The organism is Limisphaera sp. 4302-co, from assembly GCF_049537155.1.
Lineage (GTDB): Bacteria > Verrucomicrobiota > Verrucomicrobiia > Limisphaerales > Limisphaeraceae > Limisphaera.
Genome location: NZ_JBMVQZ010000009.1, coordinates 115181 through 172851 on the forward strand (window position 1 = coordinate 115181; position 57671 = coordinate 172851).

Consider the following 57671-nt stretch of genomic DNA (forward strand, 5'->3'; position numbering starts at 1 on the left):
TACGCGTTCAGTCCCGAGTACGGTTACCTGACCGCCTGTCCGACGAACGTGGGGACCGGCATCCGGGTGAGCGCGATGCTTCATCTACCGGGTCTGGTGTTGAGCGAGCAGATCAACGCCATCATCCAGTCGGTCAACAAGCTGGGCCTGGCGGTGCGCGGTCTCTACGGGGAGGGGACCGAGGCCCTGGGGAACGTGTTCCAGGTTTCCAATCAGATGACGCTGGGCGAGTCCGAGCAAACGATCCTGGAGAAGCTCGACAAGGTGTTGCGTCAGCTCATCGAATTCGAGGAGAACGCCCGGGCCAGTCTCATCGAGAAGAACCCGAAGATGGTGTACAACCACATCGGCCGGGCGTACGGGATTCTGGCCAATGCGCACATCATCGCCTCCAAGGAGGCCATGAACATGCTTTCGTTGATGCGGCTGGGGGTGGACCTGGGGATGTTTCCGGGGGTGGACCGTTCGCTGACCGACGAGTTGTTCCTGTTGATTCAGCCCGCCCATCTGCAGTCGCTGCACGCGGAGAAGTTGCAGGCTGAGGAGCGCGACATTCTGCGGGCTGACATGATCCGGGAGCGGTTGCGCTCCGTGAGCCGGCCGGGCCCGCCCTTGCCGGCTCCCGGCTCGGGCGGTTGAGACGGTGGGGGGCGGGGGTTCAGGGTGCCGGGCTCCAGGCCGGCCGGGTCGGCTGCAGGATGGCCGTCCGGGGCGTGTCGCGTTCCGGGGCGGGATCCGGACGCAACATCATTTCTGCAGCCGCGTCGGCAAATCGCAGGCCCGCCTGGGTGAGCCGGAACCGGTCCGGTTCGCGCACGCCCCATCCCCTGCGTTCCAGCTCGGCCAGTTCCGCGGCCCATTCGGTGCGCAGATCGAACCCCGTCCGGCGCCGGAATTCCTCGTAGGGCCAGCCGGTGACGACCCGCAGTCCGAAGGCGGCCGCTTCTCCCGCGCGTGCCAGGGGGGAAAGGGCCTCGCGAAAGACGACGGGGCTGCGTCCCTGTTCGACGGCTTCGCACCAGGCGCGGGTGTCCGCCACGTTGCGGGTGCGCACGCCCCGGACGTAGGCGGTGGCGCTGGGGCCCAGCCCGTGAAAGTCGCCTGCGCGCCAGTAATTGATGTTGTGGCGGCAGGCGAACGCCGGGAATTCGCCCGACAGCCGGGCGGTCGGGGGTGCGGGCGGGCGACGGTCCCGGGCGAAGTTGGCCACCTCGTACTGGAAGAAGCCCGCCGCGGCCGCGCGTTCCAGCAGGCGCTCGTACTGGGCGCAGACCAGGTCCTCGTCCACGCTGAAGGCGCCGGCCTGCAGCTGGGCAAACAGCGGGGTGTCCTCTTCGTAGATGACCTCGTAGCAGGAGAGATGCTCGCTCTGGAGGGCCAGGGCCTCGTCCAACGTGGCGTCCCAACTGGCCAGGGTCTGGCCGGGAATGCCGAACATCAGGTCCAGGTTCAGGTTGTCAAACCCGGCGCGGCGGAGGATGTCCCACGAACGGAACACCTGCCCGGGTGTGTGGATGCGTCCCAGACGTTCGAGCAGGCCGGGGTCCAGTGATTGCACGCCCAGGGAAACGCGGTTGACGCCGTGTTCGCGCAGCAGCCGGGCTTTGTCGGCCGAGATCGTGGCGGGATTGGCTTCCACGGTGAACTCGGGCACCGGCAACAGACCGAGCCGGTCGAGGGTTCGGAAGATCTGTCCCCAATGCCGCAGGGTGAGCAGGGTGGGCGTGCCGCCGCCGAAGAAGATGGTACGCGGGCGCAGATCGCCGGCCACGGTCTCCAACTCGCGCAGCAAGGCACGCACGTACCGATCCATCAGCCCGCCGTCGGACGCCTCCGAGTAGAAGGCGCAGTAACTGCACTTGCGGGCGCAGAAGGGCACGTGGACATACAGGCATGGCACCGGTTCCTGCATCGCCAGCGGCAGAAAGGTAGCTCGGACCGTTTCAGGGTGCCAGGCGGACCGGTTCACCGTCCGGGCCGGCCCGGGTGGTGCCGGATCCCGGCTCGGCAGCCATCCGCTGCTCGATCTGGTGGCGCAGTGCGAACAAGAGCCCTTTCACCGCCAGCTCGGAAAAGAGGAACGGCTTGGCGATGAAATCCGTGCCGCCGCTCATGGTGGAACTGGTGCGGGCCTGGAAGTCGTTGAGGCTGGTGACGAACACCACCGGCGTTTTGGCGTAGGCGGGCAGGCGACGCAGGCGCGTGCAGAGGGTGAACCCGTCCATGCCCGGCAGGTCCACGTCTAGGATCACCAGATCGAACCGGTTCTCGCCGGCGAGGCGGAGGGCGGTCTCGGCGTCCTCGACGGCCACGGATCGGATGTGCGCCTTTTCGAGTGAATGGGTGACGGCGCGGCGTGCGAGCGGTTCGTCGTCCACCACCAGGGCGGTGGCCTGCGGCAGGGTCTGGAGTTCCGGCAGGTGACACCGACTGGCCAGCCAGTGAAGGAAATCCACCACCGAGGCCACCGTGCGGAGCGTCGAGGCCGTCCATGCCTGGGGTTTCCCCACCAGCTCGCGCAGCAGGGCTTCGAACAGATCGGCCACCTGGGCCATGGAAGGTACGCCGGCCAGGCCAGCCCCCCCGGCCAGGGCCCGTGCGCGGTGTTGGAGGGCCTGCAACTGTTCCAGCCGCTGGGCTGCGTCGGCGCGGTGCAGGGCCTGGAGCGCCTGGCGAAACGCCGCGAGGGTTTGCGGCAGTGTCTTGAGGAAGTCGCGGCGCAGCTCGGCCTGAAAATCCTCCGCGCCCGGGGCCGGAGCGGCGGGGCCGGTGACCGCCGGGGCGGCTGCGGGAGCGGCGGGGATGGACTCGGCCGGTGCTTTCAGGTTCAACACGCTGCGGATGGTGTCCACGACCACCTTGGGCGTGGTGCTGGATTTGGCCAGGCATTTGGTGGCTCCGGCCTTCCAGGCTTCCTGGATCATGGAGGTCAGGTAGGTGCCGCTGAGCACGATGATGGGGGTGGTTTGGAAATCCGGTTCGGCCCGCAGGGTGCGGATCACTTCCAGCCCGGTGAGTTTGGGCAGCAACAGATCCAGCACGATCACGGCTGGTTTCAGCTCCCGGGCCCGTTGCAGGCCGGTCTCCCCGTCGGCGGCCAGTTCCACTTGAAACCCTTCGAGAGTGAGCTTGTTCCGGTAGATGTTGGCCACCACCGGGTCGTTTTCGATGAAAAGCACCCGGTTCATGGCGAGGGAGGAGAGGATGGGGATGAGGATTGCCGCGCCAGCCAGGCCTGCACCTGTTCCCGGATGACGTGGAACTCCTGTTCGATGTCGGCCAGCATGCGCGGGCCTTCCGAGAGGTCTCCGGCCTCGGCCTGTGCCTCCATTCGGCGCAGCATGGGTGTGATCCGCCGCATGCCGCAGGTTGCGCTGGCCCCGGCGCAACTGTGGGCGACGCGCCGGACTTCGGCGGCGTTGCCCGCGGCCAGGGCGGTTCGCAACTGGTTGATCTGTTGCGTGGTTTGCTGGATGTACAGCGTGACCAGTTCCTGGAGATTGTTCAGGTCCCCTTCGGCGAATTCCATCAGCCGGTCGAAGTCCACCGCCGGTTCGGACGCGGGCTGTTGTCCGGGCGGGGGATCGGCCGCGGGTGCGGCCGCGGCGGTTTGGGCTTCCTGGAACACGGGTCCCCAGCGTTCCACCACGCGGCGGATGTCCTCGGGTCGGATGGGTTTGGCAAGGTAATCGTCCATGCCGGCAGCCAGGCAACGATCCCGGTCGCTCTGCATGGCGCTGGCGGTCATGGCCACGATGACGATGCGCCGGTCGAAGTGGGGTGCGGGCCGGGCGGCTTTCTGTCGTTCCCGGATGGCCTGGGTGGCGGTCAGCCCGTCCATCTCCGGCATCTGCAGGTCCATGAAAACCAGGTCGTACGGCTGGCGTTCGATGGCTGCCAGGGCCTCGAGGCCGTTCTGGGCGACGTCGGCGCGGTAACCGAGTTGCTGCAGGAGGCGGAGCGCCACCTTTTGATTGATGACGTTGTCTTCACACAACAGGACCCGCATGGGCAGGCGCTGGGCGGTGGTGGGGTCGAGCTTGCCGGGTTTGGGAGGAGCCGGGGCCGCCGCCGGTGGCGCAGCCGACTGCGCCCCGAGGATGCGGGCCAGGGTGTCACGCAGGACCAGGGGCTTGGTCGGCTTGATGAGACAGGCGGCGAACCTGGCGCCGGCGATCTCCGGCGCATCGGCTTTCAGGCCCATGGCGCTCAGCAGGACCAGATGCAGCGTGTCCGCGCCGGGGTGTTTGCGGATCTGATGGGCCAGGGTGACGCCGTCCATTTCGGGCATGCGCAGGTCGAGGATCGCCAGATCGAATTTCTCGCCCTGCTGGATCCGTTGCAGTGCCTGGAGGGGGCTGCCGGTGGCGTGGGGTTGCATGCCCCAGCGCGTGAGCGAACGGGTCAACTGTTCGCGGCAGGTGGCGTTGTCGTCCACGATCAGCACGCGCCGGCCGCGCAGCGCGTCCACTTCCGGCGGCGGCGCGGCGGGCTGGGCGGGCCCGGGCCGCAAAGGAAGGGTGAAATGGAAGGTGGAACCTTTCTGCACCACGCTTTCGACCCAGATCTTGCCGCCCATGGCCTCGACCAGGCTGCGGCTGATGGCCAGGCCCAGACCGGTCCCGCCGTACTGCCGCGCCGTGGCGGCGTCCACCTGGCTGAAGGATTGGAAGAGCCGCGGCAGGCGATCGGCCGGGATGCCGATGCCGGTGTCGCGGACAGAGAAATGGAGCCAGCACGGTGCCTCTGCCGAGGCGGATCCCGCCGTGCCCGAGAGCAGTCGCACCGTGACCACAACCTCGCCCACGTGGGTGAACTTGACCGCGTTGCCCAGCAGGTTGACCAGGACCTGCCGGATCCGGTTCGGATCGCCGATGAGCGTTTCGGGGATCTCGTCGTCCATCAGGTAGGTCAGCTCCAGCTTCTTCTCGGCGGCTTTGGCGGCCAGCACGTCCAGGGCTTCCTCGACACACGACCGGAGAGAAAAGGGGCGCTGTTCGAGCTCGAGCTTGCCGGCCTCGATCTTGGAGAAGTCGAGGATTTGATTGATGAGGCTCAGCAGGGCTTCGCCGCTGGAATGGATCGTCTCGACGTAGGTGCGTTGCTCCGGGTTGAGCGGTGTCTCGCGCAGGAGGGCGCACATGGCGATGACACCGTTCATCGGGGTGCGGATTTCGTGGCTCATGTTGGCCAGGAACTCCGCCTTGGCGCGGGCGGATTCCTCCGCCGCGCGCCGTGCCGCCTCCAACTCGCGGTTGGCACGGGTCAACTGGTCCTGCAGGCGCTTGGTTCGCAACACCGCGCGGATGCGCGCCCGCAGTTCCGTGGCCTCGAACGGCTTGGTGACGTAATCGGAGGCACCCGCCTCGAATCCGCGCAGTTTGTCCTGCGGATTGTTCCACGCCGTGACCACCACCACCGGGATGTGCTGCGTCTCGGGCGTGCCCTTCAGCCGCTGGAGCAGTTGCAGGCCGTCCAGATCCGGCAACCCCAGGTCCAGAAGAATCAACTCGGGTTCGCGCGCCCGGACCTTTTCCCACGCCTCGGCTGCCGTGGCCGCGTATTCCAGCTCGATGCCGTCATGGACGAGGAGGCTTCCCAGCACCTCGGGTAGCTCCGGATCGTCCTCCACCAGCAACACCCGCGCCGGAGGCTGGTGCGAGGGCCGACCCGTGCTCCCGTTCCATGCTGTGGCTCCACTCGTTCCGTTCATGGCTCCCAAGCTGTGCCCCCATTGAACACCAAGCGCCTCCGCGCGCCAATGGCTTTCTTGGACGGACGACGGCCCACCGGGGGCCCGACCGAATAAACCAACCGGACCTTCAGAGCGCGCTCGCGGGCGCGTCCCGAAGGTCCGGCAAAGATGGCGGGCTACACTCCGCCCGGGTCCCGACCCGGCCGGTCGAGGCGCGGATCGATCCGCCGGGACGGCTCAACCCTGGCGACTGCGGCGGAGGGCCAGGGTGGCAAGGCCCAGGCCGACCAAGGTGGCCATCGCGGGTTCCGGCACCACGGCAATCCGCACCTTGCCGAGCGACTCCACGGTTGCCGGGTCGGCGTTCGGACCGGTCAACATGAAGCCGAACTGAACCACGTTACCGGCGGCGATGGTGCGGGAGACCGTGAAGGGAGACCCCGGGTTCAACGGCGCGGTGTCCATGCCCACCCAGCCATAGCTCGAGGTGAACTCCTTGATGAAAGCCACCGCGGTATACGGGGCCACCAACGAATTGTCCACGGTCTGGCCGGAGAAGGTGACCGTCTGACCGCCCCAGGCCGTGCCCATGTCCACGTAGAAATTCGCCTCCATCCACTTGTTCGGCTGCCCGTTGTTCACCCAGTACGGGTCACTCGGATTCCAGGTGCTCGTGTTGGGGCTCAACACCAGTTCGGCACCCGACCACAGGGCCGGCAGATCATTCACGCCCCATGCCTGGCCGAACAGGTAGTTCCCTGCACTGTTCCCGCCCACCAGTTCGTAGACGTTCATCCAGCCGAGCCAGGAAAGTCCCGGATCCACCGAGCCGGTCTGTGCCGCCAGACGCACGTTGCTCAGGAACAAGACAGCCGCCAGGCTCATCGCCAGGGAGAGGACGCGCAGTTTTTTCATGGCTTGCATTTCCGCGAGGTTCGTTTGGTTGTTGGTTGACAGGACGTCGCCATTCCAGCACCGCGCTTGCGTCCCGTCAAGCCTCCCCTTTCCCCGTCAGTTTGGCGCCCAAGGCGGGTCGGGTCGCGGCGTGCCCGTTCGTCGTTTCACAGGGAAGACTGGGGCTGGGTGTTCCACCGCCGGACGCCGGTCGGGATGAGCCTCGGCACGGGTTGTTTCCTCGGGGTGCTCTTTTCCATCCCCGGCCTGGCCGGAAGCTGTCGGGACTGGGGCAAGAATTGTTGCAGGTTGAGCAACGGGTGCAATGCCGCGCCCGGGCTTCGGGCGTACGGTCGGGATGCACGGTGGGTCAGGTAAATTGCCGGCCCGACGCCTGGCTGTCCGGTCCGTGCGGGCCGCCGCCGGGCGGCCGGAGCGGGCAGCGGGAAGGTTGGTCCTTGTGCGAAGATGCAAACCGGAGGTGCCATGGAGACAGGCCCTGACACCGCAAATCACGAACCGGGGCGAGGGCAACCGCCACTGATCCGGAACTGGTGGAGCTTGACCGGTTTGGTGATCGCGGGTGGTGCGTTGTTCTCTTTTCTGCTGCTGTTTGTGTTGGATTCACTGGCCCGGTTTGGGAATCCGTACTTGGGGATCCTGACGTACCTGGTGGCGCCTGGTTTCCTGTTTCTGGGTCTGCTGCTGACCGTGTTGGGGATGTGGTGGGAACGGCGCCGGCGCAGCCGTCAGGCTGGGGGCCCGGTTCAACTGGTCATTGATCTGTCGCGGGCGCGCGACCGAAAACGCCTGGCGTGGTTTGTCGGTGGGGCGGCCGGTTTTCTGCTCCTGTCGGCCGTGGGGAGTTATCAGACCTACCATTTTACCGAGTCCACCCAGTTTTGCGGGCAGGTGTGCCACACGGTGATGGAACCCCAGTGGGTGACGTATCAGCAGGGGCCGCATGCCCGGGTGGCCTGCGTGGAATGTCACATCGGACCCGGCGCCACATGGTTCGTCAAATCGAAGCTGTCCGGCACCTACCAGGTTTATGCCACGCTGGCGGACAAGTATCCGCGGCCGATACCCACGCCCATCAAAAACCTCCGGCCGGCCCGGGAGACCTGCGAGCAGTGTCACTGGCCGCAAAAGTTCATCGGAAATCTGGACCGCACGTTTCACTACTTTCTGGCCGATGAGACGAACACCCCCTTCGTGGTGCGGATGACCTTGAAGGTGGGCGGTGGGGATCCGCGGCACGGACCGGTGGAGGGCATTCACTGGCATGTCCATCCCACCAACCTGGTGCAGTACATTGCCGCCCGGTTGGAGGACGGAAAGTGGGTGCCGGACCCCACCCGCCAGAGCATTCCCTGGGTGCGTTTTGTGGACGGGCAGGGGGTGGTGACGGAGTATCGCAAGCCCGGCTTCGGGGAAGACCCGTCGAAGTTTGAAATCCGCACGATGGACTGCATGGACTGCCACAATCGTCCGGCGCATCAGTATCAGGCCCCCAGCAAGGCGGTGGACCGTGCCCTGGCGCTGGGGCGCATCGATCCGACGTTGCCGTGGATCAAGTCCAATGCGGTGTATGTGCTGACGCTGGATTATACCAACCGGACCGGGGCGTTGGAGACGATCGCCACGTTCCTGGCGGCTGCTTATCCGCGCGATACGTACCCGGATCGCCAGAAATCCATCCGCGAGGCCATCGCGGTCGTGCAGGAGATCTATCGGAACAGTTTCTTTCCGGACATGCGGGCCTCGTGGGACAAGTATCCGGTCAACAGCAGCCACATGTTCTGGCCGGGTTGTTTCCGCTGTCACGAGGGGGAGCACAGCACGCCTGACGGGAAGCAGACGATTGTGAAGGATTGCAACGCCTGCCATTCCATCCTTGCCCAGGGTTATGGCGAGGCGTTGAAACGACTGACGCCCGAGGGCCAGCCTTTCGAGCACCCCGGCGGGGAGGTGGACGGCGGTTGTTATGATTGTCACACGGGCGGCTTGTAAGATGATCCGGAGTTCCAAGTTGCCAGTCCGGGGTAAGCCTTTCCTGCGTTGTTGGATCCCTGTCTTGTTGATGGCGATCGCGTGGGCGTCCGCCGGCCGGGGGCTGGCTGGAGAGGTTGCGAGCCAGCCGCCCGCCTTTTCCTCGGCGGATTGTTTGGACTGTCATTTGGACCCCTCGACGACCCGGACCGTCGGGGGACAGGAGATCCCGCTGGTATTTCCCACCAACGCCTTTGCCCGGTCGGTTCATGCCGTGCTCGATTGTGTGGATTGTCACGAGGGGATTCCGGAGCTGGTTCATCCCAGTCCGTTGCCGCCGCCGAACTGCGCGGGATGTCACGAGACCGAGGCGAAGGAATATGCCGGCAGCATTCACGGCGTGAGCCATCAACTCGGTGCCAGCGCCGCTGCCCAGTGTTGGGACTGCCATGGTTCCCATGACATCCGGCCGGTGCGGGACCCCGAATCGCCGGTCTTCAAACTCAACCTGGCTTGGACCTGTGCGCGTTGCCACAGCAATCCCGGCCTGACGGAGGAGTACCGGATGAAGCATCCGGAGGCCGCCAGTCATTACCAGGACAGCATTCACGGGCAGGCGCTGCTGAAAATGGGGCTGGTGGTGGCACCCTCCTGCAACGACTGTCACGGCATCCACGACATCAAGCGCAGCGTGGACCGTGACTCGCCGGTCAACCATCTGAACGTGGCGCGCACCTGCGGGAAATGCCACCTGGGGGTCCAACAGGTGTACGAAACCAGCATCCACGGCCGGCTGCTGCTCCGGGGCGACAAGCGGGCTCCGGACTGTACCACGTGTCACTCGGCCCATGAGATCGAACCGCCCCACACCGGCCATTTCAAGGCCACCAGCGACCGGAAGTGCGGCCAATGCCACCAGGACCGGCTAGAGTACTATCATGAGACCTACCACGGCAAGGCAATGATGTTGGGTCGGCCCAATCGCGCCCCGGACGTGGCGGCCTGTTACGATTGCCACGGCCATCACGATGTGCTGCCGGCGTCCGATCCCGCCTCGCACCTGTCGGCCGCCAACATCCTCAACACCTGCCGGCAGTGCCATCCCGGCGTCACGGCCGGCTTCACCCAGTATCATCCTCACGCCAACCCGATGGACCGCGAGAACTATCCTCTGTTGCACGCGGTCTTCGTGGGCATGACCTCGCTGGTCGTTGCCGTGTTCGTCTTTTTCGGCGCGCACACGCTGGCCTGGCTGGTTCGAACGCTTTACCTGTACTGGCACGATTCAAAGACCTTCCGCGAGGCCAAGATCCGCGCGCAGAAGGATGACGAATGGTTCACCCGCTTCACTCCTTTCGAGCGGTTTCTGCACCTGCTGGTGGTCAGCAGTTTCCTGCTGCTGGTGCTGACGGGGATGCCCCTGAAGTTCTACTACACGGAGTGGGCCAGGGTGCTGTTCGGGATCATCGGCGGCCCCGACACCGCCCGGGTGTTGCACCGGTTTGGCGCGCTGGTCACGTTCCTCTATTTCGGGTTGCACCTGCTTTCGCTGGCCGCCAAGGCCTGGCGCGGTCGACACACCCTGCGCGATCCGCAAACCGGTCGCTGGCGGCCGGGCCGGCTGCGCGAAGTGTTGTTCGGGCCCGATTCCATGCTGCCCACGTTGCAGGACTGGCGTGACTTTGTGGCCCACAACCGCTGGTTCTTCGGCAAGGGTCCCAAACCCCAGTTCGACCGGTGGACATACTGGGAGAAGTTCGATTACCTGGCGGTTTTCTGGGGCGTGTTCATGATCGGCACCTCGGGATTGATCATGTGGTGGCCGGAATTCTTCACCCGGTTTCTGCCGGGCTGGGTGATCAACGTGGCCCTGATCATTCATTCCGACGAGGCCCTTCTGGCCGCCGGATTCATCTTCACCATTCACTTCTTCAACACCCACTTCCGGCTGGAGAAGTTCCCGATGGACACCGTGATCTTTTCCGGGCGCATCTCGAAGACGGAGCTGTTGCATGAGCGCCGGCGCTGGTACGACCGCCTGTTGGCCTCCGGCAAACTCGACCAGTTCCGGGTGCGGGATGACTGGGAAGGATGGAAGCGCATCGCCCGGGGTGTGGGTTATCTCTTCTTCAGCGTGGGACTGATCCTCCTGGTGTTGATCCTTTACGCCATGGGCAGGCGCCTGGTGCACTGAACCGAAGCCGTCACATGGCAGGCAGCGGGCGGCTGCCCCGGGGCGCCGGCGTGGCGGCCGTCCGGGCCCGCTGCTCCAGGGATTGACAGGTTTGGGGCGATCTGCTATCTGGAGGGCCGGCTTTCTGATCAGGTGCGGGTCCGCACGAAAACCCGGAAAAGCATGAAAACGTACCTTGCGGCACTGGGCGCCGCGGCTGCGCTGGTTGCGGCTGCTTCCGCCCAATCTCCCATCACCTACGTGGACATCACGGACGGTCCCACCGGCAACACCCTGCAGTTCACCAACGGCGGGTGGGGCCTTTGGGAGGCCGTACCCCAGACCTCCACGCCGAATGACGGTCTGTGGGACGAACGCGCCTTTGGCAATTTCGCCACCATCTATCAAAACGCGGGCGTGGCGGCCGGGGTGGACACAGCGGCCCCCCGGCTGCGCACGACCCTGACCGTGCCCGAGGCGCCGCCGGGGATGTTTTACAACGTTTACGTGCTGTTTTGGACCGACACCAGCTTCGGCTGGCGGGTGGGCGCTTCGTTGTCGGACGACCCGGGTCAGTTGCCGGTTTACACGGCCAACACGCCCGGGGTGACGCAGTTCCATACCGGCGGGGACGGCACGTTTTACAGCGACAGCCTCTCGCCCAATCCCTTTACGACCCAGGTGATGATCTCGGAGGGCAACCGCCGGCTGTTGATGACGCCGTCGCTGGGACAGGTCACCGGTCCCACCATCACGGTGTACATGGAACCGGACCGGAACCAGCAGAACGTCAACGAACGAACCTGGCTGGATGGCGTCGGCTATCAACTGGTGCCCGAGCCGGCCGGGGCGGCGCTGATGGCGCTGGGCGCGGCAGCCCTGGTCGGGCTGCGCCGGCGCCGGTTGTGAGAGAGTTTGGCGCTGACCGTTGCAAGCCCGGCGAGGAAGGCCGGGCTTTTTCTTTCCGACCGGACGAGGATTTCGAACCCGGCGGCTCCGACAGGTTGATATAAAGGCCGGGCCCGCTGGAGTCGGTGCGCCGGCCCGGATCGGCATGTGCAACGACCGAAGGACCGGCCCTGCTGAACGGGCGTGGGCGCGGGAGGCCGCGCCGTTCACGGGCCGCCGCGAGTTTGAACGTCTTCATGCCGATGGCCGGGCGCTTGACAGCCCGGGCGGGGGCCTTCTACGGTGGAAACGCCAAACGCGAGTTCAACCCGTTGACCAAACCCAGGCCTGCCATGAAACGAATCTTCCGTGTCCTTGCCTGTTGGGGACTGTTGCAAACCCTCCCACTCTCTGCGGCCAACATTGCCTTCGTCAGTTTTCATCCGGCTGATGATCAGCCGGACGCCAGCGCCGCCGGCGCAGGCTTCACCAACGCACCCGACGCTGGTTACACCCTTTTGCTGAGCACAAACGGACACACGGTGACCCGGTTGGTGACCATGGACAGCGCCGACACCAACCCGGATTTCATCAACGCACTCCAGACCAACGACCTGGTCATCATCAGCCGGTCCGTGCCCAGCGGTCATTATCAGCAGGCCAACGAAACGGCTTTCTGGAACGGGTTGGACAAACCGGTCATCATCCTGGGCGGTTACATCATCCGGGGAGGCACCGGCGGCGGCTCGCGCCTCGGTCTCACCACGGGTGAGACCATGGTGGACACCACCAGTTCGAACGTCTTCCTGCGAGCGCTGGTGCCGAGTCACCCCATCTTCAACGGTGTGAACCTGGACGCCAACGGCGTGATGGTGAATCCGTACGCCCGGCGGATCACGCACACCAATGCCTCGACTGGGGCGACGGTGCTCCAGAACGGGATTTCCCTGTGCAGCAACCCACTGATCGCCGGAGCGGCGCGGCTTGCCGTGGTCAGCACGCCGGGGGATGCGGCCAACAACCTGGTTGTGATCGCCGAGTTTGCTCAGGGGCTCACCACAGCCAACGGCCGCAGCGAGGTTCTGGGGGCCAAACGGCTGGTTTTCCTCACGGGCAGCCGCGAGGCGGGTGGCGTGCCTTCCAATGGTGCGGGCATTTTCGACCTTTTCCCGGACGGCCAGAAGATGCTCCTCAACGCGATCGAGTATCTGGTCGGCGCCACCGGCACCCCGCCGACGGTGACCATTGATCCGCCGCTGGGGACGAACCTGTATGTGGGCGAGACCTGGACGTTCAATGCGTACGCCACCGGGAGCGATCCGCTCTCGTTCCAGTGGTACAAGGACGGGGAACCGTTGTTCGGGCAGACCATGCCGTCGCTGGTGTTCCCGGCCCTGAGCGAAACGGACGCCGGCGATTACACGGTGGTGGTTTCCAATCCGTTGGGCAGCGCCACCAGTGCGGTGGCCCGGCTCGAGCTGGCGGTGTTGCCGCCGCCGAACCTCACCAATTCACTGATTGCCTACTGGCCGCTGGATGCCGTGGTGGGCGGAAAAACGCCCGACCTGGTCAGCGGTTATGACATGACCCTGGTGAACATGGGCGCGACCAACGTGGTGGCGGGCCGGTGGGGCAACGCCTTCGGGTTCAACGGCGCGGCTCAACAGGGGCTGGAGAGGATCCACAATCCGGGAGATGACCTCCCCGTCAACAACCACCCCAACTTCACCGTTTCGCTCTGGGTGAACGGTCTGCCGCAGGCCGACCGGCGCGTTTTCTCCGAGGGGTCGCTGACCAACAACAATCCGTTGTTCAACATCGGCACGCACAACTCGGGAGCGGATGGCACGGTGGACATTTACATCCGCAACGACAACGGGGCCACCGTGGGCGATCACCGGCATTCGTTCAGCACGGCCTACGACGGCACCTGGCACCACATCGCCTACGTGCAGCGGCAGGTCGGTCCCGGCTTGCTGCGGGCCCAGTTGTACGTGGACGGGTTCCTGGACCCGGTGGAGATCACGCCGGTGCGGCCCCTGACCGCCATGGCCACCTCCATCGGGATGATCCGGCGTGCGGCGGCCTCGGCCTGGTTTACGGGTCTGATTGACGAGGTGGCGGTTTGGAACCGGGCGTTGACGCCGGAGGAGATCCAGATCCTGCAACAGACGCAGATCACCAATCCGCCGTCCCGTCTGTTGCCGCTGGTGATCACGCGGTTCCGGGCGGATCTGCCGGCGGTGGTCCGCGGCGGCACCACCACCCTGCGGTGGGAGGTGAGCAAGGACGCCTCGCAGGTGGAGATTACCCCGTTGGGCAACGTGACCTCCGAGACGGTGGCGGGTGTCGGAAGTCGGCCGCTCACGGTGACCGAACCGATGACCCTGGTGCTGACCATCCGGCGCGGGGCGGACAGTCTGTCAGCCACCACCCATGTGGCCGTGGTGGACGGTGTGGCACCCAACTGGGTGGTCCTGGACACGTTCGATCAGTATGCCGAAGGACCGCTGGCGCCGCAGGGCTACTGGAGCGATGCCACCGGAAATTCGGGTCAGGTGATCATCACCAACGGACATCGCGCCTTGCGGACGCCCAGCGCCAACAGCGTTGGGTTCCTCCCGCTGCGGGAATTGTCCGTGCAACCGGGTCAGGCGCGGACATTGTTCTTCCGCGTCATTGCGGGTGAGCCGACGGCCACCGGCGTGACCAACGTGGTGGGACTGACCGACAAGAGCATGCGCAATTACGGCGACGTGTTCTTCAACATCGGTCCGGTGGTGTACTTCACGGCCTTCACCAACGAGCTGCTCGGGATCAACACCAACGCCTGGTACATCGGCGCCCGCAACGGCTGGTTCGGCAACAATTCCAGTCCGCCACCCGACTTCGCGCCCGAGCCGCTCGAGCCCGGCGTGGTTTACAACGTCTGGATCAACATCACCAATGCCGACGAAAACCTGGGCATGTTCGATACCTTCTGGGTCTACATCCAGAAAGAGGGCGCGGCGGAACGGACCCTGCTGTTCTCGGAGTATCTGAGCGATCGGGATCCCTACTATGTGGACGCCGTGCTGGGTGGCATGGGCCCGGTGATGGACAAACTGATCGTTCTGGGCAACAGCGCCACCTACAGCGCGATCTTCGACGACTTCTACCTGAGCACCGGCGGGTGGAACGACACCGTGCCCAAGGCTTATGTGTTCGCCCCGAGCGAACCGGCCACGATCTCGGTGCAGCGGGTCGGTTCCCGGGTCGAACTCCGATGGAACCGCGGTGTGCTGCAGCACGCGCCTGCAGTCACGGGCCCATGGACGGACGTCCCGGGCAACCCCGGGTCGCCGTATCTGGTGGAACCGACCGAGACCAGCCGGTTCTATCGTACGCGCGAGTGATCTGATGCGCGGGGTCTCGCCTGCACCACAGGGTGCGAGTTCCGTTTGCACGCCTGCGGACCGGCCGCCGGGACCGGTCCGCAGGCTCGTTTGAACCGCCGCAGGGGGAAGGTCCGGGATACACGGCGGATGCGGTCGGGCCCCGCGCGCCCGAGGATTCCACTTGCAGCTCCGGTCGGCCCGGCGTTCACTGCCGGCCATGAAACGTTTCTGTGAACCAGTGGGTCCTCTGGCCGTGATACTGGGGTTGTGTCTGACCGCCGGTTGCGTCTTCGGAGCCTCGCGCAGTTTCGAAGGGCGTTTTGCTCTCACCCTGCCGGACGGAGGGGCCGGTTGGTTGGGGATCAGCCGGACCAACGGAGGCTGGACAGGTTCCATCATGTGGGGCGCCGGCAGCGTGGTGCCCGTGCAGGCCGTCGAGGTTCGGGGTGACATGCTCGTGGTCACGCGCGTTCACGAGCGCAAGGAAAAGAATGCGGAAGGCCGCGAGGTCACCGTGCGCGAACAGGAGATCCTGGAGGGCCGTTGGGCGGGCGATCACCTGGAGTTCACCACACGGCGCCAGACCCGCGACGGATGGACGGAACCGCGCCGCTTCATCGGCAGGCCCATTCCGCCCTTGCCGCCGCCGCCCGACCTGAGCCGGGTCCGATTCGGCGAGCCGATTGGGCTGTTCAACGGACGGGACCTGAGCGGGTGGCGGCCGTTCGGCGGCCGCAATGGTTGGCGGGCCGCCGACGGCGTGCTGATCAATGACGCACCCCAGCCCGAGGGACGGCACATTGCCTACGCCAACCTGCGCACCGAACGCGAGTTCGAGGACTTCAACCTGCGTCTGGAGCTGCGCCTTCCTCCGAACGGCAACAGCGGCATCTACCTGCGCGGCATTTACGAGGTGCAGGTGGCGGACTCTTACGGGAAACCGCCCAGCATGCACGGGATGGGCGCCATTTACAGCCGCATCGCACCGACGGAGAACGCGGCCCGGCCGGCCGGGGAATGGCAGACCTACGACATTACCCTCGTGGACCGGCACGTCACGGTGATCCTGAACGGCCGGAAGATCATCGACAACCAGCCCTTGCTGGGTTGCACCGGCGGCGCCTTGTGGTCGGACGAACTCCGACCGGGACCGATCTATCTGCAAGGGGATCATACGAGCGTGGAGTATCGCAACCTTGTGCTGCGGCCGGTGCTCAAGTAGGCCGGGCCCAACCCGCCTGTCCGGCCCCCGGCAGGCACGCCGCCGGCCGCCCGGCCGCAGTCGGTGTTCCAAAGGTGACTTTCGGCGCTCTCGAGGTTCTGCCAGCTTTGATGCTGTGTTGAGGTTGTGCCTTCGACCGATTCGCCTGTACGCGCTGTCGGTTCTCGGGGTGTGCGGGTGGTTGCTTCTGGTGGGAGCCGGAACGGGTTGCCTGCCGGCGGTGCGGCAGGCTCCGCCCGCAGTGCGGCTGCCCGACCAGTTTCGGCGCTCGGGCACCGTGCCGTTGCCCGACCGGTGGTGGCGGAGTTTCGAGGACCCGGTGCTGGCGGAACTGATTGAGCAGGCCCTTCGAGAGCAGCCGGGTCTGCTGGCTGTTTGGGCCCGACTCGAGCAGGCCGAGGCGTTGGCGCGCAAGGCGGGCGCGGAACTTGTGCCGGCGATGGATCTCCGGGCACAAGGCTCCCGCACCTACGAGCGGGCCGCGGATGCCCACGGCCGGTACACCGTGCGACAGCGTGCCGATCTGTTCCTGGGCGCGGCCGCTTCGTACGAAGTGGATCTCTGGGGACGGGTCCGGTCGCTCCGGGAGGCGGCACTGCAGGATGCGCGGACTGCCGAGGCGCAACTGCAGGTATCCGCTCTGACCCTCTCGGCCCGGATCGCCGGCACCTGGTTCGAGTGGGCGGCCCAGCAGGCGCTGGTGGCGTTGTGGGAACGGCAGGCGCAGCTGCAGTCGAACATGCTGGTGTTGGTGGAGGCGCGTTTCGAGCGCGGCCAGGTGGGGGCGGCTGACGTGCTCCGGCAGCGTCAGGTGCTGGAGAGTGTGCATGGCAGCCTTGCGGTGGCCCGGGCCGAGGCGGAGGTCCTCCGGCAGCAATTGTCCGTGCTGGTGGGCGGCGCCCCCGGCGGTCCCCTTCCGCAACCGCCACCGACACTGCCTCCCCTGCCGCCCCTGCCACAGACCGGTGTCCCGGCGGATCTGATCCTCCGCCGGCCGGATTTGCAGGCCGGGTATCGGGCCCTTCTTGCTGCCGACGCGCGACTGGCCGCTGCCATTGCGGACCGGTTGCCGCGGCTCAGCCTCTCGGCCCAGGCGGGCGTCGAGGGCCGCAGCAGCCGGGTCCTCTTGGACCAATGGCTGGCCGCGCTGGCGGCGAATCTGACCGCGCCTGTTCTCGACGGCGGTGCGCGCCGGGCCGAGGTGGCGTATCGCCGGGCGGTTGTGGCCGAGCGTTTCCACCAGTTTCGTCAGGCGGCATTGGAAGCCGTGGCCGAGGTTGAAACCGCCCTGGTTCGGGAACAACAGTTGACGGAGCTCCTGGCCAGCCTGCGGCGGCAACTGGAGCTGGCCGATCGTACCGTGGAACGGCTCCGGGACAGTTACAGCAAGGGAACCGTGGATTACCTCCGGGTTTTGGACGCATTGTTGACCCAGCAAAGCCTGCAACGTGCGGAATGGGAAACGCGTCGGGATCTGCTGCTGCAGCGGGTGACCTTGTGCCGGGCGCTTGCCGGCGGCTGGGAACTGCCCCGGCCGGGTCCGGCGGGATCGGAGGTTGCCGGTTCTGCCGCTGCCGCGTCGGATCGTCCATCTGATGGGAGACCGACCTTATGAGTCCTCCTCATCATGCGCCTGGTTCGAAACCGCTGACGGCCGCCACGCCTTCGGTGGGGCGGCGGGTCTGCCGCTTTTCCCTGCCTCTGCTGGTGCTGGGCGTGGGAGCAGCGGTGGCCTACTGGCTGATCCGCACGGCTCCGCAGGTGGAGCGCCGGCCGGTGACCCACGGGGCCAGGCTGGTGGAGGTCGTGCGGGCCCGGTTCGCCTCGGAATCCGTGCGCTTGCCGGCGTTTGGGGTGGTGGTGCCGGCGCGCGAGGTGACGCTCTACCCGCGGGTGTCCGGCGAGGTGATCCGGATCGCGGAGGGTTTTCTGCCCGGCAACCGCTTCCAGGCCGGGGACGAACTTCTCCAGATCGATCCCCGGGATTTCGAGCTGGCGGTGGCGCGGAGGGAAACCGAGCTGGTCGAGGCGCGCAGCGCACTGGCTCTTGAACAGGGTCAGCAGGCCGTCGCACGCAAGGAATACGAGTTGCTCGGACGCGAGATCCCGGAGGCGGATCGGGAACTTGTGTTGCGGCTGCCGCAGCTTCGACAGGCCGAGGCGCGCGTTCGGGCGGCGGAGGCGGCGTTGGAACAGGCAAAACTGGACCTCGCACGCACCACTGTCCGGGCACCGTTCAACTGTGTGGTGCGGGAACGGTTCGTCAATGTGGGCAGTCAGGTGAGCCCCTCCACCCCGCTGGCCACGCTGGCCGGCACGGACGAGTACTGGGTGGAGGCCACCGTGCCGGTGGACGATCTGCACTGGCTGGCCATTCCGAACTGGAACGATACGACGGGTTCGGTGGCGCGCGTCTGGCGTGTCGGCACCTCGTTCACCCATGCCGTCTGGTCGGGCAGGGTGTTGAAGTTGCTGCCCGACCTGGAGAAGGACGGTCGCCTGGCGCGGCTGCTGGTGGCGGTGCCACAGCCCTGGGTGCGCGAGGCCGGCCGGGAGGGCCCGCCACTGCTCCTGGGCGACGCGGTCCGGGTGGAACTGGTGGGTCGCATGCTACATGCGGCCCAGGTGGATCGGCGATGGTTCCGCGACGGTGACCGGCTGTGGATCATGAACGAGCAGGATGAATTGGAGATCCGGCCGGTGGCGGTGGCGTTCCGGGGGCCGGAGACCCTGTGGGTCACCGGCGGTTTGCGGGAGGGCGAACGCATCGTGATCAGTGAACTGCCGGCGGCTGTCCCCGGTCTTCCCCTGCGGGTGTCCGGAGAGGCGGAATCGTCTGCGGCTGCCGGGCACCCGGCTGCGGCTGCTTCGTCGCCGGCGGGTCGGGCGGGCATCTGAGGACAAATGAGCGCTTCTGACGTCCACGTCTCCCGAGGTCCGATCGCCTGGATGGTGCACAACCGGGTGACGCCCAACCTGCTGATGCTGTTCTTGCTGGTGGGCGGCCTGGTGATGAGCCTGCGCATCCGGCAGGAGGTCTTTCCGGAATTTGATGTGGACCTGGTGACGGTGCGCGTGGCCTATCCGGGCGCCAGCCCGGAGGAGGTGGAGCAGGGCATCATCCTGGCCATCGAAGAGGCCGTGCGAGGTCTGGAGGGGGTCAAGGAGGTGCGTGCCCGGGCCGCCGAGGGCATGGGGACGGTGGAGATCGAGCTGCTTGCCGACGCCAACACCCAGAAGGCCTACATGGACATCAAACAGGCCATTGACCGCATCGTCACCTTCCCCCGGGACGCGGAGGAGCCGGAAGTGGAACTGGTCATGCAGCGGCGGGAGGTGGTGGTTTTGGCCGTGCACGGCGATGCCAGCGAATGGACGCTGCGGAACGTGGCCGAGGAGGTCCGGGACCGGCTGCTGCAGGACCCGCGCATCACGCAGGTGGACCTGCTGGGGGCGCGCAACTACGAGGTGCACGTGGAGGTGCCGCAGGATCATTTGCGCGCCTACGGACTCACCTTGGGCGACATTGCCGCGCGCATTGCCGCAACCTCGGTGGAGGTGCCCGGGGGCGGACTCAAAACGCCCGCCGGCGAGGTCCTGGTGCGGTTCAAGGAACGCCGCGACTGGGCGAAGGAGTTTGCCGACATTCCGGTCATCACGACGGCTTCGGGCAGCGTGGTTCGTCTGGGGGACATTGCGCAGGTGCGCGAGGGGTTCCAGGACGTGGACGTGGAGGCCACGTTCAACGGTCAGCCGGCGGTGAGCGTGGCGGTCTACCGCGTGGGCCGGGAAACGCCCATCGGAGTCTCGGATGCGGTGCGCGAGGTGTTGGAGGAGATTCGGCGGGAACTGCCGCCCGGCGTCCAGTGCAGCATCCGGAGCGATTCGTCCGAAATCTACCGGCAACGGCTGCATCTGCTGTTGAAGAACGGCTTTTACGGTCTCTGTCTGGTGCTGCTGCTGCTGGGGCTGTTCCTCGAGTTCAAGCTGGCCTTCTGGGTGATGATGGGCATTCCCGTGTCGTTCCTGGGGTCCATGCTCCTGCTGCCCGGCATGGGGGTGACGCTCAACATGATCTCCATGTTCGCGTTCATCACGGCGCTGGGCATCGTGGTGGACGATGCGATCGTGGTGGGGGAGAACATCTACGAAATGCGCCAGCGCGGGGTGGACTTCATCACCGCGGCCATCCGGGGCGCGCGGCAGATGACGGTCCCGGTGGCTTTCAGCATTCTGACCAACATCGTCGCGTTTCTGCCGCTCTATTTCATGCCCGGCACGTTCGGCAAGATCTGGCGGGTCATTCCGTTGGTGGTGATCACGGTGTTCGTGATCTCCTGGGTGGAGTCGTTGCTGGTGTTGCCGTCTCATCTGGCGCACACGAGCAGTCGGCCGCGCACGGGTTTGACCGCCCGCCTGCATCATGGGCAGCAGGCATTTGGAGCGGCGTTTGCCGGCTGGGTGGAGCGGCGGTTCGGTCCTTTTCTGGCCGCCTGCCTGCGCCGGCGATTGTTGGTGGTGGCGGTGGCAGGTGCGGTCTGGATGGTGGTGGTGGCCTGGGTCTTGAGCGGTCGGATGGGCCTGATCCTGATGCCGCGGATCGAATCGGACTATGCCTACGCGGCGGCCACGCTGCCCTACGGCAGTCCGATCTCGCGCGTGGCGGAGGTGCGCGATCGGCTCCTGCAGGCGGCCCGCGCGGTGGCGGAGGAACACGGCGGGGAGAAGCTGGTGACCGGATTCCTCAGCGTGATCAACCAGAACATGGCGGAGATCCGCGTGTTCCTGACCGATCCGAACCAACGGCCGATTTCCACGACGGAATTCACCCGGTTGTGGCGGGAGCGGGTGGGACCGGTTGTGGGCGTGCAGGCACTGCAATTCTATTCGGATCGCGGCGGGCCCGGTGGCGGCGCGGCGCTGACGGTGGAGCTCAGCCACCGGAACATCGAGGTGCTGGACCGGGCCAGCGAGGTCCTGGCCGCGCAACTGGAGGAACTGCCTCATGTGCGCGACGTGGACGACGGGTACACACCGGGCAAACCGCAGTTCGATTTCGTGCTGCGACCGGAGGGCCGGCAGTTGGGCCTGACGCCGCAGGAGGTGGCGCGCCAGATCCGACACGCCTTCTACGGGGCCGAGGCGCTGCGGCAGCAGCGGGGTCGCAACGAGGTCAAGGTGCTGGTGCGCCTGCCCGAGGAGGAGCGGCGGCGGCTGTTCACGCTGGAGAATCTGCTCATCCGAACGCCCTCGGGCCGGGACGTGCCATTGCGGGAGATCGCGGAGGCGCGGCGGGGCCGCGCCTACACGGCCATCCTGCGGCGCGACGGCCGCCGAACCGTCCAGGTGACAGCCGACGTGGATCCGATCAGTGAGACTTCGAAGGTGAAGGAGGTGCTGGATCGCACCCTCCTGCCGCAACTGGCGCGCGATTTCCCGGGGCTGAGCTACGGGTACGCGGGCCGGCAGCAGGACATGTCGGAAAGCCTGCAGAGTTTGTACGGCGGGTTCCTGTTGGCCCTCATGGCCATCTATTTCCTGTTGGCGGTACCGTTCCGGAGTTACGGGCAACCGCTGATCGTGATGGCGAGCATTCCCTTCGGCATCGTGGGTGCCGTGTTGGGGCATCTGCTGATGGGTTACAGCCTCAGCGTGATGAGCATGATGGGGATGGTGGCGCTTTCCGGCGTGGTGGTGAACGGTTCGCTGATCCTCATCGAGTATGCCAACCAACGGCGGCGCGATTCGGGAGCGTCGGCCTTCGAGGCGGTGCATCAGGCGGCCTTGCGGCGGTTTCGGCCGATCCTGTTGACCACGCTGACCACGTTTGGCGGCCTGGCGCCCATGATCTTCGAGACGTCGCGGCAGGCACGGTTCATGATCCCCATGGCCTTGTCGCTCGGGTACGGCATCCTGTTTGCCACGTTGATCTCGCTGATTCTGGTGCCCTGCTTGTACGTGTTGTACGACGACCTGGTGCGGGGCGTGCGGCGTTGGTTTGCGGGCGAACCGTTGCGGGTACGGCCGGGTGAGTCCGAACCGGTGGTGGTCTCCCGGCCGGAACCGGTGGTGCGATGAGTGAGGGGCCTGCGGGCGCAAGGTCCGATGGGATGCCCATGAACCGCCGGCCCATGCCGGGCCGGTGGGATCAGACCTTGATCCCGTAGGCCTTGATTTTGTTGTAGAGGGTTTGGCGTCCGATACCGAGCCGCCGGGCGGCCTCCACCTTGTTGCCGCCGGTTTCCTTGAGCATCTGGATGATGGCGTTGCGTTCGACGCCCTCCAGGAGGGTGAAGTTCGTGTCGGGTGTGGTCCCGTTTTCCTCGTGGGTGCGGGCGATGGAGAGGTCGGACGCGTCAATCATCGGCCCGTCGCTGAGCAACACGGCGCGCTGGATCTCGTTCTGCAACTGCCGGACGTTGCCGGGCCAGTCGAAATGGAGCAGGCGCTCGATGGCCGCGGGGGTGAACCCGGTGAAGTTGCGGTTGGCCTGGGCGCTGAAGCGGCGCAGAAAGGTCTGTGCCAGCGGCAGGATATCGTCGCGCCGCTCCCGCAGCGGGGGCAGGTGAATGGAGACGGTGCTGATGCGGTAGTACAGGTCCTCGCGGAGTTTTCCCTGTTTGATGGCCTCCTGGGGATCGCGGTTGGTGGCGGTGATGATGCGGCAGTTGGTCTTGTAGGTGGTTTTGCCGCCGACGGGCCGGACCTCCTGGTCCTGCAGGACGCGCAGCAACTTGCTCTGGGTGTCCACCGGCATCTCGGCGATTTCGTCCAGGAACAGCGTTCCGCCCTCGGCCTGCCGGAAGAGGCCCTCCCGATCGGTGTGGGCGCCGGTGTAGGCCCCTTTGACCGAACCGAACAGTTCGCTTTCGATGAGTTCGCGGGGCAGGGCGGCGCAATTGACCTTGATGATCCGGTTTTTGTTGCGGCGACTGAGGCTGTGGAGCAGGTCGGCGATGACCTCCTTGCCGGTGCCGCTTTCGCCGGTGATGAGGACGGTCACGTCGGTGGGGGCGATGCGTTCCACCGTGCGGATGACCGCCTGCATGGCGGCGCTTTTGAACACGGGGGAGTTGGCTCCGGTGAAGGCGGCCAGGGCATCGCGCAGGGCGCTGGCCTCGGCGCGCTGCGCCTGGTGTTCCAGGGCGCATTTCAGGTCGGCCAGCAGTTTGCCAAGCTCGAACGGTTTGCTGATGAAGGTGTAGGCGCCCAGGCGCCCGGCTTCCAGCGCCACGTCCAGTGTGCCGTGCCCGCTGAGGATGATGATTTCCGTTTCGGGCCAGCGCTGGCGGATGACCGGCATGAGGGTGAGCCCGATGTCCTGGGGTTCGGCACCGGCTGTCTCGGGCAGTTTGTAATCCAGCAACACCACGTCCGGCGCCTCCGTGTCCAGGAGACTGCGCAAGCCGGCGGCGCTGTCCGTGGTCAGGACTTCGTAGTCGTTCTGGCTCAGGAAGGACCCGACCAGTTCGCGCATGTCCGGGTCGTCGTCCACCAACAGGATTTTCGCCTTCATAGCGTGGGTTGTTGCCGGGCTACGCAGGCTTCGACGAAAGCCGCGAAAATGGCCCGATGTTCCGGATACCGATCCTGCAAACGCTCGGGATGAAACTGGACGGACAGCAGGAATGGCAACGCGCGACGATGCGCCGGCGCCAGTTCCAACCCCTCCACGACGCCGTCCGGGCTCGTGGCCGTCGCCTGTAACAGGCCGGCGACACGGTTCACGGCCTGATGATGCGTACTGTTGACCCCGAGCACCTGCGTCCGAGTTATACTGTGGAGCTGTGAGCCGGGTGTCAACCGCACGTCATGGGCCACGTCGTCCTTTCGATCCTGCTGGTTGTGGTTGACCCCGCGCGGCCGCTGGGTGGGCAGGTCCACGATCAGCGTGCCTCCCAGGGCCACGTTCAGGAGTTGATGTCCCCGGCAGATGGCCAGCAGGGGTTTGCGTTGGCGAAACACTTCGCGAATCACCCACAGCTCCACCAGGTCGCGCCACCCGTCGTCCGGCGTGGGTTTGACCGTCTTTCGGAGGGCGGCGGGCAGGCCCTTGCGGTACAGTTGCGGGTTGAGATCGGATCCGCCGGTCAACAACACGCCGTCGCACCGCGCCACCAGCGCGGCCACGGTCTCTTCGGCGGTCACGGCCGGCAGGACGATCGGCAGAGCGCCGGCCTGCTCGAGCGCCCGGCCATAGGTCCAGGCGAGACTCAACGACCGGTCTCCGAACTCCGCACCCTCCGGATCCACGTCGGCCGTTACCAGCACCAGCGGTTTCGTCATCCGAGGAGAGGATAGTGGGTGAGCCCGGCGTGCGCGAGAGGTCGGGCAGGGTCCGGGGGTGCTGCCGCTCCTGCCAACCGGTCCCTGCCGGCCGGAGGGTTCACCTCTGGCGGGGGTGCAGGGGAGGCTTGCGTCTTGTGCCCCCGGGTTTCCGAGGTTCCGGACTTCCCGCCGTGCCGGACCGGGGATCAGGATCCGGCTGCCGGAGCCGGGGAGGACCGGTGGGCCACCGTGTCGGCGGGGGGGTCGTTGGGAGCCTCCGCTTCGGGCGGCGCAGGGAGGGTGAAGAAAAAGGTGGCGCCCCGGCCGGGCCGGCTTTCGACCCATACACGTCCGCCGTGGCGTTGGACGATGTGTTTGACGATGGCCAGCCCGAGCCCGGTGCCGCCCTGCTCGCGCGAGCGGGCCTTGTCCACGCGGTAGAACCGTTCGAAGACGCGCTCGCAGGCTTCGGGTGGCAGGCCGGGCCCGTCGTCGGCCACCGCCACGACGACGTGGTCCGGCGGCTCCGGCCGGGCCCGGATGGTGATGTGGCCGCCGTGGCGACCGTATTTGATGGCGTTGTCGAGCAGGTTGGCCAGGACCTGCTCGAGCCGGAGCGGGTCGGCCAGCACGGACAAGGGCGGAACGGCGTTTTCCAAGGTGGCCTGCCGGGCCGTGGCCCGGGGCTGGAATTCCTGCACCATTTTCTCCACGAAGTCGCGCAATGCGACCGGTTGCAGTTGGAGGGCCACCTGGCCGGATTCGAGCTGGGCCAACGTGAGGAGGTCTTCGATCAGCAGCTCCAATCGGTTGGCGTTGCGGGCGATGGTCTGGAGACAACGCTGTTGCAGGCCCGGATCGGTGGCCGCCCCGGAGAGGAGGGTTTCCACATAGCCCTTGATGTGGGAGAGCGGTGTGCGCAGCTCGTGACTCACGTTGGCGACGAACTCCTGCCGCACGCGCTCCAGTTGTTTGATCCGGGTGACATCGTGGAAGACGAGGATGGTGTGCAGCCGCCGGCCGTCGGTGTGGAAAAGTGCGGCGGCGCTGATGCGCAACCAGCGTTCGGGCGGGCCGGCCCAGATCAGTTCTTGTGTCCGGGCGGGTTCATCGGGATGAAGCCGGCGGGTCATTTCCTCCAGCTCATGCCACCGGGTGACGGCCAGCAGGGTTTGGCCTTCCGGGGGCGTGGGGGGTTGAAAGAGGAGGCGAAAGGCCGGGTTGGCCAGCACCACACGGTTGCCGGAGTCCAGCAGGAGGATCCCCTCGCTCAGATTGTGCAGCATGGCGGTCAGACGGGTTTGGGCTTCCTCAGCCAGTTGGGTGTGCATGGCCTCCCAGCGTGCGCGTGCGCGTGCGTACTCGTCCTGCAGGCGCTGATGCCGGCTCCGCCACAGCAGGTGGAGGATGGCAAGGCTTGCCAGCCACAAGCCGCAGAGTACGGCGGTCCACATGCTCTCACCATGCGCCTGGCCGGGCCCGGATCAAGGGGCAAAGCGATAGCCCACGCCGCGCACGGTCTCCAGATGCCGTGCGGCGGGTCCGAGTTTTTCCCGCAGCCGCCGCATGTGGGTGTCCACGGTGCGACTGTCCACCGTGGGTGCGTATTCCCACACGTCACGCAGCAGTTGTTCCCGGCTCTGGACACGACCGCGCCGCCGGGCGAGTGTGGCCAGGAGTTTGAACTCGGTGGCCGTGAGGTTGACGGGTTGGTTCTGCACCATGACCCGGTGGGCGGGCAGGTCGATGACCAGATCCTGAAAGTTCAGGACCTCCGCCGTTTCGGGCGGGGCACGCCTTTCCAGGAGCTTGCGCACCCGCAAGACCAGCTCGCGCGGGCTGAACGGTTTGGTCACGTAATCGTCCGCGCCCAGTTCCAGACCCAGCACGCGGTCCACCTCCGTGGCCCGGGCGGTGAGCATGAGGATGGGAATCGAGGTCGTGGCCGGGTCACGACGCAGCAGCTTGCAGACTTCCAGCCCGTCCACCTCGGGCAGCATCAGGTCCAGGACGATCAGGTCCGGCAGCCGCGCGCGGGCCTTCTGAAGGGCGGCGGTGCCGTCCTCGGCGCCGATGACTTCGAACCCGGCCTGGCGGAGGTGGATCTCCACCAGTTCCAGCGTCTCGGGTTCGTCGTCTACGACAAGGATGCAGGGTCTGGCAGCCATGGTTCAGGAAGTGACGGACGAGGGCGGGGGCGCGGCTGGCTTGGGCATGTGCCGGATGTCGGTGGCTTCGCAGAGGTAGACGACGTCCTCGGCGATGTTGGTGGCGTGATCGGCGATTCGTTCCAAACACTTGGCCACCGTCAGGATCTCCAGGCACTGCGGAATCGCCTCCGGATGTTGCTGCATGTGGGCGATGAGCTTTTCGCGGATCGCCTTGTGGGTGGCGTCCACGGCCTGGTCGCGCGGGATCAGGGATCGGGCGGTGTCCGCGTCGCGCTGGACGAAGGCGTCCAGGGAGGTCTTGAGCATGCTCCGGGCCTCCAGGGCCAGCGGGTCCAGGTCCACCTCGATGCGCACGGGCGGTTCATGGGCCAATGCCCGGGCGCGTTTGGCGATCTTGGCGGCTTCGTCCCCGATGCGCTCGAGGTTTTGGGAGATCTTCATGGCCATGGTAACGAGACGCAGATCACGGGCCAGGGGCGCCTTGGCCAGCAGGACGATGGCCCGTTCGTCCACCTCCACCTCAAGGCGGTCCAGGACGGAATCCGCGTCCCGCACGCGTGTGGCCAGGTCGGCGTCGCGCGTCCGGAAGGCCTGCAGGGCCCGGTGCACGGCCTGCTCGGCCAGGCTGCCCATGGTCAGCAGCCGCTCGTTCAGCTCGTTCAGTTCGCGTTCGAACGGGATTTCCATGGCGGGGTCTCCCTCAGCCGAATCGGCCGGTGACGTAGTCCTCGGTTTGTTTGTGTTTCGGGCTGGTGAAGATTCTCTGGGTGGGTCCGGACTCGACCAGGCGGCCGAGGTAGAAGAAGGCGGTGAAATCCGAGATGCGGGCCGCCTGCTGCATGTTGTGGGTCACGATGACGATGGTGTAACGCTGTTTCAACTCGAGGATCAGCTCCTCGATGCGAGCGGTGGCCACGGGATCGAGCGCCGAACAGGGTTCGTCCATCAGCAGGATCTCCGGCTCGTTGGCGATGGCCCGCGCAATGCAAAGGCGCTGTTGCTGCCCGCCCGACAACCCCAGGGCGCTGGTGTGCAGGCGGTCTTTAACCTCGTCCCAGAGTGCCGCGGCACGCAGACAGCGCTCCGCGGTTTCCTCCAGCACGGAGCGTTGGCGTACCCCGGCCACCCGGAGCGGATAAACCACGTTCTCGAAGATGGACTTGGGGAAGGGATTGGATTTTTGGAAAACCATCCCGATGCGCTTCCGCAGGGCGATCACTTCCAGATGCGGATGAAAGATGCTCTCGCCGCGGATGCGGATGTCGCCCCGGTGCCGGGCGCCTTCGACGAGGTCGTTCATGCGGTTGATGCTGCGCAGGAGGGTGGTCTTGCCGCATCCGGAGGGCCCGATCAGGGCCGTGACCCGGCGTTCGGGGATGTCCAGCTGGATGTCGTGCAGGACCTGGTGATCGCCGTAAAAGAAATCGTAATGCTCGATCTGAATGAGTCGGGGATCGGCTCCGTCTGTGGCGGCGCCGGAGGATGCTGCTCCGGGTGCCGTGGCGATCGGACGATCGTCCCTGCGGTCCGATGCGGCGGTGGCGGATGGGTCCATTTCCATGGTCATTCGGCTCCTCGAGAATGAAACGGTGCTGTTCATCGGCTCAATCCCTAAAAGGCGCCGGTGGCGTACTTCCGGCGGAGATGATTGCGGATCCCGATGGCGGCCAGGTTCAACCCGATCACCAGCCCGAGCAGGAACAGCGTCGTGGCAAAGACCATGGGTTGGGCGGCGTCACTGTCGGGTGACTGAAAGCCGAGATCGTAGATGTGGAATCCGAGGTGCATGAACTTCTGGTCGAGGTGGATGTAGGGGAAGGTGGTGTTGATGGGCAGCTCCGGGGCCAGTTTCACCACGCCCACCAGCATCAGGGGCGCCACCTCGCCCGCGCCGCGCGCCATGGCGAGGATCAGGCCGGTGAGGATGCCCGGCGCGGCTGCCGGCAGGACGACCCTCTGGATGGTTTGCCAGCGGGAAGCGCCACAGGCCAGGGACCCTTCCCGGACGGATCGGGGCACCGCGGCCAGCGCTTCTTCGGTGGCGACCACCACCACCGGCACGGTCATCAGGGCGAGGGTCAGGCTCGCCCAGAGCAATCCGCCGGTTCCGAACGTCGGCGTGGGCAGGCGATCCGCAAAGAACCACCGGTCCACCTGGCCCCCCAGCAAATAAACGAAGAACCCCAGACCGAACACGCCAAACACGATGGAAGGCACACCGGCCAGGTTGTTCACCGCGATGCGTACCGCGCGGGTGAACCATCCCTGCCGGGCGTATTCCCGCAGATAAACCGCCGCCACCACGCCGAACGGCGTGACCGCCAGGCTCATGAGCACGGTCATCACGAACGTGCCGAAAATCGCGGGGAAAATGCCCCCTTCGGTGTTGGCTTCGCGGGGCTCTTCGGACAGGAATTCCCAAACCCGCGCCCCGAAGACCTTCAGGCGTCCCCACCCGCCGAGGTCGTTGGGCGCGTACCAGGAGAGGATCCGGCCGATCGGCACGTGACGCTCGCGACCGTCCGGCAGGCGGCAGACCAATTGGTCGCGGTCCTGCAGCCGGCGCAGCTCACGCGCCTTCGCGGCCAGTTTCTGGTACGCGGCCTCCAACCCGGCCAGGCGGTTGGTGAGCGACTGCCACGGCGTCGCCGCCGGCAGGGCTTCGGGGGGACGGGCCTCGAGTTTCCGGAGTTCGAGGTTGATGGATTCGATCTCGCGGTTGATCCGCCCGATTTCCCGCTTTTCCAGTTGCCGGATTTCGCGCCGGCGTTGCCGGGCCTCCTGGAGCCATTCATCCAGCGTGGAGAAGAATGCCGGGTGCCCGGCCTCCAAGGGTTCCATCCCTGGCCGCAGCAGGGCCACCGGGTAGGCCAGCAAGGGCCCGTATTCTGTGCGTTCGAACCGCACGATCCCCTGGGGCTGGCGAACCTCGAGGATGTCCGCCACGTCCACGTATCGAAACGACTGGCCGTGGACGTCCTTGTTCCCGATGAACAACTGCCACTCGCGGGCCGGCCGGCCCCCGGCCCGGGCGGGTCGCGCCGGGCCCGCCTTGACGCGGTCGCGCACGCGTTCGCCCACGATCACCGTTGGTTCACCCTCTCCACCTGCGGGCCGCAACTTGATTTCCACCACACGGCGTGGCCAGAAGGCTTTCAACCCTTCCACCAGAACCAGGCCGAGTAGTCCGAGGATCATCGCCAGTCCCAGCGTGAGTCCCACGGCGGTGAACCAGACCCAGGATTCACCCGGCAGACGCACACGAGGGAGGAAGGAGGATCGCATGGCCATGGCTCAAACGGTCTTGAACCGCTCCCGCAGGCGTTGGCGGAGCACCTCCGCGGCCGTGTTGATCAGGAACGTGAACACGAACAACAAGAGCGCGCCGAAGAAGAGGGTGCGGTACAAGGTGCCGTGGTGGGGTGCCTCGGGCAGTTCCACGGCCAGATTGGCCGAGAGCGTCCGCATGCCCGAAAACGGGTTGAAACTCAAGATGGGGGTGTTGCCCGTGGCCATCACCACGATCATCGTTTCTCCCACCGCCCGGCCCAGCCCCACCATCAGGGCCGAAAAAATCCCGGCGGCGGCCGTGGGCACCACGATGTAGAGGGCCGTCTGCCAGCGGCTGGCGCCCAGGGCCAGGGAGGCGCTCCGGAGCGTGGCCGGCACGTTCGAGAGAGCATCCTCGGCCAGCGTGAAGATGATCGGGATCACGGCAAATCCCATCATGAAACCCACGACGACCGAGTTTCGCTGCTGGAAATCCGCACCGGTGAACCACGGCCACCACAGCCGGAAATCGGCCACTTTCTGACCCGTGACCGGGTCGGACACGACAAAAAGCCAGCGTTCCATCACCGGCCCCGTCACCCAGCCGATCCAGATGACCAGCAGCAGCACGGGCGCCAGGGCCACGAACTCCCATCCGTTTGGCACGCGCACCCGCCACTGCACGGGCAGCCGCGACCAAACCGCGCCCATGGCCAGGGCCGACAACGGAACCAGCAGGAAGACCAACAGCAGCGACGGCACGCGCGTCTCGATGCGCGGCGCCAGCCAGAGCGCGCCCAGGAAGCCCAGGACCACCGATGGCAGCGAGGCCATCACCTCCATGACCGGCTTGGCCACGTTCCGGAACTTCGGAGGCGCAAATTGCGACACGTACAGCGCGGCCAGCAAAGCCACCGGTACCGCAAACAGCATGGCATAAAACGTCCCTTTCAACGTCCCCACGATCAGCGGCACCATCGAGAGTTTCGGTTCGAACGCGTCCGATCCACCGGTGGACTGCCATTCGTAACGCGGCCCCTCGGCGCCCTCGTACCAGATGCGACCGAAGAACGCGCGCCACCCGGCTTCCGGATGGGGATCGTCCAGGCGCAGCAGGCGGAGCTCGCCGCCGTCGTCCCAGAGCGCAATTCGATCGTACTTGGTGTTGATGGCGCACAGGCGCACGGGCTGGTCCGGGCGGTCCTGCCACCGGATCGCCTCGGTGGTGGCGTAGCAGAGGCGAACCTCGTGCTGGTCCCCGAGCAGAAAGGCCTTGTTTCTCTGGCTGGCGGCGTAGAACCGGGGCGAACCGTCCAGTGGCGGGAAGGTGTGGATGAGACCAAACACGCGGTTGGTCTCCCCGGGCGGCCGGTGCAGGGAAAAGAGGCGGATCCGGCCTTCTGGATTGCCGAGCACCAGGGTCACGTCGCCCAACAGGTAGTCCGCGAGGGTGACCTCGGGACGCGGCCGGTCTTCGAACGGGCGGAAGACCTGACGGAGTTCCAGCCGCGGCCCTTCCCGGTGAAAGTAGAAGATGGACCCCGAGGTCGTGGCGGCCACCACACCGGAGGCGTCTCGGTCCACCACCAACCGTTCCACCCGTCCCGTGAGCTGCGGGGTCAGATCGCAGGTGGCCACCACGCGGATCTGGCCGGTGCCCAGCAGGCCGCGGGTTTGCGTCAGCAGTGCGGCTCGCACCTCCTGCCGGCCGTCCACGTCCTGGGCCACCGCCAGCAGCTTGTCCGTCCCGTTGTCGCCGTAATCCGCCGCCTGCACCGGATGCCCGGACTTGGTCAGCTCGGGGAGCATTTGAATCTCGAGCCGGGGTTCACCCGGCACGGCGTCACCGACGCCCGGCGCGGGAAACCGGATGGACACCCGTTCCAACCTCCCGTCGGCCGTGCCGCAAATGATCTCCTGACGCCCGGGATGATACCGCCAGGTGGTCACCCGCACCGGCTCGTCGTCCCACAAGGAGCGCCTGCCGAGTCGGGTGCCCCGCTCCAGATCGGCAAAATGAATCCAGCCTTGCGGGTCCAGCCAGAACGCCGTCCGACCGTGTTCATCCAGGCCCAGCAACAGTGGGGTTTCTCCCGGCACGGACAGCGCCTGCAAAGGGACGACACGGGCCGACCGGAACAGCGGCAGGACCTGCCAGAGAATGAACACGAAGATCCCCAGCACCGCCGCGATGATTCCCAAGCCGCCCACGGTGATGAACCGGTTCATGAACCGGTCCCACCAGAGCGTGCGCCGCGAGGGTTCGTACCGTCGCGTGGTCTTGCTGGGCTCGGCGGATGTCAGGGGCGGGACGGACATGGACAACGGTGTGGAAAGCGCACGGCGTTCGTGCGGGTCACTCGAGCTTTTTCAACTCCTCCTCCGCCACGGCCGCCGGAAGCGGAAAATACCCGTCCTTGATCACGATTTCCTGGCCGGCACGAGAGAGTACGAAACGAAGGAATTCAGCCGTCAATCGGTCCACGGGTTTGCCCGGCGGTTTGTTGACGTAAATGTAGAGGAAGCGCGCCAGCGGATAATTGCCGTTCAACGCATTTTCCAGGGTGGGCTCGTGTGGCTGGCCGTCCGGTCCCACCAAAGGTACGGCACGAACCCCGCTGGTCTTGTAACCGATGCCGGAGTAACCGATGCCCGCCAGGTCGTTGGCCACCCCCTGTACTACCGAGGACGACCCGGGTTGTTCCTTCACCTCCGGTTTGAAGTCGCCGCCCAGCAGTGCCACCTCCTTGAAGAACCCGTAGGTGCCGGATGCGCTGTTGCGGCCGTACAACGAGACGGGCCGGTTGGCCCATGCACCCGTCAGACCGAGGTCGCCCCAGCGTTCCACCGGTGCCCCGCCGCGCTTGCGGGTGCTGGAGAACAGGCTGTCCACCTGGGCGAGCGTGAGCGATGCGATCGGGTTGTCCCGATGGACGAACACCGCCAAGGTGTCGACGGCCACACGGATCTCGGTGGGTTTGTACCCGAACTTTCGTTCGAACGCGTCGATCTCGGCCCCCTTCATCGGACGGCTCATCGGCCCCAGTTGAGCCGTGCCCTCGATGAGGGCCGGAGGTGCCGTGGACGAGCCCTTGCCCTCGACCTGGATGCGCACGTTGGGGTAGATGGCCTGGAACCCTTCAGTCCAGAAGGTCATCAAATTGTTGAGCGTGTCGGAGCCGATGGAGTTCAGGTTGCCCGACACACCCGGCACGCGCCGGTACTCCGGCAAATCCGGGTCCACCTGGACGGGTGCGGCACACACGCTCCAGGATGTCAAGAGCGCGGCGGCCATGATCGTCACCGGCCATTGTTTCCATCCCAGTTCTCGATTCTTCATGGTATTCCTTTCGCTGCCTGTCTTGAGCCGGCCGGGGCCCTGTCTTGCCAGACCCGGGTGTCGTCCGGCCTTCGAAACTCTTCTTTCCGATTCCAACCTCCCGGACGACCATGACGGGTTTGTGACCGTTGAGTTACGATTCTGTGACGCATCGGCTCGGGCGCGGGCCGGGGGGGCTGCTCCGGCGTTGACCTCGGGGCCAACCAAGGGCAACTTCACCCGTCGTGATGTTCCGGCCCACATCTCTCTGCCTGGTCCTCTGGCTGGTTGCCTGCGGTGGAAGATCGCTTGCCCACGACCGGGCGCGGACGCCGCTGCGGCTGCCTGACCTGCCCAACTTCCTCACGCTGAAATGTGATTTCCACATTCATACCGTCTTTTCGGACGGCAAGGTCTGGCCCGATATCCGGGCCGAAGAGGCCTGGCGCGAGGGGCTCGATGCCATTGCCATCACCGATCACATCGAACATCAACCGCACAAGGACGATCTGCCCACGGCACACAACCGGTCCTACCAGATCGCCCGCAGCCACGGGGAAGCCCTTCGGTTGATGGTCATCCCGGGATCGGAAATCACAAGGGCGATGCCCCCCGGCCACCTCAACGCCATCTTTCTCCAGGACGCCACCCGGTTGGACGTGCCGGATTGGCGGGACGCCCTGGCCGAGGCGCGGCGTCAGGGCGCGTTCATTTTCTGGAACCATCCGGGCTGGCGGGGCCAGCAACCGGACGGCCGCGCCCGCTGGTATCCGGAGCACGACGAGATTCTCGCCAAGGACCAACTCCACGGCATCGAGGTCGTCAACGAACGGGAGTACTACCCGGAAGCCCACGCGTGGTGCCTGGAGAAAAACCTCGCCATGCTGAGCAACTCCGACATCCACAACCCGATGGGCCTCGATTACGACCTGCACGCCGGCGACCGGCGGCCGGTGACATTGGTGTTCGCCCGGGAACGCACCCTCGAGGCCGTCCGGGAGGCGCTCTTTGCCCGGCGCACCGCGGTGTTCGCCGGCGGGCGACTCATCGGAGGGGAGGAACACATGCAACCCCTTTTCCAACGTTCGATCCGGGTGCTGACGCCCGAGGTGCGCGTCCGCGGCACCGGCACCGCCTACGTTCAGATCCAGAACGAGTCCGATGTCACCTACGTCTTCCAACCGCAGGCGGACGATGCCGATCTGTCCTTCCCGGCCGAGGTGCGTTTGCCCGCCGGGCGCGTGGCGCTCCTGGCGGTGCGGGGTCGGAACAAGGAAACCCGCGGTGCGCGCGAGGTCGCGCTGACCGGCCGCGTGACCAACATCCTCGTGCGCCCGGACACGCCGCTGACGGCCACGCTGACCTTCCGCGTGGAGCGGGTGCCGCAGTGACCACTCTGCAGAACCGTCGCGGATGGCTTTCTACGACGCGCACAATCATCTCCAGGACGAGCGCTTCGGGAACCGGCAGGCCGAGTTGTTGGAGCTCTGCCGGCGGGAAGCTGTGGCGGCCATGGTCGTCAACGGGTCCTGTGAAGAGGACTGGCCCGCGGTGGAGGAGCTGGCGCGGCACCATCCGGAGGTCCTTCCCAGCTTCGGATACCATCCCTGGTACATCGGCCGGCGCAGCCCGGTTTGGCTGGAACGGCTGCGGGAACAGGTGGACCGAATCCCCTCGGCCGTGGGCGAGATCGGACTGGACCGCTGGAAACCCGACCTGCCCTACGAGGGACAGGAGGAGGTTTTTCTCACGCAACTTCGTCTGGCAGCCGAACGGAACCTTCCCGCCAGCATCCATTGCCTGCGCGCATGGGGCCGGCTTTACGACCTGTTGCGCTCGCACCCCCGACCCGCCTGCGGGTTCCTCCTTCACAGCTACGGCGGCCCGGTCGAAATGGTGGAACCGCTGGCCAGGCTGGGCGCCTATTTTTCCTTGCCGGGGTACTACGCTCATGAGCGCAAGACCCGCCAGCGGGAGGCGTTCCGGCGGGTGCCGCCCGACCGCCTGTTGATCGAAACGGACGCACCGGATCAACTGCCGCCGCCGGAGCGGATCCGGCATGCCCTGCACGAGCCGGTTACGGGCCGGCCGATCAATCACCCGGCCAATCTACCGGCGGTTTACGCCTTCGCTGCAGAACTGCGCGGTTGGTCCTTGGAAACCCTGATCAGGCGTGTCGAGGAGAATTTCCTCCGGTTGTTCGGTCACGTCTGGCCCGCGAAACTTTCCTCCGCGATCCACCGGACCACGACCGAGGCCACGGCGAACCCGAAGGCACCCGTCACGTAGCAGGCCGTGCCGTAGCCGCTGCGGCAGTCCAGACGCAGGTTGGTGCCCGGAACCGGCCGGGCGCACACGGACCCGTCCGGCGCGGGATAGACCGGCGGCTGGGGCGAGTAGACACACGGCACGCCCATGGGACGACCCGGCCCGCGCGGGAACCCGTGCCGCGACCGCAGCCACTTGCGCGTGGCCTGCAACAGCCGGTCGTGCGTGACGTGTGCCAGGTCTGCCACCCGGATGGCCGTGGGATCGGTCCGCCCGCCTGCACCGCCGGAGCAGACTACGCGAAGCCCTCGCGCCCGGCACGCCGCCACCAGATGGGCCTTCAACGCGGGCCGGTCAATCGCGTCCACCACGGCGTCGTATGGGGCGCCCAGGATCTCCGCGGAGGTCCCGGGAGTATACTGCTTTTGCCAGGGGCGAACCCGGATTTCAGGCTGGATGAGCCGGGCCCGTTCGGCCAGCAGCTCCACCTTGGGTTTTCCGAAGTGGCCCGTGAGGGCGGGCAACTGCCGGTTCACGTTGGTGATGCAGACCTCGTCGAAGTCCACCAAGGTGAGCGCCCCCACACCGGTCCGCGCCAGTGCCTCCACCACCCACGAGCCCACCCCGCCCACGCCGATGATGCAGACGTGGGCCCGGCGCAGCCGCTCCTGCGCACCGGCGCCCAGCAACCGTCGGATCCCGCCGAAACGTGCCTCGTAGTCAGCCGTCACCATCCGGCTCCCATACCCTGCGGCACGCCTGCGGATCAATGCCAAAGCCCGGTCCGCCTCGCAGCAGGCCCCGCGCCGGGCAAGCCGTTGGCCCGGGGCCGGCTCGGTCCTGCTTGTTCCCGACCGGATGGAATCCGCCTACCGGGACGTAACCCGGGTGTGGCGACTGCTCGTACCTTCCCGGGCCGGTTCCCCTGCCGGGGCCGGGGGGCACGCTGCGCAAAAGTTGCACAAGCTCGGGGTGGGCGTGCGCAACGGTTGCGCAGTTGGCGGGTTCGACGGGCCGTTTTTGCCGGACAGGAAGGGTTGGCACGGAAGCGGCTAATGGCGAGGGGGCAAGTCGCGGCCGACACCTCGGGGTGTGGGCCACGCGGATTGTCCGACCGAACCCAGGTTGAGGGTTGATCAACGAAAAAAGAGAAAGCGGTGAGAGGACCATGAAACGACTGATGCGTACGATGATGATGGCCGGTCTGGCGGCCGGTCTGTTGGGCGGGGTGGCCCCTGCGATGGCGCAGGATCGTGGACCCCGGAACTTCGATCCCGAAGAGTTCCGTCAGCGGATGATGGAACGGGTGCGGGAGGAGCTGGAGATCACCGACGACAACGAATGGCGGGCCATCGAACCGCTGGTGAACAAGGTGTTCGAGGCACGCCGCGAGCTGATGGGTGGTCGTGGCTTTTTCGGTCGGCCGCGTCGGGCTGGCGCCGATGGCGGTCCCGGTCGGGGGCCGGCCTTCGGTCAACCGAGTCCGGAGCAGGAGGCTCTGAATCGGGCCATCGAGTCCAAGGCCTCCGCTTCCGAGCTCAAGGCCGCGCTGGCCAAGTATCGTGAGGCGCGCAAGGCCAGGGAAGAGGCCCTGCGCAAAGCACAGGAGGATCTGCGCAAGGTTCTGACGGTGCGCCAGGAAGCCATCGCCGTGGCCAACGGCTGGCTCGACTGACGCGCGCAGGTTCGGGTCGAAGAGGCAAACATCCTCGGACGGATCGGCGGGTCCATGAAGGCGGAACACCGGGAAGCGACGGGTACCGAATCGATCGGCAACGAGTTGCTGGACCGCATGTTGGCGCGGCGGCAGTTGTCGCCCGCCGATGCCCGGTCGTTGCTCGGGCAGATCGAGACCGGTCAGGTCCCGCCGGTCCGCTCCGAGGAGGACGTCCTGCGCTGGTTGGCCCGGGAATACGGGCTGGCCTTCACCACGTTGGAGGAGGTGGAGCCCGACAAGGAGGTTCTGTCGCTTTTCCCGGCCCGTGTGTTGTTGCGGGAGGAACTGCTGCCGCTGCGCAGGGTCAACGGTTTTGTGGAGGTGGCCACCAGCCGGTTGCTGGCCACCCAGGCGCTGGACACCCTCCGGGTCATGACCGGGTTGCGCCTGCGACCGGTCCTGGCCCCCAGCGAGGCCATCCAGCGCGAGATGAAAAAGCGCCTGGGCGTGGGTGCCGACACCATTGACACCCTGGAGGAGGAGGCGCCGTTCCAGGTCGTGGACGAGGAGGGCGAGGAGGAGCCCAACCTCGACGTGGCGGCCGAGGACGCCTCGATCATCCGGTTCGTCAACCAGGTGTTGCGCGACGCCATCGAACTGCGCGCCTCCGACGTGCACCTGGAACCTTTCGAAGACGAACTGCGGATCCGCTACCGGATTGACGGCGTGCTGCAGGAAATCCCCGTGCCCGCCCAGGTGAAACGATTCCAACCGGCGATCGTCTCGCGGGTGAAGATCCTCAGCCACCTCAACATCGCCGAAAAACGCCTGCCCCAGGACGGTCGCATCAAGATCCGGGTGGACGATGCCGAGGTGGACATCCGCGTTTCGGTCATCCCCATGCTGCACGGCGAGGCGGTGGTGATGCGGCTGCTGCGCCAGAATGCCGCCCTGCGCGGCATGCAGGAACTGGGCATGGCCGAGCGCGAACTGCGTTGTTTCCGGCGCGTGCTGGGCCTGCCGCACGGCATCATCCTGGTGACCGGACCCACAGGCAGCGGCAAGACCACCACTCTCTACACCGCGCTCCAGGAGATCAACGACGCCTCCCGCAAGATCATCACCATCGAAGACCCGGTCGAGTACCAGCTCAAGGGTGTCAACCAGATCCAGGTCTCCGAGAAGGCGGGACTGACGTTTGCACGCGGATTGCGCTCGATTTTGCGGCACGACCCGGACGTGATCCTGGTGGGCGAGATCCGTGACACCGAGACGGCGCAGATTGCCGTGCAGGCATCGTTGACGGGTCACCTGGTGTTCTCCACGCTGCACACCAACGACGCCCCGGGCGCCGTCACCCGACTGGTGGACATGGGCGTGGAACCCTATCTCGTGGCCTCGTCGTTGGAGGCCGTGCTGGCCCAGCGGCTGGTCCGCGTGTTGTGCGGGCATTGCAAGCAGGTGGACGATTCACCACCCACACAGGCGTTCAAGGCGCAGTTGGGTTGGCCGGAGGATCTACCGGTGTACCGGGCCGTGGGCTGCCGGGAATGCCGGCAAACCGGGTACTTCGGCCGGCACGCCATCTTCGAGTGGATGGACGCCACGCCGGAGATCCGTTCGATGGTGTTGAAGCGCTGTTCGGCCGACGAGATCCGGGTGGCGGCGCGCAAGGCTGGCATGCGGACCCTGGCCGAGGACGGCTGGCGGCTGGTCCGCATGGGGATCACCACCCCGGAAGAGGTTCTCCGGGTGACCAAGGACCAGAGCCTGCTGGGCATTGACGTGACCGTGGCCGAACGCCTGGGCGCCGCCTCGTGAAGCGGACCGCATGGCAAGATTTCAATACAAGGCACTGCAGGCAGACGGTCGGATCGTCGAGGGCGAGCTGGAGGCCGGCGGTCGCCAGGAGGCCTTTCGCCAGATCGAAAGCCGCGGCTGGCGCCCGATCCGGCTGACCCAGCAGACCGACGGAACCAACGGCCGGGCCCGTCCCCGGCCGAAGGGCAACGGGCAGGCCCGCGCCGAGGCCGCGCCGGTCGCACCGGCGGCCCCGGCACCCGGATGGCGCCTGCCCTGGAGCGGCTCCAAGAAGGTGGGCGCCCGGGCGTTGGAGAACTTCACCCGGCTGCTCTCCAGTCTGCTGGCGGCAGGTGTGCCCCTCAGCCGTGCCCTGGTGATCCTGCAAAAAGAGACCGCCCACCCGGCGGCTAGGGAACGCTGGAAGGAAATTCATGACCGCGTGGTGGACGGGATGTCCCTGGCCGACGCCATGGCCCAGATGCCCGATGTCTTCCCCCGCGTGTACGTCGCCATGGTGGAGGCGGGTGAGACCGGCGGGTTTCTCGACCTGGTCCTGGCCCAGATCGCCGATTTCCAGGCGCGCGAAAAGGAAATGCGAGCCAAGCTGATGTCCGCGCTCTTGTATCCGAGCATCCTGCTGGTGCTGGCCCTGGGCGTGCTGGTGTTCCTGCTGGTCTATTTCATTCCCCGCTTCACCACCCTGTTCGCCGGATTCGGCGGGCAGTTGCCGGCGCTGACCCGGGCAATCGTGGCGGTGAGCGATGCTTTCCGGTCGTACGGACTGGTGGTGCTGGCACTGGCGGTGGTGAGCGTGGTGACGTTGCGACAGTGGCTGGTCTCACCCGCCGGACGCCGCGTGTGGGAGGGATTCATTCTCAAGGTGCCCGGTTTGGGACGGCTGGTGGCGCAGTACGCCATGGCGCGGTTCTGCCGGATGCTGGGTACGCTGCTGGCCGCCGGCGTTCCGCTGATCCAGGGCCTCCAGGTGGCGCGACGTTCACTGGGCAACCAGATCCTCGTGGACGCCGTGTCAGGGTCCATCGACCGCGTCAAGGAGGGTCAGGGCCTCGGCAACAGCCTGCGAGATTGTCCCATGCTCTTTCCGGGATCGGTGCTGGAAATGATCACCGTGGCCGAGGAGAGTGGCCGGCTCGACCAGGAACTGACGCGCATCGCCAACACCACCGAGGCGGACCTGGACCGTCAACTCAAGCTGGCCGTCTCCATGGCCGAACCGGTGATGCTGTTTCTCATCGCGGGATTTATCGGGATCATTTTCATCGGGATGGTCCTGCCCATCTTCACCCTGCAGGACTACATCCGGTGAGACGGTGGACCGGTATTGCGACTCATGAAAACCAAAATGACGGAACGACGCTGGGACCGGGGAGCCCGGGGCGGGTTCACCCTGGTGGAACTGTTGTTGGTGCTGGTCATCCTGGGGACCTTGGCGGCGATCGTGCTGCCGAAGTTCGCCGGCCGGACCGAGCAGGCCCGGATCACCGCGGCACGCACGCAGTTGGCCGCATTTGCCACCGCGTTGGACGCGTTCGAGGTGGACAACGGGTACTATCCCAAGGGCAGCGACGGGTTGAAGGACCTGATCATCCAGCCGCGGGATGCCCCCAACTGGAAGGGGCCCTACCTCCGCCAGAACGAAATCCCCCTCGATCCCTGGGGCCGCCCCTACATCTACGAGTGTCCCGGCCGACACAACCCCAACGGCTACGACCTGATGTCCATGGGCCCGGACGGCCAGCCCAATACAGACGACGACATCACCAACTGGAGCACCGGCTCCACAGGCCGGTGACCGACGCCCATGACACTCCGCCTGCCAAGTCCCGTGTGCCGATGGAATCCGCCCGGGAAACCAGCTCCCGGCGGCACGGCACCCGGTCTGCCTGTTGGCTGGCTGGCGGGGTTCACGTTGATCGAGCTGATCCTGGTCATGGCCGTGCTGGCCACCGTGTTGGCCGTGGCCGCTCCCTCACTTTCCCGCTTTTTCCAAGGGCGCAAGGTGGAGGAGGAAGCGATGCGATTCCTGGCGCTGACCCGTTACGCACAGAGTCGGGCGGTGGCCGAAGGTGTCCCCATGCTTTTGTGGATCGACACCGGGGCGGGCCGCTACGGGTTGCAGGCGGAATGGACCTGGCAGGAGGCCGACCCGCGCGCGCTCGAGTATGCGATGGATCCGAGTGTGCGGGCGGAGGTGGAACCCGCAGCCGTGACGCGCTCGCCCGCGGATCTGTCGGCCGCGGCATGGGCGCAGGTCTTTCGCACCCTGGAAGGGCAAACGACTCCGGACCGTTACGTGTTGCGTTTCACGCCGGACGGCCTGCCGGGGCCGCTCAGCCCCGAACGCATCCGGTTCGTCCAGGAAACCGACACGGGCGAAACCGTGGCGGTGGTGCGTCGGAATCGCAACCGCCTGGCGTACGAGCTGGAAACCTATGAAGTGCCGGACGCACAGCGTTGAAAGGCGCGCCGGTTTCACACTGGCGGAAGTTCTGGCCGCGCTGGTGTTCATGGCCATCGTGATCCCGGTGGCCGTGGAAGGACTGCACGTGGCCACCCGCGCCGGACAGATGGGACTCCGCCGGACCGCCGCCGCGCGCGTGGGCGAGCGGGTCCTTCAGGAACTGGTCGCCACCGGCCAGTGGCGGCGCGGCTCCCAGAGTGGCGAGGTGGCCGAGGGCACGGAGGTGTACCGTTGGGAAAGCCGGCTGGATTCCTGGCAGCAGGGGGCCCTGCGGGTCCTGACCGTGCGCGTGACCTTCCCGCTGCAGGGCCGGGAATATGCGGTGAACCTCAGCACCTTGGTGGACGCCAGCCAATGAAGGCACCCGTCAAACGCGGCCCGTTACCCATCCGGTATCATGCCCCGCCACGGGGCCGGAACCGGCGCGGCCGAGCCTTCACGTTGCTGGAGTTGTTGATCGCCGTCTCCGCTTTTGCCGTCGTTCTGATCGCCATCCACGGCGTGTTCTTCGGGGCGGTGAGACTCCGGGGCCGGACGGAGGCCACGGTTGAACAAGCCGGTCCGGTCGAACTTGCCGTGGCACGGTTGCGGCGGGACCTGCAGAACCTTGTCCCGCCGGGCGGCACGTTTTTCGGTCCGTTGCAAAGCGAGGGACAGCGGACCAACGCCGGTCCGGATCTGCTGGTCGGTCTGGGCGCCCGCCGGGTCAGCCCGGACTTTTACACCGCCAGCGGCATCGTGGACGCCTTCCACCCGTGGGGAGACGTTCAGGTCGTGGCCTACGGGCTGATGAATCCCACCAACCGGTCCGAGGGCTGGGAACTGGTGCGCGCCGTGACGCGGAACCTGTTGGCGCCCCGACCGGAACCGCCCGAGCTGGAGTTTCTGTTGGACCGCGTGGAGGAGGTGCGCTTCGAGTATTTCGACGGATCGCAGTGGCTCCCCACGTGGGACTCGACCCTCCAGCCACAGGTCCTTCCGCTGGCCATTCGGGTGCGGATCGCCCGCCTGCCGGACAGGCAGACCGGAATCGAGCCGGCTCCGCTGGAGATGGTGGTGCCGGTCTGGGTCCGGCCCCTCACCAACAACGTCACCGCTGCGGAGGCTCAGGGCGCATGACGCTGCCACGATCCCATTCCCATCCCATCGCGCCCCGGCACGGATCCGTCCTGATCATCGTGCTGTGGGTGGCGTTCGGGCTGGTGACTCTGGCGCTCTATTTCGCCTCCAACATGAGCTTGAACCTGCGTGCCTCCGACCATCGCGTGGCCGGTTTGCAGGCCGAGCTGGCCATCGAGGGCGCGATGCTCCACGTGAGCAATCTGCTGGCGCAGGTGGAAGCCCCGGGCTGGCCACCGGACCTCTTCCCCCAGGATTGCGAAGACGTGCCGGTGGGCGAAGCCCATTTCTGGCTCCTGGGACGCAGCGACGAGGCCTGGTGGGGCGATACGCCCGCCTTCGGGCTGGTGGACGAGGCGTCCAAGCTCAATCTCAACACCGCCACCCTCGAGATGCTCGAACGACTCACCAACCTGGTGCTCTATCCCGAAGTGGCCGCCGCCATCGTGGACTGGCGCGATGCCGACAGCGAACCCGAGCTCAACGGTGCAGAAGACCAGGTCTACCTGCGGTTGAACCCGCCCTACCGCTGCAAAAACGCCCCGTTCGAAACCGTGGAGGAACTCCGCATGGTCCGCGGCGTGACCATGGAACTGCTCTACGGGGAGGACGCCAACCTCAACGGCGTACTCGACCCCAACGAAGACGATGGCGATGCGACCCCGCCCCGCGACAACCGGGACGGCCGCCTGCAACCGGGCCTCTGGGAGTATGTGACCGTCTTCAGTCGGGAGTCCGGCCTCAACCGAACCAACGTCAACGAACCGGAGTCGCTCGCCCAACTGCTCCAGAGTCAGTTCGGTGCCGAACGCGCCAACCAGATCCTCACCCAGCTCAGTCTGGGCGCCGGCCCGGGCGGACCCGGCGGTCCGGGCGGCGGCGCCCCGACCGGTTTCACCAACCTCATGGAATTCTACATCCGCAGCGGAATGACCCGGGAAGAGTTCGACCAGGTCTATCCCTGGCTCACCACCACCAACGGCGTCGTCGAGGGCCTCATCAACGTGAACACCGCGCCGGAACCGGTCCTCGCCTGCATCCCGGGCATCGACACCGACGGCGCGGCCGCCCTGGTGGCCTACCGCCTGGGCCGGCAGGATCGCCGCTCTTCCCTGGCATGGGTGGTGGAGGTCCTGGGACGGCAACGCGCCCTGCAGGCCGGACCATGGCTGACCGCGCGCAGCGCCGTTTACAGCGCCGACGTCGTCGCGCTCGGCCGGCAGGACCGCGGTTACCGCCGGGTCCGCATGGTCTTCGATGTCAACGACGGCCTCCCACAGGTGCGGTATCGCCAGGACCTGACCCACCTCGGTTGGGCCCTGGGCCCGCGCCTCCGGCAGGCATTGGACGAAATGCGACAGATCCGGGCGCGCACCGACGCATGGCGCAACCCGGCCACTTTACCATGAAAGATTCCCATCCATTTTGGACTCGCATCGCGGGCGCGTGGCCCGGGCAATGGGCCGGTTGGTGGGAAACCCGACGCGGGATCCCGCGCCGGGTGTTGGGGCTGTCGCTGGAAGGCGGCCAGCTCGAGGCCGCCGTGGTCGAAAGCGCCAACGGCAGCCTGGCCGTCACCCAGACGGCCCGGGCCTCACTGGCGCTGGATCCGCTGACGGCGGAACCCGAGTTGATGGGACGCGAGATCCGGCAGCACCTGGACGCCGCCGGCATCCGCACCCGGCTCTGTGTCTTTGACCTGCCACTGGAACACGTGCTGGCCCTTTCGCTCCCGTTGCCGGACCTGCCGGAAGAGGATCAGCAAAGCCTGATGCTCCTGGAAGCTGAGCGGACGTTTCCTCATTCCCTGGACGAACTCCGCCTGGCCACGAGCCGGTTTGCCCTCGCCGGCGGCGGATGGCACGGGATGGTGCTCGCCATCAGCCGCGAACGGGCCGAGCGTTACGAGGCCGCCCTGCAAGCCGCCCAATTGCGGCTCTGGAGCGTTGCGCCCGGTTTGTGTGCCCTGGATCCTGCCGACGCCGAAACGGCCCCGGGTTGGGTTGCCCTCTGGCCCGTGGCCGACCGCGTCCAGATGCAGATCTGTGCCGGTGGCGCCCTGCACGTGCTGCGGACCGTGGAGGGCGTTTTCGAGTGGGAAGGCCCCGCGCGCGTGCTGCAGGCGGAGGAACTCTGGCGCGAGATTCGACTGAGCCTGGCCCAACTGCCGCCGGAATGGCAGACGCAGGTGAATCGAATCCGCGTGTGGGGCCGCAGCGAACCGGCCACCGAAGTGACTGAAAAACTCGGCAGCCTGTTGGGCCCGCGCGGATTCCAAGTGGAACAGATCCGGTCCCTGCCGGGGCGACTCTGGGGCCGGACGGTCCCGGACGGCCTGGCTCCATCGGTCACGGTTGCACTGGCCGCGCGCGCCCTCGCAGGGGAACGGGCGCGGTTTGAGTTTCTCCCGCCCCGGACCACGGCCTGGCAAAGGATTCGCAACCGGATGGCCTCGCGCCGATGGGCGACGGCCGGCCTGGTGACAGGAGGCGTGCTCGGACTCCTCGCAGCGGCCTTTCTGGTCCAGCAGATCCAGCTCTGGTACTGGGAAAAGCAGTGGCGCCAGATCGAGGCGCGCGTACGGGAACTGGAAACCATTCAGGCGGGCATCCGGCAGTACCGCCCGTGGTTCGACGAATCGTTCCGCAGTCTGGCGGTTCTCAAACGCCTCACCGAGGCCTTCCCGGAAGACGGCAGCCTTTCGGCCCGGACCGTGGAGATTCGCGACAACGGCCGCGTGGTTTGCACCGGCACGGCCCGTGACCAGGCGGCCCTGCTGCGGGCACTGGACCGGTTGCGCGCCTTTCCCGAGGTGCGCAACGTCCAGGTCGAACAGATGCGGGGCAACGCACCCATGCAATTCACCTTCAACCTCCAGTGGGGGGAGGGAACCGGCTCATGAACCTGACCCAACGCCAACAATGGCTCCTGCTGGCCGCCGTGGCCGCCGTGGGACTGCTGGTGGCCGACCGCTTCGTGCTCACGCCGCTGGCGAGGTCGTGGAAGGAACGCTCCGAACGGATCGTCCAGCTCCGCGCCCGGGTCCATCAAGGCCGCCTGTTGCTGGACCGCGAAGCCTCCTTGCGGGCCCGCTGGCAGAACATGCTTGCCAACCTCCTGCCGGCCGAGCCGTCTCAGGCCGAGGCCAGACTCCTGGGTGCGGTCGAACGTTGGGCCGCCGTCAGCCAGGTCACCGTCACCTCGGTGCGTCCGCAGTGGCGTCGCGCCGCCGACGAAGCCCCCGTGCTCGAATGCCGCGTGGACGCCTCCGGCAGCCTGGCCGCTCTCACGCGGCTGCTTTACGAAATGGAGCGGGACGCCCTCGCAGTGAAGGTGGACCAGTTGGAATTGACCGCGCGCGACGACACCGGCAGTCAACTGGCCCTGGGCCTGCAGGTCAGCGCCCTGGTCTCCAACGCCGTCCCGAGGATGGCACGCCGATGAACCAAGCAGATCGAACAACGCAAGAAGTGGGCCGCCGCATTGCCTATCTGCGGATCGGCCGGGCTCTCCATGCAGCGCGGCGGCGAATGCTCCCGGCCGCGCTGCTGGCAAGTGTTCTCTCGTGGAGCGCGAGCCTCCTGGTGGGCCAGGAACCACCCGCCCCTGCCGAGGCGCCCGCGGCAACAGTGGCGCCTGGTTCCCAGGCCGGAGCCCGAGCGGAAGCCGTGCCGGGTGAGCCCGCGCCGACAGTCCGGGACGTCTCCCCCCGTCCCGGCCCCGCAGACCTCAGCGCATTCCGAATCATCGTGGACCGCAACATCTTCAATTCCACCCGTTCCGGCGGGCGGCCTGCTCCCGCGCGAATCACCCGTCGTCCGGCACGTGTGGACACCATTGCCCTGGTGGGCGTGCTGGAGAACGGATCGGACCAAATCGCCTTTTTCGACGGTTCGAACCCCGATTACCGCTGTGGGGTGCGGCCCGGGCAGACGGTGGCCGGGTTGACCGTGCAGGAAATCCGGTTCGACAAGGTGTATCTTGCCGGGGACACCCAGCGCTGGGAGCTGCCCGTCGGCCGTGCCCTGCGCCGGGAGGAAAACGGGCCGTGGGAGCTCTCCGAAGCCGTGGGCTTGCCCCTGGCCGCCTCCTCCGGCAGTGGCAACGGCGGTCGGCTCGATTCCAACCCGGATGCGCGTGCGGTTTCCTCCGGTTCTTCGGGACCCGGCGGGGCCGCCGACGAGATCTTGCGAAAACTGATGGAACGGCGAGCGAGGGAGGAACAATGAAAACACTCACAGCAATCCTTGGCCTGGTCGGCCTGCTCCTGAGCACCAGGCTGCAGGCCCAGCAAACGACAAACCTTCCACCCACGGCCCCGGCCACGCCCGAGGCTGGATCCAACCCCGCCTCCGGCCCGGGGGAAACGTTGACCCAGGCAGCCACGGCCGCCACAGAGGCCCAAACCGCCGGGCCGGCCGGGCAGACCGAACCCGACATGCAGGTCTCACCGCCGCCAACCCACGTGGTGGCCGAGGGCGAACGCGGGTTGCGCCTCAACTTCCGCAACGCACCCCTCGAACTCGTGCTCAATTACCTGAGCGAAGCCGCCGGGTTCATCATCATCCCGGAGGTGGACGTCAAGGGGCGGGTGGACGTTTGGAGCAACCAACCGCTGACCAGGGACGAGGCCATCGACGTGTTGAACCGCGCGCTGGCCCGCAACGGTTACGCCGTCATCCGCGACGGCCGCACCCTCACCGTGGTCACGCGCGAGGAGGCACGCAAACGCGATATCCCGGTCCGCCGGGGCTCCGACCCGGAGGCCATCCCCAAGGACGATCAGATCGTCACCCAGATCATCCCGGTCCGCTTCATCAACGCGGTGCAGCTCAGCCGGGATCTCGCACCGCTCATCCCCGAGACCGCCACCGTGGCCGCCAACGAAGGCGGCAATGCCCTGGTCGTCACCGATACTCAGGCCAACATCCGGCGCCTGGTCGAGATCATCAAGGCACTGGACACCAGTGTGTCGGCCCTCTCGGTCGTCAAGGTGTTCCCGCTGCGTTACGCCGATGCCAAGACCGTGGCCAACGTGTTGCGGGAGGTCTTCGCGGACGAGAGTTCCACCGCCCGCGGCCTGGATCCACGCGCGCGGTTCTTCGCCTTCATGCGCGGCCGCGGCGGAGGCGGCGAGGACGGCCAACAGTCCAACGAGGGCCGACCCGGGGCCAGCCGCGTGGTTGCCACGGCCGATGAACGGAGCAATTCGCTGGTGGTGAGCGCACCCGAGGATCTCATGCCCACCATCGAGCAACTGGTGGCCGCGGTGGACGTGGACGTGGAGGATCTCACCGAGATCCGCGTCTTTCCGCTGCGGCATTCGGATCCCCAGGAAATGGCCGACCTCATCACCAGCCTCTTCCCCGATGAAACGCAGCAAAACACGACCACCGGTCCGCGTCGGTTCTTTGGGCCCGGCCGCTTCCCGCCGGGTTTCCCCGGCGCGAACAACAACACGCCGAGCGAGCGCGTCCTCAAGCAGAGCCGCGTCATCGCGGTGGCCGATCTGCGCACCAGCTCCGTGGTGGTCACCGCCTCGCGCCAGCTCATGCCGCAGATCGCTGCCATGATCGAACAACTCGACGGCAACCCCGCCCGCAAACAGAAGGTCTTCGTGTACGAACTGCGAAACGCCGAACCCGGCCGCGCCGAGGAAATCCTGCGCGAGTTGTTCGAAGGCCAGAACACACGGCGTACGTCGTCCACAAGCCAGGATCGGACGGCATTGGAAGCCCGGCAGGAGCAGATGATCAACCAACAGAACTTCAACCAGGGCTTTGACTTCCAGGGTGGCGGCGCCGTCCGAGGTCAGGGCATTCGCTGAGCCGCGGGGCACAGCATCCGTATGAACCGTAGGTACACCGCCATGAGAGAGTCGACACGAATCATTCGTTTCGGGGTTGCCCTCCTGCTGTTGGGGGTCACGATCCAACTGTGGGCACAGGCCCAGCCGCGCGCCACCACGCGCACCACGACCGCTCGGGCCGCCGGGGCCGGCACCCGGGCCGGCACATTGGGCTATCCGAGCCCCACCGAGGTGGGCGAGGCGCTGGTGACCGCCGACCCCGAGAGTCGTCGTCTCATCGTGATCACCGACGAGGAAACCGCCGCAGCCGTCAGCCAGGTGATCTCCAACCTGGACCGTCCCAAGCCGCAGGTCCTCATCAAGGTCACGTTCCTGGAGGCCACCTACCGCGACGGCCTGGATTTCGGCATCCAGGGCAGTCGCAACCGGAACATCGGCCGCAACACCACCATGACCGTCGAGCAGGCCTTCCGCGCCCTGACCGGTGGACCCACCAGCGGCGCCTTCAACTTCGGACTGCTCGGTTCCGACTGGGAGGTCACCCTCCGCGCCATCGCGGAAAACGGCAAGCTCGAGGTGCTTTCCCGGCCCACCATCCTGGCCCGCAACAACCAGCAGGCCACCATCGTCGTGGGACAACAGGTTCCCCTGATCACCGCCACCCGCTACGACAACTTCGGCAACCAGATCAACTCCATCACCTACGAAAACGTGGGCATCATCCTGCGCGTCACACCGTTCATCACCTCGGACGACATGGTGGAGATGATCATCTCACCGGAGATTTCGGCCCTTTCCGAACAGAGCGTGGCCATCGCCAGCGGCACCAACGCGGCCGCCGCCGCGCCGGTCATCAACATCCGGTCGGCCGACACGGTGGTCGTCACCCCCAACGGCCACACCGTCGTCATCGGCGGCCTCATGCAAAAGAGCAAAATGGCCACCCAGAGCAAGGTGCCCATCCTCGGCGACATCCCGCTCCTGGGAAACGCGTTCAAGCGCCGGGTCGAAAACGATGCCAAGACCGAGTTGTTGATCTTTCTCACCCCCTACATCGTGAAGTACCCGGAGGACCTGGTGAACGTCTCCGATCGCGAGCGCATGAACTCGGAAACGCTCCCCGGAGCGTTCAATGAACCGGAGCTGTACCGGTTTCTCGACAGTTTACCCGTCAAATCCGGCGGGCCCGGGCGGTAAACTCCGAGGATCCGCCTCATGCATCCGATCCGGCAAAGCCGTTGGGTTTATGCTCTGCTGATCCTGGTCTGGGCGGCCCTGATGGCCTGGCAGTGGGGCGAGCACCTGCGCGTGCGACAGAACGCGCGCCAGGCCCTCATCCGCCGCGCGCAGGACATCTCCACCACCCTGGGCGTCGTGCTGCGCTCCCAGCGGAGGTTCGGCATCATACCCAAGGACCGCCTCGAATCCACCCTCCAGGAGCTGGTCAAACCAGACGAGTTGATGGGCGTGGCCATGCTCAACGCCGCCGGGGAGGTCGTCGCCTCCGCCGGCCAGCCCATTGACGTGGACCTGCGCGGGCTGGTCCCCACCGGCCAGCACTGGGGCCCGAATTTCGTGGCCCTGATGAACCTGGTGGACCTGGGCGCCAACCTCACCAGCGAACCGGAACCGGAGCCCCCCACGTTGGTGCTGCCCCGGGAGGAACTCCCGCCGTTCGGACGCGACCGCGCCCGGCCGCCCGAGGACGGCCCCCGCCCGGGACCACCCCCGCCCGAGCCCGGCACCCGGGAGGTTCGCCCGCCCGAAGGTCCGCCCCCGCCGGACGGAGTCAAACGCGAGGACCGGAACGACCGGGACGAAGACCGGTTTCGCGGCCGGCGATCGCGCGATCGGCGGCCGCCATTCGGCCGCCCGTTCTGGATGAGCGAGGAAGAGTATCAGGAGGCGATCCAACGACAGGGCCTCCACAGTTTTGTCATCCTGCTTTCCACCGAGGCCATGATCCAGCGGTGCCGCCAGGACCTCTGGCAACGCACGATTCTGGCATTTTTCGTCACGTTGACCACGGTCGCCTTCGCCCTCGCATGGCGCAGTCTCCTCCGGACGGCCGATCTGGAGGTCCGGCTGGCCCGTGCCGCGGCTGTCAACCGCCAGTTGCAGGAAATGAGCGTGGTCGCCGCGGGGCTTGCCCACGAAACCAAGAACCCACTCAACGTGATCCGCACCACCGCCCAGTTGCTGGCCCAGGATGCCTCCCTCCCGGAAGGCCCGCGCGCCAGAGCCCGGCAGATCATGGAGGAAGCCGACCGCGTCACGGCGCAACTCAACGAGTTCATCAACTACTCGCGCCCGCGCGAGGTCCGGCGAACCGCCGTGCCCCTGGGCAGGGTGATGGTGGAGCTGCGGCGCACTTTGGCGCCCGATTTGGAAGACAAGCAGATCCAACTCCGTGTGGACGAGAACCTGCCCACCGTGGAGGCGGATGAACCGCTGCTGCGGCAGGCGCTTTTCAATCTTCTGCTCAACGCCGTGCAGGCCGTCCCGCATCAGGGCCACATCGAGGTGGCGGCCGTGCGACTGGGCCCGTCTCAGATCGCACTGGAGATCCGCGACGACGGACCCGGCGTGCCGCCCGAACACCGCAGCGAGATCTTCAAGCCTTATTTCACGACGAATCCGAAAGGGTCCGGCCTCGGGCTGGCCGTCGTCCGGCAGATCGTGCTGGCCCACGGCTGGGACATCGAGTACGTGCCCAACCAGCCACGGGGCGCCATCTTCCGCATGGCGCCCATCCGCGTGCTCGGAGCGACCGCCTAGGGAGCCACCCCACCGCCCGCAGCCCGCGCGTGGGCCCATGCCCGGAGGTCGAACAGAAAAATCCCGTGGCCCACACCCGCGGCGTCCTTCGAGCGCGCCAACTGAAAGGCAATGAACCGGCCGTCGTCCCGGACCACGGGGTTGGATGCCTTGTACCCCGGGTAATCACTGAAAAAGGTCAGACGTTCGTAGCGGCCACTGCCGTCCAGTTCGAGTCGCCAGATGTCCACCGCACCGGGGCCGCGCCGGTTTTGCCGGTCGCATTCCACCAGTGTGGCACGGCCGTCGGGGTAAATGCCCTCCGGTTCGTCGTATTGATCCGGTGCGTTGGAGTAGTTGGTGACCGCGCCCGTCTCCAGGTTCACCCCGCACACCTCGGTTCCCTGATAACCGTAGGCGCTGAAAATGAGTTCCTTCTCGTCGGGCGGACGGAAATTCTGCGTCTCCAGCGTGCACCGAAAAGGCAGGTCCCGGCTGTCCAACACAAGACGCCGGTTCACCAGCCGGGGACGACCGCCCTCGTACGCCAGGTCGGCCTCCCAAATCCGGGACGTCCCCGGCGGCATTTCATCGGGGTACTGCGCCGCCACGTGCGTCCATGCCAGGTGGAGTCGCCGCCGCGAAACGGCCGGGCCCTCGCTGCACTTGGTGCCCAGCGGGACCGGCGGCGCCTCCACCCGAGGGTTCAACACGTACAACCAGCACTGCACCCGCGCTTCACCGGGCTGGCGGGGATCAAACGTCTCGGGCCCCGACAGCAGCACGTCACCGTTGGCCAGATACAAGGCCCGCGTGTAGCCGTGGTGCGAATAGTGTGCCGTCAGGTTCCGGATCCGTCCCGTCTCCAGCTCCAGCTCCATCGCGTCGCCAAACGTTTTGGAAAGAAACAGGATCCGTTTGCCGTCGGGCGACCAGTCGGCGCGTTCGCCGAACCAGGTCAGTTGCCGGATGTGCGGCGGCAGGTGATCGGCCGGACTGCCCAAACGGACCGGCTCCGCCGATTCCGACCCGCCCCTCGAGGGGACGCCCCCCGCCAGCAGCAGGGCAAGGACCACTGGCAAACCCGACCATGCGGGCCTGCACCTTCGACCAGAGCGGAAAACACGGAGACAATTACCTGAAAGGTTCATGGGGCCGGATCCGGACAAAAAAATTGGAGCGAGCGAAGGGATTCGAACCCTCGACATTCACCTTGGCAAGGTGACGCTCTACCAGGCTGAGCTACGCTCGCTTCCTCAAACAGCCGCCTCTACTTTAGCGCGGCCGGCGCAAGATGCAAGCCCTCTTTTGACGATCTGCCGAAAGCCGTCTGCCTGGCCGAAGAAGACTCCCCGCCTTCTCATTTGTGCCCGGGACGAGAATGTGGTCTCCCTGCCATTCAATGCCGGACTCGGCACCGCGGTCAGTCCCGTTGCGTTGGCCAGAGCTCTCCCAACATGCCCAAAACCAGGGCCGGTTTGCCCCACCATGGACCTGCCGACACGGTGCCGCTAAAACCATTGGCTTCACTGAAATCGCCCGGGCCGTGCGGGAGTGCCTCGACGGCCGACCCTGCTGGGCAGACCGGGCCTCGTTCCCCTGCCCGGCGCAGGTGCACCTATCCCGCGCGTGCCCTGCGGCCGGCGGCGTCCGGCCTGCCCTGCGCACCGCGTACACTCAACAGCGCGCGTCGCAACCGCTCCAGATGCTCGGCCGTGTGCGCCGGTGCCAGCATGAACCGGAAGTAACCCGCCGACCGCCCCGGGTACTCGGTCCAGGGCGGGTGAATGCCCTCCGATTCCAGCGCGCGGATCACGCGCCGGGCCTCGCGCCGGTCCGCAGGGAACAACGCCACGATGGGGGCCGGCGTCTCCAGCACCTCCCATCCCGCCGCCCGCAACCGGGCCCGCAACCGCGCGGCCTCCTGCAGCACCCGTCTCCGCCCCGGCAGGGCCCGCCGGAGCTCGACCAGCGCGGTTTCCACCGCCGCGGCCAGGGCAGGCGAAAGCGGTGTGCCCCCGCCGAAACAACCGGACCGCTCCACCACCCGGCGGCGGATCTCACGCGAACACAACACCACGCCTCCGTACAAGCCCAGGGCCTTGCTCAACGTGAGGGTCTGGACCAGTCGCTCGCGCGAGATCCCCGCCTCTTCCACACTGCCCCGGCCTCGCCGTCCCAACAGCCCCGCAGCGTGCGCGTCGTCCACCAGCAACCAGGAGTTTCGGGGCAGGACGCGCCGATACTCCGCCAACGGTGCCACCGCACCGTTCCAGCCAAACAAACCGTCGGTGATCAGAATCAGGCGTGCCCCCGGACCGAGACGGCGCACCCAGCGAGCCACCGCGTCCACATCGCGATGCGGAAAGACGCGGACCGGACAACCCAGGAACACGGCCGCGTCCTGCAGACAAACGTGAGCCTCTTCGTCCACCAGGGCCAGCGTGAACATTCCGGCAAGCGCCTGCGCCACGGCCAGCGGGGCCGTGTAACCCGTGGGCATCAGCAGCGCGGCCTCTGCGCCGAAAAACCGGGCCAGTTTGCGCTCCGCCCGCTCGTACAGTGGATGGTTCCCGGTGGTCAGGCGCGACGCGGCCACATTCCATCCGTGCGTCTGAATCGCGCGGACCAGGGCCTGCCGCAGCGCCGGCGAGTGGGCCAGCCGAAGATAGTCGCACCCCCCGAAGTCCAGCCACAACCGGCCATTCCGCCGGACGTGCACGGGGTCCACCCGTTCCAAGGGCATCCCTTCCTTCATCCACGCCCAGCGTATCGCCTGTGGACAATCGGCTCAGCAAGGAAAACCACGCGATTGGTTCGCCGCCCCTCCCACCTGTGGGTTCGGCAGCGCCCGGGCCGCCACGGGCGGCTCGAAGCCGAAAGCCGTCCGGCGTGCGGGCCGCCGGCCCGGCCGGTTTGGCCTTGGCAAGCCCTCCCGCCCGGTTACACTCCCGGCCGATGGGTGAAATCGCCGCCTTCGTGAACCGCGGTGCCAGTTCCATCACGCCGGCCGTGGTGGAAAAGGTCCTGCGCCATCTGCCGCAGTGGAAGCTGGAATTCACGCAGATTCAGGAGCCCCGGTTCCCTCATTTGGTGGACCAACTCGAGTTTTTGGCCGATGCCGTCGAAGACGTGGCCGAGGGCGCCTACAAGGACCTGCCTTACTACGCACTGGCCCAGGCCACCTTCGCCCTGATCTACGCCCACAAACGGGTCGGGATCATCCCCGACAGCTTCCTCGACCTCGGCCGGGCGGACGATTCGGCCGTCGTCCGCGCCGTGCTCATCCAGAATGAGAAGGCCTTCGGCCTTTACGCGGCGCGGCGAAACCTGGACTGGTCGAAGATCACCAGCGACCCCTGAGCCCCCGCCCGGGCGGTTGCTGCCCGGTTCATCGTCCGATTGTCCGTCATCGGACGCGGTCCCTTCTCGATTGTCGGATGGTCCGGGGCTACCTTGTGCCCGCCCGATGAGTTCCAAAAAGGAGAAGATTCAGACCCTCAGTGCCGGCTGGACCGGCCGCGACCGGGACGCGCGGTATCTGGGCTACTTCGAATGTTTCAACCAGGGCCGGTTCTATGAGGCGCACGACGTGCTGGAGGACCTCTGGTTGGAGCGGCGCCGGGCGCCGGAGGGGGATTTCTACAAGGCGCTTATCCAACTGGCGGGTGCGTTCGTCCACCTTCAGAAAGACCGGCTGCAACCGGCCGCGGCCCTGCTGCACCGCGCCGCACACCTTCTGGGCCGCTACCCTCCGGACATGGAGGGCATCCGGGTGCCCGACCTCCTGGCCCTCATCGGGGACTGGGCCGGCTGGCTGGAACGGTCCGGGTTCCGGGACAACCCGTTGAACCAGCGGCACGCACCACGGCTGACGCTGCCGGCGCCCGCCGGCCCGGGTGCGGCAGGCTGAGTCCGGCCCGGCGCCGACGCCCGGCCGCGCGCCCGCCGCGGCATCAGGATAACGCCGCAGGGGACCGTGCCCGGACGGACCCCGGCCTGCCCGGATGTTTCCAGCGGTCGTGCACCCAGAACCAGTTGGCCGGATCCCGCCGGATGGCCGCTTCGAACTGCACGTGCATGTCCCGGAGGATTTCCGTCAGCGGCCGGGGCCTCCCGCCCTGGCGGGTGGGGATCTCCGGCCCCAGCTCAATGGTCCACCGCCCGGGGGCGATCCGGTAACACACGGCCACGTGCAACGGACATCGGTACCGGAGGGCAAACAGGGCCGGAGCGGGCGAAGTCGAGCAGGGCCGTCCGAAGAACGGCACGGCCAGACCGCGTGCACCGGCCCGTTGATCGGCCAGCAGACCCAGCAACACACCCGTGGGCCGCATCGCCGCACGGAGCGCCGCAGCCTCCGTCCGCCGCTCGAAAAATCGGCAGCCGGACCGCTCCCGCAACGACATCAGCAGTCGGTTCAGCCGCGGTTGCTTCAACGCCCGATACGTCGTCAGGCACTCAAACTCCGGCGCGTACTGGCCGAACCGGGCGTACAACTCGAAGTTGCCGAAATGCCCCAGGGCAATCACGCGGCTCGCCGGTGGCTGACCCGGAACCGCGGGGCGGAGGACCTCCGTCCCCACGAATTGCAGGTGGGGTCGAAGCTCCTCCGGGGACATCGCCGCGGTCTTGACCGCGCAACAGTAGTTCTCGCCCAGGCGCCGGAAATGTTCCCGCGCCAGGGCCCGGATTTCTTCCGATGGATGCTCCCCTCCGAAGACCAGTGTCAGGTTGCGCAGCGCCACCCGCCGGTGCCGGCCGTCCAGCCAGTAGGCGCACGCGCCGCCCATCCGGCCCAGTCGCGCCACCACGGGCAGCGGCAACGCCTGCAACAACGTCACCACCACCCGCGCCACCGCGTACAAGAGCCATTCGCCCATCAGAGAAAGCAGATGCGGCGCACGCAATCGCGGAAGTCCTCGGCCCCGGAGATGATTTCGATCTCCACCCGCATGAAGTAGATCGGCAGGTCGCGCCGGTCGAGTTTGGGAAACCGCACGGCGTCCTTTTGTGTGGTGATGATGGCCTGGGCCCCGCGGCGTTTGGCCCGGTTGATCACGTTGAGCACCTCTTGCACGGTGAACCGGTGGTGGTCGGCAAACCGTTTGGAATAGACCAGCTCGGCGCCCAGCCCGGTGAGGCTTTGCTCGAAGCTTTCCGGCTGTGCGATCCCGCTGAGGGCGGCCACCGGCCGGTTCTGTAAAAAGTCCAGCCCCAGACGCTGCCCGGTGAACACGTCCTCCAGATACAACGGCCGGTGCACGCACTCGATGATGGGCGCCCGCGGATTGATCTGGCTGATGATCCGGCGCAGTTCCTCGTTTTTCCCGTTGCTCTTGGTGATGAAGACGGTGCTGGCCCGGGCCAGGTGGGAGGGCGGCTCGCGCAACGTCCCGCGCGGCAACAAATGGCCGTTGCCGAACGGTTGCTGGCCGTCCACCAGCACCACGTCATGCCGCCGGCCCTGCAGGTTCCAGTATTGGAAGCCGTCGTCCAGCAGGAGGGTGTCACACCCGAACTTTTCCACCGCATACCGGCCCGCCTTGACCCGGTTCTTGTCCACCAACACCACCACGTCCCGCAGGTTCGACGCCAGCATGTACGGTTCGTCCCCCGCCATTTCGCTGTCCAGCAGCAGGGAACGCCCGTCGGAGACCACCCGGGGCGGCGTCGTGTCCTCTCGGAACAGCAGCTTGTCCAGCAGCCACTTGTGAAAAGGCCGCGGTTTGGAACGATACCCGCGCGACAAGATGGCCACGTTGCGTCCGGCGTCCCGCAACTCGCGCGCGAACTTCTCCACCACCGGCGTCTTGCCCGTGCCGCCCACGGTCAGATTACCAATGGCAATCACCTGCACGCCCACCGTGGTGTCCCGCAGGATGCGGACGTTGTAGAGGAAACGCCGGAGCTTGACCGCGGCTCCGAAGATCTTCGAGCACACCAGCAGGAAACCGCGCATCAGACGGGCGCGCCAGTCGTGTCGCTGCTCGAAGATGACTTCGAGCACGAACGTTTCCAGCGCTTCCGTCCAGATCCGAAACCGTTCCCGCACAAGTGGCGATTGTGCCAGCAGCGCGATGGCCGTTCAAGGCGCGGTCTGCCCCGGCGCTTGAACCGGCGTCCGCCGCCCTCTACCCTCCGAAGGCGGTGAACAACAAAGCGTCAGTCATCCCGCTTGCCGGCTTGCTGGGGTTGTTGGCAGCCGGTCCGCTGTCCGGAGCCGAACTGATCAACGGCATCCGCGTGGTCGTCCACGATTCGGTCATCACCCTGGAGGAGGTCAACGCCTCCGTGCTGCCCGCTCTCGGGTTGCTGCAGCGCCAGTACAGAAACGATCCCGAAACGTTCCGCCAGAAACTCAACCAGCTCGTCGAGGAAAACACCGAACAACTGGTGCAGCGCCAGCTCATCCTGCGTGACTGGGAACAGTCCGGTTACCAGCTTCCCGAGGCCATCGTGGAGGAGGCACTCCAGGAACGGTTGCGCGAACAGTTTGGCGGAGAT

At 66.6% G+C, this 57671-nt stretch carries 46 protein-coding genes and 1 tRNA gene (2 of these 47 running past the window's edge); 28 read left to right on the forward strand and 19 right to left on the reverse strand.

Translation table 11 applies throughout. The features are described from left to right. Positions 1–639, forward strand: the 3' portion of a protein-coding gene (locus ACPDIX_RS10380; RefSeq protein WP_423431726.1) for a protein arginine kinase. Its footprint begins 456 nt before the window's first position; only the last 639 of its 1095 coding nucleotides appear in the window; its start codon lies off the left edge, out of view; it ends in the stop codon at positions 637–639. Between the two features lie 19 nt (positions 640–658). Here the strand turns inward: ACPDIX_RS10380 and hemW are convergent, their stop codons facing one another. The 4 genes from hemW to ACPDIX_RS10400 form a co-directional block, all read right to left on the reverse strand. Then, positions 659–1912 (reverse strand): radical SAM family heme chaperone HemW, encoded by a 1254-nt coding sequence (gene hemW / locus ACPDIX_RS10385; RefSeq protein ID WP_423431727.1) that lies wholly within the window; start codon positions 1910–1912, stop codon positions 659–661. Positions 1913–1943: 31 nt separating this feature from the next. Continuing rightward, positions 1944–3188, reverse strand: coding sequence for a response regulator (locus ACPDIX_RS10390; RefSeq protein ID WP_423431728.1), 1245 nt, complete (start codon positions 3186–3188; stop codon positions 1944–1946). After that, positions 3185–5713, reverse strand: coding sequence for a response regulator (locus ACPDIX_RS10395; RefSeq protein WP_423431729.1), 2529 nt, complete (start codon positions 5711–5713; stop codon positions 3185–3187). The genes ACPDIX_RS10390 and ACPDIX_RS10395 overlap by 4 nt, the downstream gene beginning before the upstream one ends. Before the next feature lie 219 nt (positions 5714–5932). Further along, on the reverse strand, positions 5933–6610 hold the full coding sequence (locus ACPDIX_RS10400; RefSeq protein WP_423431730.1) for a PEP-CTERM sorting domain-containing protein: 678 nt from the start codon (positions 6608–6610) through the stop codon (positions 5933–5935). Positions 6611–7150: 540 nt separating this feature from the next. On the opposite strand from ACPDIX_RS10400, the gene ACPDIX_RS10405 reads away from it, so the two are divergent. The 8 genes from ACPDIX_RS10405 to ACPDIX_RS10440 all read left to right on the forward strand — a co-directional run bounded on the left by ACPDIX_RS10405 (position 7151) and on the right by ACPDIX_RS10440 (position 22319). Beyond that, a complete protein-coding gene (locus tag ACPDIX_RS10405; protein WP_423431731.1) occupies positions 7151–8602 on the forward strand; it encodes a cytochrome c3 family protein in 1452 nt (483 codons plus the stop codon). Between the two features lie 70 nt (positions 8603–8672). Continuing rightward, positions 8673–10775 (forward strand): hypothetical protein, encoded by a 2103-nt coding sequence (locus ACPDIX_RS10410; protein WP_423431732.1) that lies wholly within the window; start codon positions 8673–8675, stop codon positions 10773–10775. A 162-nt stretch (positions 10776–10937) separates the two neighbouring features. Then, positions 10938–11663, forward strand: coding sequence for a PEP-CTERM sorting domain-containing protein (locus ACPDIX_RS10415; protein ID WP_423431733.1), 726 nt, complete (start codon positions 10938–10940; stop codon positions 11661–11663). A 242-nt stretch (positions 11664–11905) separates the two neighbouring features. Next, a complete protein-coding gene (locus ACPDIX_RS10420; protein WP_423431734.1) occupies positions 11906–15037 on the forward strand; it encodes a LamG-like jellyroll fold domain-containing protein in 3132 nt (1043 codons plus the stop codon). Positions 15038–15236: 199 nt separating this feature from the next. Continuing rightward, entirely contained in the window at positions 15237–16241 is a 1005-nt protein-coding gene (locus ACPDIX_RS10425) for a 3-keto-disaccharide hydrolase (protein WP_423431735.1), read from the forward strand. Between the two features lie 118 nt (positions 16242–16359). Beyond that, a complete protein-coding gene (locus ACPDIX_RS10430) occupies positions 16360–17856 on the forward strand; it encodes an efflux transporter outer membrane subunit (RefSeq protein ID WP_423431736.1) in 1497 nt (498 codons plus the stop codon). Next, the gene (locus ACPDIX_RS10435; RefSeq protein ID WP_423431737.1) at positions 17853–19139 is read left to right on the forward strand and encodes an efflux RND transporter periplasmic adaptor subunit; all 1287 of its coding nucleotides are present in this window, start codon (positions 17853–17855) and stop codon (positions 19137–19139) included. The genes ACPDIX_RS10430 and ACPDIX_RS10435 overlap by 4 nt, the downstream gene beginning before the upstream one ends. Before the next feature lie 6 nt (positions 19140–19145). Further along, entirely contained in the window at positions 19146–22319 is a 3174-nt protein-coding gene (locus ACPDIX_RS10440) for an efflux RND transporter permease subunit (RefSeq protein WP_423431738.1), read from the forward strand. 70 nt (positions 22320–22389) lie between these two features. Here ACPDIX_RS10440 and ACPDIX_RS10445 read toward each other — a convergent pair whose 3' ends face one another. The 9 genes from ACPDIX_RS10445 to ACPDIX_RS10485 all read right to left on the reverse strand — a co-directional run bounded on the left by ACPDIX_RS10445 (position 22390) and on the right by ACPDIX_RS10485 (position 33290). Continuing rightward, positions 22390–23757, reverse strand: coding sequence for a sigma-54-dependent transcriptional regulator (locus ACPDIX_RS10445; protein WP_423431739.1), 1368 nt, complete (start codon positions 23755–23757; stop codon positions 22390–22392). Next, complete coding sequence (locus tag ACPDIX_RS10450) at positions 23754–24527, reverse strand: gamma-glutamyl-gamma-aminobutyrate hydrolase family protein (RefSeq protein WP_423431740.1); 774 nt, start codon at positions 24525–24527, stop codon at positions 23754–23756. The genes ACPDIX_RS10445 and ACPDIX_RS10450 overlap by 4 nt, the downstream gene beginning before the upstream one ends. Before the next feature lie 188 nt (positions 24528–24715). Next, the gene (locus tag ACPDIX_RS10455) at positions 24716–25963 is read right to left on the reverse strand and encodes a sensor histidine kinase (protein WP_423431741.1); all 1248 of its coding nucleotides are present in this window, start codon (positions 25961–25963) and stop codon (positions 24716–24718) included. Positions 25964–25993: 30 nt separating this feature from the next. Then, complete coding sequence (locus tag ACPDIX_RS10460; protein ID WP_423431742.1) at positions 25994–26677, reverse strand: response regulator; 684 nt, start codon at positions 26675–26677, stop codon at positions 25994–25996. Between the two features lie 3 nt (positions 26678–26680). Continuing rightward, positions 26681–27367, reverse strand: a complete 687-nt coding sequence (phoU, locus tag ACPDIX_RS10465; protein ID WP_423431743.1) for a phosphate signaling complex protein PhoU — start codon at positions 27365–27367, stop codon at positions 26681–26683. Positions 27368–27380: 13 nt separating this feature from the next. Continuing rightward, the gene (gene pstB, locus ACPDIX_RS10470; RefSeq protein ID WP_423431780.1) at positions 27381–28241 is read right to left on the reverse strand and encodes a phosphate ABC transporter ATP-binding protein PstB; all 861 of its coding nucleotides are present in this window, start codon (positions 28239–28241) and stop codon (positions 27381–27383) included. 50 nt (positions 28242–28291) lie between these two features. Beyond that, entirely contained in the window at positions 28292–29971 is a 1680-nt protein-coding gene (pstA, locus tag ACPDIX_RS10475; RefSeq protein WP_423431744.1) for a phosphate ABC transporter permease PstA, read from the reverse strand. Between the two features lie 3 nt (positions 29972–29974). After that, positions 29975–32269 (reverse strand): ABC transporter permease subunit, encoded by a 2295-nt coding sequence (locus tag ACPDIX_RS10480; protein WP_423431745.1) that lies wholly within the window; start codon positions 32267–32269, stop codon positions 29975–29977. A gap of 37 nt (positions 32270–32306) precedes the next feature. Beyond that, positions 32307–33290 (reverse strand): PstS family phosphate ABC transporter substrate-binding protein, encoded by a 984-nt coding sequence (locus ACPDIX_RS10485; RefSeq protein ID WP_423431746.1) that lies wholly within the window; start codon positions 33288–33290, stop codon positions 32307–32309. Between the two features lie 227 nt (positions 33291–33517). Here ACPDIX_RS10485 and ACPDIX_RS10490 point away from each other — a divergent pair, with 227 nt between their 5' ends. Together ACPDIX_RS10490 and ACPDIX_RS10495 are read left to right on the forward strand one after the other, a co-directional pair. Next, complete coding sequence (locus ACPDIX_RS10490) at positions 33518–34660, forward strand: Sb-PDE family phosphodiesterase (RefSeq protein ID WP_423431747.1); 1143 nt, start codon at positions 33518–33520, stop codon at positions 34658–34660. Between the two features lie 22 nt (positions 34661–34682). Next, positions 34683–35558 carry a TatD family hydrolase gene (locus tag ACPDIX_RS10495; protein WP_423431748.1) on the forward strand — a complete coding sequence of 292 codons (876 nt, stop codon included), beginning with the start codon at positions 34683–34685 and terminating at the stop codon, positions 35556–35558. Here the strand turns inward: ACPDIX_RS10495 and ACPDIX_RS10500 are convergent. Next, complete coding sequence (locus tag ACPDIX_RS10500) at positions 35474–36271, reverse strand: tRNA threonylcarbamoyladenosine dehydratase (RefSeq protein ID WP_423431749.1); 798 nt, start codon at positions 36269–36271, stop codon at positions 35474–35476. The two genes, ACPDIX_RS10495 and ACPDIX_RS10500, sit on opposite strands and share 85 nt — an antisense overlap. 434 nt (positions 36272–36705) lie before the next feature. Between ACPDIX_RS10500 and ACPDIX_RS10505 the strand changes: the two genes are divergently transcribed. The 14 genes from ACPDIX_RS10505 (at position 36706) to ACPDIX_RS10570 (ending at position 51185) form a co-directional block, all read left to right on the forward strand. Beyond that, positions 36706–37212, forward strand: a complete 507-nt coding sequence (locus tag ACPDIX_RS10505; RefSeq protein ID WP_423431750.1) for a hypothetical protein — start codon at positions 36706–36708, stop codon at positions 37210–37212. Positions 37213–37266: 54 nt separating this feature from the next. Beyond that, positions 37267–39015, forward strand: a complete 1749-nt coding sequence (locus ACPDIX_RS10510; RefSeq protein ID WP_423431751.1) for a GspE/PulE family protein — start codon at positions 37267–37269, stop codon at positions 39013–39015. 10 nt (positions 39016–39025) lie between these two features. Next, a complete protein-coding gene (locus ACPDIX_RS10515; protein WP_423431752.1) occupies positions 39026–40324 on the forward strand; it encodes a type II secretion system F family protein in 1299 nt (432 codons plus the stop codon). A 24-nt stretch (positions 40325–40348) separates the two neighbouring features. Further along, positions 40349–40810 carry a type II secretion system major pseudopilin GspG gene (gene gspG / locus ACPDIX_RS10520; RefSeq protein WP_423431753.1) on the forward strand — a complete coding sequence of 154 codons (462 nt, stop codon included), beginning with the start codon at positions 40349–40351 and terminating at the stop codon, positions 40808–40810. 33 nt (positions 40811–40843) lie between these two features. Continuing rightward, positions 40844–41476 carry a pilus assembly FimT family protein gene (locus tag ACPDIX_RS10525; protein ID WP_423431754.1) on the forward strand — a complete coding sequence of 211 codons (633 nt, stop codon included), beginning with the start codon at positions 40844–40846 and terminating at the stop codon, positions 41474–41476. Continuing rightward, positions 41451–41837 (forward strand): type II secretion system protein, encoded by a 387-nt coding sequence (locus ACPDIX_RS10530; RefSeq protein WP_423431755.1) that lies wholly within the window; start codon positions 41451–41453, stop codon positions 41835–41837. The genes ACPDIX_RS10525 and ACPDIX_RS10530 overlap by 26 nt, the downstream gene beginning before the upstream one ends. Continuing rightward, entirely contained in the window at positions 41834–42598 is a 765-nt protein-coding gene (locus ACPDIX_RS10535) for a type II secretion system protein GspJ (protein ID WP_423431756.1), read from the forward strand. Before ACPDIX_RS10530 ends, ACPDIX_RS10535 begins: the two co-directional genes overlap by 4 nt. Beyond that, a complete protein-coding gene (locus ACPDIX_RS10540; RefSeq protein WP_423431757.1) occupies positions 42595–44007 on the forward strand; it encodes a general secretion pathway protein GspK in 1413 nt (470 codons plus the stop codon). Before ACPDIX_RS10535 ends, ACPDIX_RS10540 begins: the two co-directional genes overlap by 4 nt. Next, entirely contained in the window at positions 44004–45500 is a 1497-nt protein-coding gene (locus ACPDIX_RS10545; protein WP_423431758.1) for a hypothetical protein, read from the forward strand. Before ACPDIX_RS10540 ends, ACPDIX_RS10545 begins: the two co-directional genes overlap by 4 nt. Continuing rightward, complete coding sequence (locus ACPDIX_RS10550; protein ID WP_423431759.1) at positions 45497–46042, forward strand: GspMb/PilO family protein; 546 nt, start codon at positions 45497–45499, stop codon at positions 46040–46042. The genes ACPDIX_RS10545 and ACPDIX_RS10550 overlap by 4 nt, the downstream gene beginning before the upstream one ends. 305 nt (positions 46043–46347) lie before the next feature. Beyond that, the gene (locus tag ACPDIX_RS10555; RefSeq protein ID WP_423431760.1) at positions 46348–46827 is read left to right on the forward strand and encodes a hypothetical protein; all 480 of its coding nucleotides are present in this window, start codon (positions 46348–46350) and stop codon (positions 46825–46827) included. Next, positions 46824–48425 carry a secretin N-terminal domain-containing protein gene (locus tag ACPDIX_RS10560; RefSeq protein ID WP_423431761.1) on the forward strand — a complete coding sequence of 534 codons (1602 nt, stop codon included), beginning with the start codon at positions 46824–46826 and terminating at the stop codon, positions 48423–48425. Before ACPDIX_RS10555 ends, ACPDIX_RS10560 begins: the two co-directional genes overlap by 4 nt. Positions 48426–48467: 42 nt before the next feature. Next, the gene (locus ACPDIX_RS10565; RefSeq protein ID WP_423431762.1) at positions 48468–49604 is read left to right on the forward strand and encodes a type II secretion system protein GspD; all 1137 of its coding nucleotides are present in this window, start codon (positions 48468–48470) and stop codon (positions 49602–49604) included. Between the two features lie 18 nt (positions 49605–49622). After that, the gene (locus tag ACPDIX_RS10570) at positions 49623–51185 is read left to right on the forward strand and encodes a sensor histidine kinase (protein WP_423431763.1); all 1563 of its coding nucleotides are present in this window, start codon (positions 49623–49625) and stop codon (positions 51183–51185) included. Here ACPDIX_RS10570 and ACPDIX_RS10575 read toward each other — a convergent pair. The 3 genes from ACPDIX_RS10575 to ACPDIX_RS10585 form a co-directional block, all read right to left on the reverse strand. Then, positions 51182–52246 carry a hypothetical protein gene (locus ACPDIX_RS10575; RefSeq protein ID WP_423431764.1) on the reverse strand — a complete coding sequence of 355 codons (1065 nt, stop codon included), beginning with the start codon at positions 52244–52246 and terminating at the stop codon, positions 51182–51184. The two genes, ACPDIX_RS10570 and ACPDIX_RS10575, sit on opposite strands and share 4 nt — an antisense overlap. Before the next feature lie 93 nt (positions 52247–52339). Further along, positions 52340–52416, reverse strand: a tRNA-Gly gene (locus ACPDIX_RS10580). A 366-nt stretch (positions 52417–52782) separates the two neighbouring features. Next, complete coding sequence (locus ACPDIX_RS10585) at positions 52783–53922, reverse strand: aminotransferase class I/II-fold pyridoxal phosphate-dependent enzyme (protein ID WP_423431765.1); 1140 nt, start codon at positions 53920–53922, stop codon at positions 52783–52785. A 200-nt stretch (positions 53923–54122) separates the two neighbouring features. Between ACPDIX_RS10585 and ACPDIX_RS10590 the strand changes: the two genes are divergently transcribed. Then, a complete protein-coding gene (locus ACPDIX_RS10590) occupies positions 54123–54527 on the forward strand; it encodes a hypothetical protein (protein WP_423431766.1) in 405 nt (134 codons plus the stop codon). Positions 54528–54633: 106 nt separating this feature from the next. Further along, the gene (locus tag ACPDIX_RS10595) at positions 54634–55077 is read left to right on the forward strand and encodes a DUF309 domain-containing protein (RefSeq protein ID WP_423431767.1); all 444 of its coding nucleotides are present in this window, start codon (positions 54634–54636) and stop codon (positions 55075–55077) included. Positions 55078–55120: 43 nt separating this feature from the next. Here the strand turns inward: ACPDIX_RS10595 and ACPDIX_RS10600 are convergent, their stop codons facing one another. Both ACPDIX_RS10600 and lpxK read right to left on the reverse strand, forming a co-directional pair. Further along, positions 55121–56047 (reverse strand): lysophospholipid acyltransferase family protein, encoded by a 927-nt coding sequence (locus ACPDIX_RS10600; RefSeq protein WP_423431768.1) that lies wholly within the window; start codon positions 56045–56047, stop codon positions 55121–55123. Beyond that, positions 56047–57219, reverse strand: coding sequence for a tetraacyldisaccharide 4'-kinase (gene lpxK / locus ACPDIX_RS10605; RefSeq protein WP_423431769.1), 1173 nt, complete (start codon positions 57217–57219; stop codon positions 56047–56049). The genes ACPDIX_RS10600 and lpxK overlap by 1 nt, the downstream gene beginning before the upstream one ends. A gap of 95 nt (positions 57220–57314) precedes the next feature. Here lpxK and ACPDIX_RS10610 point away from each other — a divergent pair, with 95 nt between their 5' ends. Beyond that, positions 57315–57671, forward strand: the 5' end (the start) of a protein-coding gene (locus tag ACPDIX_RS10610) for a peptidyl-prolyl cis-trans isomerase (protein WP_423431770.1). Its footprint extends 615 nt past the window's final position; 357 of the gene's 972 nt are visible here — the first part of the coding sequence; its start codon is at positions 57315–57317; its stop codon lies off the right edge, out of view.

Coding starts and splice junctions, on each gene's coding strand:
- ACPDIX_RS10450 (WP_423431740.1), bottom strand. CDS start 24,527: ATGACGAAACCGCTGGTGCTGGTAACGGCCGACGTGGATCCGGAGGGT.
- pstA (WP_423431744.1), bottom strand. CDS start 29,971: ATGGCCATGCGATCCTCCTTCCTCCCTCGTGTGCGTCTGCCGGGTGAA.
- gspG (WP_423431753.1), top strand. CDS start 40,349: ATGAAAACCAAAATGACGGAACGACGCTGGGACCGGGGAGCCCGGGGC.
- ACPDIX_RS10480 (WP_423431745.1), bottom strand. CDS start 32,269: ATGTCCGTCCCGCCCCTGACATCCGCCGAGCCCAGCAAGACCACGCGA.
- ACPDIX_RS10460 (WP_423431742.1), bottom strand. CDS start 26,677: ATGGCTGCCAGACCCTGCATCCTTGTCGTAGACGACGAACCCGAGACG.
- ACPDIX_RS10565 (WP_423431762.1), top strand. CDS start 48,468: ATGAGAGAGTCGACACGAATCATTCGTTTCGGGGTTGCCCTCCTGCTG.
- ACPDIX_RS10440 (WP_423431738.1), top strand. CDS start 19,146: ATGAGCGCTTCTGACGTCCACGTCTCCCGAGGTCCGATCGCCTGGATG.
- ACPDIX_RS10505 (WP_423431750.1), top strand. CDS start 36,706: ATGAAACGACTGATGCGTACGATGATGATGGCCGGTCTGGCGGCCGGT.
- phoU (WP_423431743.1), bottom strand. CDS start 27,367: ATGGAAATCCCGTTCGAACGCGAACTGAACGAGCTGAACGAGCGGCTG.
- ACPDIX_RS10545 (WP_423431758.1), top strand. CDS start 44,004: ATGAAAGATTCCCATCCATTTTGGACTCGCATCGCGGGCGCGTGGCCC.
- ACPDIX_RS10595 (WP_423431767.1), top strand. CDS start 54,634: ATGAGTTCCAAAAAGGAGAAGATTCAGACCCTCAGTGCCGGCTGGACC.
- pstB (WP_423431780.1), bottom strand. CDS start 28,241: ATGGAAATGGACCCATCCGCCACCGCCGCATCGGACCGCAGGGACGAT.
- ACPDIX_RS10410 (WP_423431732.1), top strand. CDS start 8,673: ATGGCGATCGCGTGGGCGTCCGCCGGCCGGGGGCTGGCTGGAGAGGTT.
- ACPDIX_RS10400 (WP_423431730.1), bottom strand. CDS start 6,610: ATGAAAAAACTGCGCGTCCTCTCCCTGGCGATGAGCCTGGCGGCTGTC.
- ACPDIX_RS10445 (WP_423431739.1), bottom strand. CDS start 23,757: ATGAAGGCGAAAATCCTGTTGGTGGACGACGACCCGGACATGCGCGAA.
- ACPDIX_RS10500 (WP_423431749.1), bottom strand. CDS start 36,271: ATGGTGACGGCTGACTACGAGGCACGTTTCGGCGGGATCCGACGGTTG.
- hemW (WP_423431727.1), bottom strand. CDS start 1,912: ATGCAGGAACCGGTGCCATGCCTGTATGTCCACGTGCCCTTCTGCGCC.
- ACPDIX_RS10395 (WP_423431729.1), bottom strand. CDS start 5,713: ATGAACGGAACGAGTGGAGCCACAGCATGGAACGGGAGCACGGGTCGG.
- ACPDIX_RS10550 (WP_423431759.1), top strand. CDS start 45,497: ATGAACCTGACCCAACGCCAACAATGGCTCCTGCTGGCCGCCGTGGCC.
- ACPDIX_RS10495 (WP_423431748.1), top strand. CDS start 34,683: ATGGCTTTCTACGACGCGCACAATCATCTCCAGGACGAGCGCTTCGGG.
- ACPDIX_RS10535 (WP_423431756.1), top strand. CDS start 41,834: ATGAAGGCACCCGTCAAACGCGGCCCGTTACCCATCCGGTATCATGCC.
- ACPDIX_RS10455 (WP_423431741.1), bottom strand. CDS start 25,963: ATGTGGACCGCCGTACTCTGCGGCTTGTGGCTGGCAAGCCTTGCCATC.
- ACPDIX_RS10570 (WP_423431763.1), top strand. CDS start 49,623: ATGCATCCGATCCGGCAAAGCCGTTGGGTTTATGCTCTGCTGATCCTG.
- ACPDIX_RS10390 (WP_423431728.1), bottom strand. CDS start 3,188: ATGAACCGGGTGCTTTTCATCGAAAACGACCCGGTGGTGGCCAACATC.
- ACPDIX_RS10585 (WP_423431765.1), bottom strand. CDS start 53,922: ATGAAGGAAGGGATGCCCTTGGAACGGGTGGACCCCGTGCACGTCCGG.
- ACPDIX_RS10600 (WP_423431768.1), bottom strand. CDS start 56,047: ATGGGCGAATGGCTCTTGTACGCGGTGGCGCGGGTGGTGGTGACGTTG.
- ACPDIX_RS10425 (WP_423431735.1), top strand. CDS start 15,237: ATGAAACGTTTCTGTGAACCAGTGGGTCCTCTGGCCGTGATACTGGGG.
- ACPDIX_RS10415 (WP_423431733.1), top strand. CDS start 10,938: ATGAAAACGTACCTTGCGGCACTGGGCGCCGCGGCTGCGCTGGTTGCG.
- ACPDIX_RS10490 (WP_423431747.1), top strand. CDS start 33,518: ATGTTCCGGCCCACATCTCTCTGCCTGGTCCTCTGGCTGGTTGCCTGC.
- ACPDIX_RS10590 (WP_423431766.1), top strand. CDS start 54,123: ATGGGTGAAATCGCCGCCTTCGTGAACCGCGGTGCCAGTTCCATCACG.
- ACPDIX_RS10540 (WP_423431757.1), top strand. CDS start 42,595: ATGACGCTGCCACGATCCCATTCCCATCCCATCGCGCCCCGGCACGGA.
- ACPDIX_RS10435 (WP_423431737.1), top strand. CDS start 17,853: ATGAGTCCTCCTCATCATGCGCCTGGTTCGAAACCGCTGACGGCCGCC.
- ACPDIX_RS10420 (WP_423431734.1), top strand. CDS start 11,906: ATGGCCGGGCGCTTGACAGCCCGGGCGGGGGCCTTCTACGGTGGAAAC.
- ACPDIX_RS10485 (WP_423431746.1), bottom strand. CDS start 33,290: ATGAAGAATCGAGAACTGGGATGGAAACAATGGCCGGTGACGATCATG.
- ACPDIX_RS10530 (WP_423431755.1), top strand. CDS start 41,451: ATGAAGTGCCGGACGCACAGCGTTGAAAGGCGCGCCGGTTTCACACTG.
- ACPDIX_RS10515 (WP_423431752.1), top strand. CDS start 39,026: ATGGCAAGATTTCAATACAAGGCACTGCAGGCAGACGGTCGGATCGTC.
- ACPDIX_RS10510 (WP_423431751.1), top strand. CDS start 37,267: ATGAAGGCGGAACACCGGGAAGCGACGGGTACCGAATCGATCGGCAAC.
- ACPDIX_RS10560 (WP_423431761.1), top strand. CDS start 46,824: ATGAAAACACTCACAGCAATCCTTGGCCTGGTCGGCCTGCTCCTGAGC.